This is a genomic window from Boudabousia marimammalium (assembly GCF_001936115.1).
Lineage (GTDB): Bacteria > Actinomycetota > Actinomycetes > Actinomycetales > Actinomycetaceae > Boudabousia > Boudabousia marimammalium.
In genome coordinates, this window is the sequence record NZ_MPDM01000004.1 from 171,657 (window position 1) to 229,327 (window position 57,671).

The following is a 57,671-nucleotide window of genomic DNA, read 5'->3' on the forward strand; positions in this document are numbered from 1 at the left end:
CGAGTTGACCACGTCTCGCATATGCCAAGCGTAGTCATCCCAGTCGGTCGCTAGCCGCCAGACGCCTCCTTCAACCAGTCGGCTGGCCACGGTTTGGGCAAACTTGGGTTGCACTAGGCGGCGTTTGTGGTGCCGGGATTTGCGCCACGGGTCAGGGAAAAAAGTCCAGACTTCCGCTAGGCTGCCTTCCCCAATTAGATAGTCGAAAACCTGCACTGCATCGGCTTCAATCAGACGCAGATTGGTGACGTTTTCCTCTACTGCCTTCGAGATGGTTTTCGCAATGCCGGGACGCCAAACTTCCAGGCCGATAAAGTCACGTTCGGGCCAGCGGGCAGCGGCCGCGACAATCTGGTCACCGGACCCACAACCGATCTCCACGGTGACAGGAGCGGTCCTCCCGAAAAGATCCGTGTAGTCAAGGCTGGGGCCTTCCTGCACGGAGGTGTGCCCAACCGCACGCTCCACATCCACCATATATTGCGCGGAGTGAGTTTCCCAAGTGTTCTCAAGGGATTTAGCCATGCGGGTGCCACGGCGCACGAAGGATTTAGTGCGGGAGCGGTAGCGCCCGTCAGGCAGGGTTTCCGGTTTTGCGCCAGGCAGGTCAACATCTGAAACAACGCCTTGGGAGCGTGCTCCGCGTTTACTCATGCCTTTTCCTTTCCGGTGGGAGCATCGGAGGTAAGTGCCGCAATGAAGGCCTCTTGCGGCACGTCAACCCGACCGATTGCCTTCATCCGTTTCTTACCTTCCTTCTGCTTTTCAAGTAGCTTGCGTTTACGGCTGATGTCGCCGCCGTAGCATTTCGCCAGCATGTCTTTACGCAGAGCACGGATGGTTTCGCGGGCGATAATGCGTGAGCCAATCGCTGCCTGGATTGGCACTTCAAACTGCTGCCTGGGGATGAGCTCTTTCAAACGGGAGCACATGCGCAGGCCATAAGCGTACGCGGCATCCTTATGCACAATCGCGCTGAAAGCGTCGACGCCTTCACCGTTGAGCAGGATATCCACCTTAACTAGGTCAGCGCTTTGCTCGCCCTCGGGCTCGTAATCCATAGAGGCGTAGCCTCGGGTCTTGGATTTGAGCTGGTCGAAGAAGTCAAAAACGATTTCGGCCAGCGGCAGGGTGTACTGCATCTCCACCCGATCGGTTGTAATATAGTCCATGCCCAGCATGTTTCCGCGCCGCTCTTGGCATAGCTCCATGACTTGGCCGACGTATTCCGAGGGCGTCAAAATGGTGCAGTGAACCATCGGTTCGCGGATTTCTTTGACCTTGCCGGAGGGGAACTCTGACGGGTTCGTAACCGTGACTTCACTGCGGTCTTCCATGGTGACCTGGTAGATTACCGAGGGTGCCGTAGCAATCAGATCAAGGTTGAATTCGCGCTCTAGGCGTTCTCTCACAATTTCTAGGTGAAGCAAACCGAGGAAGCCGCAACGGAAACCAAAGCCCAGCGCGGCGGAAGTCTCCGGCTCATAGGTCAAAGCGGCATCGTTGAGCTTTAGCTTGTCTAGGGCTTCGCGCAGGACCGGGAAATCAGAGCCATCAATCGGATAGATTCCAGAGAACACCATGGGCTTCGGATCTTGATATCCTGCAAGCGCTTCGGTGGCTGGCTTCATCGCCGAAGTGACGGTATCGCCTACCTTTGACTGGCGAACATCTTTCACGCCGGTAATCAGGTAGCCTACTTCACCTACGCCTAAGCCCTGAGAAGGCTTGGGTTCGGGTGAGCTGACCCCGATTTCGAGGAGCTCATGCACCGCTTCAGTGGAGAGCATTTCAATGCGTTCACGCGGCTTCAACATGCCGTCAACTACACGCACATAGGTGACAACACCGCGGTAGGTGTCATAGACCGAGTCAAAAATCATGGCTCGCGCGGGAGCATCCGGATCTCCCACCGGGGAGGGTATCTCCCGCACTAGGCGGTCCAGCAACTCCGGCACGCCCTCGCCGGTTTTTCCGGAAACCCGCAAGCAGTCATCCGGTTCTCCCCCAATCAAGCTGGCGACTTCTTCCGCATACTTTTCGGGCTGCGCGGCCGGCAAGTCGATCTTGTTGAGGACCGGGATAATCACCATGTCGTTTTCCATGGCCATGTAGAGGTTCGCTAGGGTCTGGGCCTCAATTCCTTGAGCTGCATCCACCAGCAGTAGAGCACCTTCACAGGCGGCCAGCGAGCGGGAAACCTCATAGGAGAAATCGACGTGTCCGGGGGTGTCGATCATGTTGAGCGCATAGGCTTTCCCGTCCACTTCCCAAGGCATTCGAACAGCCTGGGATTTAATGGTGATGCCGCGTTCGCGTTCAATGTCCATCCGGTCCAGGTACTGGGCGCGCATATCGCGGGCCTGCACCACACCGGTTGCCTGCAGCATTCGGTCAGCAAGCGTGGATTTACCGTGATCAATATGGGCGATAATTGAGAAATTGCGGATTAGCTCCGGCGGCGTAGCTGCCGGCTGAATACTTTGGAGCATTTTGTCGCTGGGGATAGGTGCCAACGTAACCTCTTCTCAAATTGTGACTGTCATTGAACAGGATTCGTCATATTATCTCATGTTCCCCGCCTGCTTGCGCCTTACGCGTCGCTTCGAGGCTAGTTTTGGGGCTGGTTGTGCCCAAGTCCATATTGTTTATTGGGGTTTGACAGCTTTAGACATAAAAACTGCCTCGCCGCAAGGAGAGATTCCCCGCGGCGAGGCAGTTTTGAGGAGAAAACTATCAGACGACTAGGTCGTCAGCGTCTAGTTCAGCTTCATGCTCCAGCTTGACGCCGGCTTCGAGACGACCAGCAGCGATCTTGTTTACAATCATGGCAATAGCGCCATCACCGGTCACATTGGTTGCGGTACCGACGGAGTCCAGTGCAATGTAGGTGGCGAACATGAGACCGACCTGCACATCGTTGAAGCCCAGCATAGTGGTGAGCAGTCCAGCTGCGGCGGCGATAGCACCACCGGGAACACCCGGAGCCGCAATCATGAAAACACCCAGCATCAGGATGAAACCAATGTAGCCAGACAAGGACATGTCACTGCCGGTAATCCACAGGATTGCCATTGAGAAGCCGGTAATCTTAATCATCGAACCGGAGAGGTGAATGGTGGCACACAAAGGCACCACGAAGGAGGCAATGGAGTCACTAACGCGGTTGCGCTTCACACAGCCGAGGGTGACTGGGATGGTTGCCGCCGAGGATGACGTACCCAGCGCCGTGAAGTAGGCATCACGCATATTCCAGAGCGCCTTAAAGGGGTTGCGAGCGGTAAATGCGCCAGCAATTCCGTATTGTACGATTAGCATGACGAAGGTCAAGGTCATGGTCCAGACCACTACGGCCAGGAAGGTCTTAATAACAACCCACGCCTCACCGGAATAGGTCAGGTTCATGAAGATACCCATGACGTGCAGAGGTAGCAGAGGAATGATGATGGTTTCGATCATCCGAATCACAATGGTACGGAACTCGTTGAGACCGCGCGCCACCGACTGTGTTTTCACCAAAGTCACGCCGATGCCGAGCAGGAAAGCCAGCAGCAGCGCAGTCATCACGCCAAAGACTGGAGGCATTTCGATTTCAAAGTACGGGGCCAAGGCAACATCGTCAGGGTTCTTCACGGAACCCAAACCGCTACCGCTGGAGAGCATGAAGGGGAACAATGCAGAGCCTGTCAGGTAGGTAAGCAGACCCGCCGCAAATGTAGATGTGTAGGCGATACCGGCAGTGATTACTAACCACTTACCTGCGCCTTTACCCAGCTCACCGATTGCTGGTGCAACCAGTCCAACAATAATTAACGGAATTGCGAATCCTAGGAATTGCCCGAACAGCTTCGAGAACGTAACGAAAATACGTACGAACCAGTCTGGCATCACTAGGCCAAGTAGAACGCCGGCGACGATGGCTAGGAATACCCATACCACCAGCGAAATCTTTGGCATCTTCATAAGTCAGCCCTACCTTGTAGAATAAATTACCCGATGCGCTCTTCACATCGGTAATAATACTGTAATGCACATTAAAGACTTTTTAATACCATGTCACCAAATCGTGACATTACAGCATAAAGAACAGAGATGAGACTCACGCATTTCAGTTACTACTCACACTGACTTACCTCCTCGTATCTGGTAAAGTAACGGCTTGGACCTTTCTCAGGTCGGGAGAGGTCCGGTCGTTTATCTACCACGAGTGTCCCCACGCTCCAGTCCCGATAGCGACACTGCCCTCAACCGACCCTGTAAGAACGAACGCACGAAAGAGTGTGACTAGTGGCTAACATTAAGTCTCAGAAGAAACGAATCAAGACGAACGAGAAGCGCCGTCAGCGCAACCAGTCCGTCCGTTCGGAGTTGCGTACCTTGGTACGTCGTACTCGCGAAGCAATTGAAGCTGGCGATAAGGAAGCAGCAGAGTCCGCTCTGCAGGTTGCCTGCCGCAAGCTCGACAAGGCTGCGTCTAAAGGCGTGATCCACAAGAATCAGGCTGCTAACCGCAAGTCCAAGCTAGCATCCAAGGTGGCGGCTCTCTGAGCCACCCACTTTTCTAAAGCTGAGTAAAAGGCCCCGTCAATGACGGGGTCTTTTCTTGTCTTCGCTCAAACGCTATGCCATGATTACCTCATGCTATTTAACCTCTTCAAACGCCGACCTCAGGGCCCCGATTTCTCCGATATCAAATCTCTCGAGGATGCCCGCACAGCTGCTAAATCTGGCCGGCTTCGCGCCATCTTTATTGTGCCGCAGCTACTGGGAGGGGTAGAGAATCCAGCAAATGTACTCTATGTGCCAGATTCGGTCGCCGGTTTGAAGGACCGCGCCGACGATGCTGTATTTGCAGCCGCCCAAGCAGGGAAAGTAGCACGTTATGAGTGTACCCCGCAGTATGAGGGGGACTCTTTCGTGCCGGTGGCTTTACAGATTGAGGCCTTAGACTCCGCGGGGAATGCTGTTGTCTCTCACCGGATTGGCATCTGGGGCACAGGCAGGGAAGAGTAGTTAAAGACTACCGGCACGGTATCTGCAACAGCTGATGACGCATTTTTCTACCGCGTGCATGGGATCTTTGGCGGCACCTTTTACTTCCGCGTCTGCTTGTGCTACCGCTAAGATCGCTCCCGCGAGGGCATGGTCGTTCCAGTAGCGTAGTTGGGGCCGAATAAACTTAAGTGCCCAAGGGTTGAATCCTAGCTCTTGCGCACTATGAGTGTTAGCATCAACCAGTTTTGCTAGCGCAATCTGCCGGAATTTAGTGGCCAGGGCGGCCACAATCACCACCGGGTTGATGCCGCTTTCTTGCGCGTGACGCAGCGATACCAAGGCTTTACCCATTTGCCCTGCAACCACCGCATCGGCAACATCAAAACCTGTGGTTTCAACGCGTCCTTGATAATACTGCTTCACTACTGCTTCAGTGATTTCTCCAGTGGTATCAGAAAGTAACTGATCGGTAGCTGCGGCAAGTCCGCGCAGATCCTCACCCAAAGCACGCACTAGGGCGGCAGCAGCAGCGGGAGCGATGCTACGCTTGTGCCGCTTCAGATCAGCTACCACCAGATTCATTCTGGCTTCATCTGATTTAACCGCATCGCAGTGAACGACCGGGAATTTGGCGTTACCAATCAGTTTCCAAGTATTTTTCCCTCTTTGGCCGCTACCAACAATAATGGCAATGGTGACGTCCTCGGCCGGATTATGCAAATACTGCTCCAGGTCTTTAAATAGAGAATGATCTGCGACGCCAGCATTCTCGATCTTGATGAGTTTTGGCTCTGCAAACAAAGAAGGTGAAGCTAGGGTGTGAAGCTGACCAGCTGTATAGGTGGTGCCGTCTACCGTTTCAATCTCGATAGAGGATGCGCTTTTCCGGACCTGGTCACGAACCCTTTCCCAAGCACGGTCTTGGAACAGTCCTTCAGTGCCAAGGATCAACACAATTGGGGCAGGCTTTACCCGGTCCCAAGTGGTGGAACCAGGGTAAGTATTCTTCGCTTTGCTTGCTTTCGCCATAGGACAAGATTGCCATGTTCGCGGGACATTGTAAAAATTGGCTCCGCAGATGCCGAAGTTTTAGGCCGCGAATCTTCCCAAGAATAAGGCGATATGTGGGCGTTGGAGGGCAACAATCGCCACTAGGCTGCCAGCTAGAATCAAACCAGTTCTGCCCTCTGGCCAAGGAAGATTAGCTCCCGGAAGCGAAGAAATAATCTCAGCTACCGTCAGCACGTAATCCCCCATTACCCGAAGCACTATTACAAGCGCAGGTACGGCTACGGGAAAGAAAAGTTGTAAAGCTGCTAGTACCAGCCCTCCAGTGACAATCGGGGCGACCGCAGGCGCGACCAATAGATTCGCGATTGGCCCCCACACATTCAGCTTTCCCACTGCGGAACTTAGGAGGGGAAACACCGCTGTTGCCGCCACCAAAGCCACCGCTAGATTAGCCGTCGCCCATTCGCAGATAGCTTTCAGCCACGGAATTGGAACCCGCCCCACCGCAAGCTCAGATAGTAGCTGCTGAAGCCCCCTAGCATAAAGAGAAATCCCGATAGTCGCCGACACCGAAAGTTGAAAACCTAGAGAAGTAGCTAGCTCAGGATGCAGCAAGAGCACACATATCACAGTCAACGCCATTAGCGTCACCACGTTACGGCCCCGCCCTAGGGAGATCCCAAGGAAGGTCAAGCTTGCCATCACGGTGGCCCGAATTACGGAAGGCGCAGGGCCGACAGCAAAAGCATAGAAAACCACTAGACAGAGAGTCGCCATCGTTCTTCTCCGTCTAGCCTGCACTATGTCACGGCCAGAGAAGGCCACTAGCAGTGTGCCAAAGAAGATTGTCACGCACATTATATGGGTGCCCGAGACCGCGGTGAGATGGGAAAGATTCGCAGCCTGTAGGTGGCGCTCGGCAAGTGGGCTGAAGCCTCCCCTATCCCCTATGGTCATCCCAAGGATGATAGCTTCCGCCGAAGATGTTCCTGACTTTCCCCTAGGCAAGGCGTCGGACAGCGCAGAGCGTAGGAAGCTGGGGCCTCTCGCCCACCAAGCCGGGTTTTGAGTGCTTTCGACTCGCGCGAATGAAAATAGGAGCCGAGGGCGCCCCGGCCGGGACACCGGCGAGACAGTCACAGGTCCGGAGACTAAATCACCGAAACGGATTTCACAATCATCGCATTTTAGATTTACTAAGATGCGGCCAGCAGGCTGCGGGTTATGCCTGCCACTAGTGGATTGGACGACGCCCTCGGCCTCGAAACCCCCACTGGAGAAAGCTGCCGGTTGTGGATGCGAAATAATTCGCACCACTGCCTCCTGGGGAGGATCCTCCAGCATCTGCTGGGCTACTCTCTCAACCGTTCCCCGCACGAAAGCGCCGCTGAGGAAAGCTAGGGCTACCAGGACAACCACCAGAAGTACCCCAAAACCTGTCTTCCCCAGGAGGGAGATGCTTCTCCCCGAAACTGCGAGCGTAAACCTGAAAGCGCCTAATCCGAAGAGCAGCCCTATCCCCGGTAAGAGGCCATATCTGAAAAGGGCGCTAGGGTCTGCGCTGGTGAGGCACCCACCCCAAACCGCCAGCGCGATAGCGGCCTGCATCCAGACTGCCCTAGAGCTGCCCTGCCAGAACTCGTCCACTTTATAACGTCACCCGCCCCTCCAGTTGAGAAAGTAATGAGGCACCAATCCCTGACACTTTCGCTAGGTCGGAGACCTCCCGGAAAGGGCCGTGCTGCTCCCTGTACTCCACAATCCGTTGCGCCAGTACCGGGCCAATCCGCGGCAGCGTCTGAAGCTGAGCGGCAGTAGCAGAGTTCAAGCGGACCACTTCTCCCGCTGCATTTCCGAGCCCGTTTCCCAAGCCATCCCCGGGGCCAGAAACCCCACTGGAAACCGGCGGATTACTCTCCCCTTGCGCGGGCACATGTAGGTGTGCTTCGTCGCTCAACTTAGCCGCTAAGTTTACGGCGTTCCCATCAGCCTGCGCGCTCAAACCGCCGGCTGCAGCTATCGCCTGATGAACCCGTGCAGATTCGGGCAGCTGATAGACCCCCGGCTGGTTCACCGCACCGGAAACATAGACTTCAATCTGGATTATCTCCACTGTTGCAGGTTCAAGGGAACTTTGCTCCAAAACTCCCGGCTGCACCCCACTGCCCTCAGTTTGCAGCTGGTAGCTCCCCTCAACGACCGCGGATTCAACTGCTTGCGGCCAGAAGCTCCCACCGACTTGCGAGACCTTGAAAACTGCTATCAGGCCTAAGATGAACACGGTAACCAACGCTGTACGCGGAGACCACAGGGCATCAGCTAGCCATGCGGGAACGCGATCTTTGAAGCGCTTTGATTCGGGTCCGGCTGCTAGCTCCAGTGGGCTGGTCTGATAGACCGCTTGAGTGAGTTTCTCTTGGCGGCGCTTTTGCTGGGCAGTTTGCTTAGACACCCTCGTACTGTAAAAGAACCGGAGCCCTAGATGGAGCCCGGGACTGCCAGGTTGTGGATATCTATCCTGTGGAAAACTGGGATTCCTTACATCACTTTGGCTACGGCTATGATTAAGACAGTAGTCGCACAAGTTTGGGGAGAAAACATGATCAGTGCTGCAAATCGCTTCGAATATGGTTTTATTGGCGCAGGCAATATGGTTTCGGCCATTGTGCAGGGAATGAGCGCCGCCGGGGTGGAAGGCGAATCCCTCGCCATCACCGATCACTCTGGCAAGCGCGCTCCGGTCCTCGCCAAAGCCGTGGATGCAACCTATCTACCTGATACGGCAGAGTTAATCCGGCGTTCAAAAACTGTGATTTTGGGGATGAAACCACACCAGCAGAATCAGCTACTGAGGACCTATCGGGAAGAGATAGCGCAAAGCCAGCCTCTAGTCATTTCAATTGCGGCTGGCCGAAGCATCGCCCAGCTTGAAGCGCAGCTCCCGGAAGGGACAGCTGTGGTTCGTGTGATGCCGAATGTGGCAGCTCAAGTGGGACTGTCTACGACCGCTCTTTGTGGGGGCACGCATACCAGCGCAGAGCAGATTCGCACGGCCACCGCCTTGTGTGAGGCCATCGGCAGCGCCCAGGTTGTTGCGGAAGAGCTTTTTCCGGTATTTACAGCTTTAGCTGGCTGTTCACCGGCCTGGTTCGCGGCCACAGTAGATGCGCTAGCGCAAGCTGGCGTCGCCGAGGGGCTCACCAAGACCGCCGCCTTGACAGCGGCTGCGAGCGCTATGGAGGGAACTGGAAAACTTATCCAAGCAGCTTTAGCTGGGGGCAACACCGCGGCAGATATCGTTGATCAAGTATGCTCTCCACGAGGAACTACCGTGGCTGGTTTACTAGCGGCCGAGGATGCCGGATTGAGACGCGTTTGGCACTCAGCAGTGCGCGCGGCAGTGGCGCGGGATGCCCATTTGTCGGCGAACTAGCTTAGAATAATATGTTAGGCGCCAATCGGTGCGAATAGAATTTAATGATGACTACCTTTGGGGAGTTTTAGAACATGCCAACTGAGCGTATCCAACCATTGCCTAGCTCTTCCGTCACCGCAAATGCCCCCGACCGGGTATCCACTGACGGTTTAGAGGCAAAATGGGGTGAGTATTGGACTGAGCAGGGCACTTACAGCTTTGAACGGGACGCAGAAAAGACCGAAATCTTCTCGATTGACACTCCGCCGCCGACTGTTTCTGGTTCACTCCACGTAGGTCACGTATTCTCTTACACTCATACTGACGTTTTGGCCCGTTTCCAGCGAATGAACGGCAAATCTGTGTTCTACCCGATGGGTTGGGACGACAATGGTTTGCCGACTGAGCGCCGCGTCCAAAACTACTACGGCGTACGCTGTGATCCTTCGCTCCCCTATGAGCCTGATTTTGAGCCTCCCCATGTCGGTGGTGAAGGCAAGTCCATTAAGGCAGCCGACCAGAAGCCGATTTCACGTAAGAACTTCATTGAGCTCTGTCAGCGTTTGACCGCCGAGGATGAGCAGCAGTTCGAAGCCCTGTGGCGACATTTAGGTTTGTCCGTGGACTGGTCACACACCTATCAGACCATTGGCCAGCGCGCACAGAAGATTGCTCAGGCCGCTTTCTTACGTAACCTAGCTCGCGGCGAAGCCTATCAGGCAGCCGCTCCGGGATTGTGGGATGTCACTTTCCAGACGGCGGTTGCGCAGGCTGAGCTGGAGGCGCGCGAATATCCGGGCCACTACCATGCTTTGGCTTTCCACACTCCGGAAGGCGAAGACGTAGTGATTGAAACTACCCGCCCTGAACTGTTGCCGGCGTGTGTAGCTTTGATCGCGCACCCTGATGATGAGCGCTACCAGCATCTATTCAACACCACGGTCACCTCCCCCGGTTTCGGCGTTGAGGTTCCAGTCTTGGCTCACCCTGCAGCGGAAATCGACAAGGGCGCAGGTATCGCCATGTGCTGTACTTTCGGTGACTTGACTGACGTGCAGTGGTGGCGTGAGCTGGCTTTGCCGATGCGTTCTGTGCTACGTAAAGATGGCCGCCTAGTTAACGACACCCCGGATTGGATTGAGTCCGAGGATGGCCGCACCCTCTACGCCGAATGCGCCGGCAAGACCGCCTTCTCTGCCCGTAAAGCCATCGTGGAAAAGCTTCAGGAAACCGGTGAAATGCACGGCGACCCGAAGCCTACGCAGCGGATGACTAACTTCTTCGAGAAGGGCGATAAGCCCCTCGAGATTGTCACCTCCCGCCAGTGGTATATCCGCAATGGGGGCCGAGAGTTTACCCGCAATGGTTCCTCCACTGATTTGCGTGAAGAACTAATTGGTCGTGGTAAGGATTTGGAGTTCCACCCTGATTTCATGCGTGTTCGTTATGAGAACTGGGTTCGTGGTCTGAACACCGACTGGCTGGTGAGCCGCCAGCGTTTCTTCGGCGTGGCACTGCCGGTCTGGTACCGCATCAGCGATTCGGGTGAGGTGAACTACGAGGACGTCTTGGTCCCGACTGAGGATATGCTGCCGATTGACCCGACCGTTGATTGCCCTCCCGGATTCACTGAAGAGCAGCGGAACCAGCCGGGCGGTTTTGCTCCGGAAGTTGACATTATGGACACTTGGGCGACTTCTTCTTTGACCCCGCAGATTGCTGCCGGCTGGTTGCATGATGATGAAATGTTCAACAAGCTTTACCCAATGTCGATTCGGCCGCAGGGTCAGGATATTATTCGTACCTGGCTGTTCTCCACCGCCGTGCGTGCGCATCTTGAGTTCGGCGGCTTGCCGTGGTCTCATGCCGCTATTTCTGGCTGGATTTTGGACCCCGACCGGAAGAAGATGTCGAAGTCTAAGGGAAATGTTGTAACCCCGATGGGTCTGTTAGAAAAGCATGGCTCTGACGCGGTTCGCTACTGGGCTGCTTCCGCCCGTCTCGGCACCGATGCTGCTTTCGATGAGTCGCAGATGAAGATTGGCCGTCGCCTCGCTATTAAGCTGTTGAATGCTTCCAAGTTCGCTTTAACAATGGCGGGTGAGGGGGATCTCCTCCTCGACACTGCATCGGTGACCGAGGCGGTTGACCGTGCCATGCTGTGCCGTTTGCGTGGGGTGATTACGCAAGCCACTGATGCTTTCGAGAAGTTCGATCACACTCGCGCCCTCGAAGTCACTGAAACCTTCTTCTGGCACTTTACCGATGATTATTTGGAGCTAGTTAAGGAGCGCGCCTACAACCGTGACGGTTCCCGTCCGCAGGGCGCGGTTGATTCCGCCCGCGCCACCTTGAACCTTGTGGTTAACGCCGTGGTCCGTTTGTTGGCTCCTTTCCTCCCCTACTCCGCCGAGGAAGTCTGGTCTTGGTACCGTGAGGGCTCCGTGCATTTAGCACAGTGGCCTACCGTCGCTGAGTTCTCTCAAGTCGAGGGAGATGAGCACCTGCTGGAAGTCGCCAGCCAGACTTTGAGCGCTCTGCGTAAGATCAAGTCCGAAGCCAAGGTCTCCCCGAAGACCCCGATTCTGGCTGCAAACCTTGAAGTGCCCACCGGTTTCGCTGATAAGGTGGAGACCGTACGTGACGACTTGGAAAAGTCGGCCGTAGTTACCGGAGAGCTGACCGTCACTGAGACTGAGGTTGAGTCTGTGGTAACAGTATCCAGCGAACTGGGAGAACCCCCGGTCCGACGAAAGTGAAGCCCTATGTTCAAACTCAATGAGACCGACGACCCGATTGCTGAACCAGAGGATGCGCTTAGCACAGATGGTGAAGCATCGAACGCTACCCCAGGCACTGAGGTAGTTGAATGGCATGGTCCCGTCATGGTGAAGACCGATGGAACCGCTACCATTCCTACTCTCCTTGCGCAGCGTGTGGAGAGGGATCCTGATGGCACCTTGATTGAGGTTAAGAACTCAATCGGTCGCGGTTGGAGAAAGATTTCCGCTAAGGAGTTCGCACAAGATGTCATGTCCACGGCCCGCGGTCTTGTCGGTCTGGGCATGCAGGCAGGTGAGAGCATCGCTATCATGGCGCACACCTCTTATGAGTGGACCTTGCTGGATTTCGCTTCATGGGCTGCCGGTCTGGTAGTTGTCCCGATTTATGAGACCTCCTCCGCGGAACAGATTAAGTACATTGTGGAGAACACTGAGGTGAAGCTGGTAATCACTGAGAACTCCACTATGCGCCGCCTCGTGAAAGCTTCCGTACCGGAGGGGACGTTAAGGCATATTTATTGCCTTGAGGACTCCGCGATTGTGCGAATTAAGGAAGCCGGCCTGAAGGTTGCAGAAGCAGTTATTGAGGAGCGCACCTCAGCTCTGACTGGCGACACATTAGCTACCGTCATTTATACTTCTGGCACAACGGGCCGTCCTAAGGGCGCTGAACTAACGCATGGGAACTTCTCAGTCCTCGCTCTCAATGGTCACGAGTGGATGCCAGAAATCGCGAAGACGAAAGATTCACGACTGTTAATCTTCCTTCCTCTCGCTCACGTTTATGCCCGCTTCTTGACTATCTTCCAGATCAGCGGTGGCGGCGTTTTGGCGCATACTCCAAACGTCAAGAACCTGCTGGATGATTTAGCTTCGTTCAAACCGACATATTTGCTGGTGGTTCCGCGTGTCCTGGAGAAAATCTATAACTCTGCGGACCAGAAAGCCGGTCAGGGTTCTAAGCAGAAGATTTTCCGCTGGGCTGCCAAAGTAGCTATCGAGTATTCTCAGGCTATTGACACGGAGGAAGGTCCTTCCAAGCAGTTGAAGGCTAAGCGTCTGTTAGCTGATCGTCTAGTTTTCTCCACTTTACGTGACTTGGTTGGGGGAAACGTCAAGTACGTGGTTTCCGGTGGCGGCCCCTTGGGCTTTAGACTGGGCCATTTCTATCGTGGCGTCGGCTTCACCATTTTGGAAGGATACGGCCTGACCGAGTGCCTTATCGCTTCCGTTAACACTGTCAGGCTTTCTAAGATTGGTACGATTGGCCCGCCGATTTCCACTCTCGGTTTCCGTATTAGTGACGAGGGCGAGATTCAGATTTCTGGACCGTCTGTCACTAAGCGCTATCATAATAATCCTGAAGCTACAGCAGAGGCTTTCACTGAGGATGGCTGGTTCCGCACCGGCGATATCGGTAGTGTTGACTTCGATGGCTATGTCCGAATTACTGGGCGGGCCAAGGAAATCATTGTTACCGCTGGCGGGAAGAACGTCTCCCCTGCACCACTTGAGGACGCACTTCGCGGTCATCCTCTGATCAGCCAAGTAGTGGTGGTGGGCGATAAGCGTCCATTCATTGCTGCGCTGATTACATTGGACGCGGAAATGTTGCCAGGCTGGTTGCGCAACCACAACCTCCCCAACTTAGATCCGGGCCGGGCGGCACGTCACCCTGATGTGCTAGCCGCTTTGGATCGAGCTGTGGCGCGCGCCAACACTCAAGTCTCAAGGGCTGAGTCGATTCGTAAGATTCGAGTTCTGACTACTGATTTCACTGAGGACAACGGTTTACTTACCCCTTCTTTGAAAGTGAAGCGTGAGCGCGTCCTAGCCACCTTCAAACAGGAGATTGATGATCTCTATGGAGGGCCCGTTACTCGCGGTCACTAGTTAGCAGCTATTTGTCTTCCATCTTGCCGTCGTCTCAGGATGTTGAGGTGGCGGCAAACTTATTGGTAGAGAGTGGGCACTGGCTCCTTTTCAAAACCAGTTTTGGTTAACTGGGAGACAGCAATTTAGCTACTGTCCGCGAATCTCAAGATGGTGGCGGATTACTTCAGCAATGATGAAGGCAAGGAACTTTTCCGCAAATTCGGGATCTAGGCCAGCTTCATCAGCGAGTCCGCGCAGACGAGCAATCTGTCTTTCTTCACGGGCTGGATCTGAGGGTGGCAGGTTGTATTCTGCTTTGATTCTGCCCACCTGCTGAGTGCACCGAAATCTTTCAGCTAGGGTGTGCACTAAAACCGCATCTAGGTTATCGATGGTCTGACGGGCAGTAGTTAGCTCTTCCGGAGTGGACTGTTCATCCGCTGGAGTATTCACTGGAACTCACGCACTCTTTTTGGCTGCAACCGGAAGCTCTGACAGAGGAATCAGCTCCGGATCTGCGCCTTGAGTGACTACCTCTTTGGTGATGATTACCTGGCCGATATGGTTGAGCGAAGGTAGTTCAAACATGGTTTCTGAGAGGGTCTCCTCCAATACGGAAGAGAGTGCCCGCGCCCCGGTCTTTTGCTCTGTAGCCTTGCGGGCAAGAGCCAAAATGGCTTCGTCAGTAAACTTCAACTCGACCCCATCGAGGGCAAAGAGGTGCTGATACTGCCTGACCAGAGCGTTCTTCGGCTCTGTCAGGACCTTTGCAAGGTCCTCCTCGGAGAGAGCCTCAACCGTGGCAACCACGGGAAGGCGCCCAATAAACTCAGGAATCATTCCGAACTTGTGAAGGTCTTCGGTGGTTACTTGAGAGAACAGATCACCGTGCTCAGCGGTAGATTTCAAATCGGAGCCGAAACCTGTGGAACGCTGCCCTAGGCGCGCCTTAACGATTGCGTCAATACCAGCAAAAGCACCGGCAGCAATGAAAAGAATCCCGGCAGTATTAATCTCAATGAACTCTTGGTGCGGGTGTTTACGCCCTGGCTGCGGCGGCACCGACGCAGTGGTGCCTTCAATAATCTTCAACAGGGCCTGTTGAACACCTTCACCAGAGACATCACGGGTAATCGATGCGTTCTCAGCTTTTCGGGCAATCTTATCGATTTCATCAATGTAGATGATTCCGCGTTCAGCTTTCTTGACGTCACCATCAGCAGCTTGAATCAGTTTAAGCAGGATATTTTCAACATCCTCGCCCACGTATCCGGCTTCTGTCAAAGCAGTAGCATCAACAATAACGAAGGGGACCTCCATATGTCTAGCTAAGGTTCGTGCCAGATGGGTCTTGCCCACACCCGTAGGACCAAGCATCAAAATATTGGACTTGGTTAGCTCCATATCGGTATCTTTGCCCAGATCGGCGGCACCGACACGCTTGTAGTGGTTGTAGACCGCGATGGCGAGCGCTTTCTTGGCCCGCGATTGGCCAATCACGTAGTTATCTAGGAAACTATAGATTTCCTTCGGCTTAGGTAGCTCACGTAAATTGACAGGTGCTTCAGAGTTTGAGGATTCTTCCGCAATGATCTCATTGCAAAGCTCAACGCATTCGTTACAGATGTAAACGCCCGGTCCACCAATCAGCTTACGGACCTGCTTCTGGGTTTTGCCACAGAATGAGCACTTTAACAGCTCAGACGTTTCGGTAAACCGTGTCATCGAGTCTCCTGACGTTGATAAGCACCAAAGCGTGCTTGTCCTGCGCTTCTAGACTACGCGGCCAATCGCGGTTGGTCCACACGAAACACTGGAACTACTGCTATTGTGCCACCTTACGGGACTCCAGCACTTGGTCAATCAGACCGTATTCGAGAGCCTGCTGCGCGGTAAGAATCTTGTCGCGATCAATGTCCCGACGAACCTGCTCCACTGGCCGCTTCGAATGGAAGGCCAAAGTATCTTCCAGCCATGCACGCATACGATCCATCTCGTCTGCGACAATTTCAATATCCGAGGCCTGTCCTTGCATACCTTCCATGGCCGGCTGATGAATCAGCATACGCGCGTTAGGCAAAGCCAAGCGCTTACCCGGCGAACCAGCAGCGAGGAGCACTGCTGCCGCTGAAGCAGCCTGACCCAAGCAGACAGTTTGGATCTCTGGACGAATATACTGCATCGTGTCATAGATGGCTGTAAGAGCAGTAAAAGAGCCGCCAGGGCTGTTAATGTACATGGTAATCATGGCGTCTGGGTCCTGGGATTCCAGAACTAAGAGCTGCGCCATAACGTCATCGGCGGAGGCGTCGTCGACCTGCACGCCCAAGAAGACAATCCGGTCTTCGAAGAGCTTCGCATAGGGGTCTTGGCGCTTAATGCCGTAGGCGGTGCGTTCTTCGAACTGCGGGAGGACGTAACGTGCCTGCATGTCTAGTTGAGTACGACTTTGAGGGGATGTAATAGTCATTGTTTTCCTTTTCACTTCACACTAACCAGACGTCTCAGGAGACGCCGCCGCCGCCAGATACGGACTGCGCATTTGAAACTACGTGATCAATAAAGCCGTACTCTAGGGCTTCCTCAGCGGTAAACCAGCGGTCGCGGTCACTATCAGCAATAATTTGCTCAACCGACTTGCCGGTACGCTCGGCGGTAATTTCTGCCAGACGACGCTTCATCTGGATGATTAGGTCTGCATTAATTCGTATATCAGATGCGGTACCACCGGCACCGCCGGAAGGCTGATGCATCAAAATCCTAGTATTCGGGGTGGCATAGCGCTTACCTGGTGCGCCAGAAGTCAGCAGGTGCTGCCCCATCGAGGCGGCCATACCCATCGCTACCGTGGCCACATCCGGCTTAATGAACTGCATGGTGTCATAGATAGCCATTCCTGCAGTCACGGAGCCTCCCGGGCTGTTGATGTACAGGTAAATGTCTTTTTCTGGATCCTCAGCAGCTAAGAGCATCATCTGGGCACAAATTAGATTCGCGTTTTCATCACGCACCGCATCGCCTAGCCAGATAATGCGCTCTTTCATAAGTCGGGAGTACACATGCTGACCGATAGACAAATCATGCGCAGGGCTACCTTCGCCCATCGTTATTTGGTGATCCACGAAAACTCCTTAGTTGGTGGGAGGGCATATCCGATATCGGTACACCACTGTTCAGAACTCTAAACTAACGCGCTCGCACGGGTTATGCTCGCACTGACTCGGTCTTTTCGCCATTGGCGCAGGAGAACCCTATTTCACGCCCAGATTATCCGTGTTTTGAGTCTAAATTGCGTGATGGACAACCGATAGTATCGATTGTCCATCACGGCTTAAGAAAGGAGTTAGCGCTTAGGCTTCTTCCTTCTTAGTGGTTTTCTTAGCGGCAGCCTTCTTCACCGGCTTCTTCTCACCATCTTCAGACTTAGCAGCCTTCTTAGCAGCAGCCTTCTTCACCGGCTTCTTCTCAGCTTTCGGCTCTTCATCGGCATCGTCAGCGGAATCAACGAACTCTGACATATCTACGGCGTTGCCGTCAGCGTCGACCACCTTCACGGAGGCGAGTGCCTTAGCTACCGCCTTAGTGCGAGCTAGTTCGCCATGCATAGCAGCAATCTGCTCTTGGTCACCCAGTAGCTGAGTGGGCTCAATGCCGTACTGCTGGGAGGCAGAGAAGATGAATTCCAGCAGATCCTGCTGGCTTACCTCAACTTCGGTTTCCTCAACAAGGCGTTCCATCAAAAGCTCACCGCGCATAGACTTTTCGAGGTCTGTCCGCAGTTCCTTAGCCTGTTCTTCATCCAGGCCTTCACCGCGAGTCGCCATTTCTTCCTCGATCAAGGATTCAGGCAATGGAATCTCGGTGAGCTCAATGAGCTTTTCTACCAGCTTGCCACGAGCGGCTACTGCCTGTTCGGCGCGCTTACGATCACTTACCTGCTTCTTCAGATCTTCGTTGAGTTCTTCCACAGTGTCGAACTCGGAAGCCATCTGTACGAAGTCTTCATCCAGTGCAGGAAGCTCACGAATCTTAATGGAGCGGACGGTAACATTGATTTCGCCCTCGGATCCAGCGTGCTCTCCTCCGGGGAGAACCGCACTGAAGGTAGCATCCTCGTCGACCTGCAAGCCCAGAAGCGCCTCATCAATGCCATCAATCATGGTGCCAGAGCCAAGCTCGTATGAAACGCCTGCCATGGAGTCAATTTCTTCGTCCCCCAAGCGAGCAACTAGGTCAATGGAGACGAAGTCACCATTTTCCACCGCGCGATCAACGGTCTTCAAAGTGCCGAAGCGGCCGCGAAGTTCGTTCTGTTCAGTGACGAGGTCCTCATCGGTGACTTCCACGGGAGCTACCTCAATCTCCAGCTGAGAAAGCTCAGGAAGCTCAAATTCTGGAACGCAGATTACCTCAGCGGTAAACTCCAGTTTGCCGGTGAACTTACCGGTAGCGGCGGGAATCCCTTCGACGGAAATCTCCGGCTGAGCCAAGGGCTTAATCTGGTGCTCGACTAGGGCCTGACGGTAGAAATCGCCGAGAGAGTTATTGATGGCGTGCTCAATCACCTGAATACGGCCAATCCGCTGGTCGATAATGCGTGCAGGCACTTTACCCCGACGGAAACCAGGAATATTGACCTGGCTTGCAATGTCTTTGTAGGCGGCCTTCATCGGCTGGTCTAGTTCTTCAGCTGGAACCTCAACAGTCAGCTTAACCTTTGTCGGTTCCAGGGTTTCAACAGTGCTCTTCACAAAAGCTCCAATTTTCTTCGGCTCAGGGCGCAATACGCCAAACTAAATTTTGATACTTGCCTATAGTACGCCACATGCGAACAGGTTTACACTCAAACCATCGTGCGTTCACACACAGCGCATCAGCAGGTTGCGATTACCGAGCTCAATTAAGCGCATCCGCTAAGAGTAAATCCATTCGACTACAGCCTCGAAAGATAATTCTGGATCATCAATCCAACGAGCCGGATTCGAAATCAACTCACGTAAAACCCGATGAGCGATTCCACGAGCAGCCATCCCATGAGTATCTTCACTGATTTCAATCTTGAACTCAGCAGGCTTAATATATAACAAACGTTGTACCAGCTCCTGATGCACGAATGGAGCAATTCCCTCCCAAATCTCCGTCAAATGGCCAGCAATCACCGTATCAGAAATATCCATCATATTGGCGATCCCAGCCAAGAAGACTCCAAGTATCCGCCCTGCATGTTCCAGTGTCTGTTTGGCTGGTTCTGAGCCAGTGGCAGCACTGGAAAGAATCTCCTTCAATTGACTGTCGGGAGGCAGCTGAGCCTCGGACAACAAGGCATCCATTCCTAGCCGGGATTCCAAACAGCCAATTGAGCCACATTTGCAGGTGGGGCCCTCAAGGGCCCCACAGAGATGACCAAGCTCGCTTGCCCGCCCGTGTTGGCCATCGAAAATCTCATGGTCAATCACAATCCCACCGCTGATTCCTTCATTTCCTGAGAAGTAAATTAGGGACTCTGGCCCAGCAGGGACACCTGGGAAAGGGTAAGCCAGTGCGTATGCGGCCATAGCACCATCATTACCAGCCAGCACCGGCCCTAAATCGTGTACTTCTTTCAGTATCTTTTCATAGTCAACCTCGTCCCAACCCAAAATGATTGAGGTGACTTTAGAATCCTCAATCAACACCCCTGGAACAGAAATACCTAGGCCAATGAATCGACTTTCCCTAGCTTCTACCTGAGTTTTCAGACCGTGCGCCATGCGGGAGAGGCAACGCATAATTTCTGCTGGGGATTTTACAATGCTATTTTGGTACACGTAATCTCGGGCCAGAATCTCCCCGGTGAGATCAACCGCATAACCGACAAGACAGTAGGGATTAACTTCAATCCCAATCGCGTAATGCGTATATGCAGCTGGAACCAATCGAGTTGCGGGACGCCCTCTCCGGGATGAAACATAGGGCTCACGTTCATTAACCAACCCGGCGTGAATCAGCTCATCTACCAGCCGTGAGACCGTAGCTCGAGTAATCCCAGTATGCGCAGCGACATCCGCACGTGACCACTTTCCCTGACCGAGCAGAATATAACGCAATACCAGTGCTAGGTTATGATCACGTAAATCATGTGGGGTAAACCCCGACTTGGTCGCGAATGTCGGGAGTGCTGACCTCTCCTTCGAAAAGGATTCAGTCACCACTTGCGAATGAGACTCTACGGGCATATTCACCTCATAAATCGATAATACAATAAGGCATTCAACTTAAATGTAGCAGGACATGATGGAGAATATCTGGTTTTAAAGCTGAAATAGTAGATTCAAAAAATATCCCCCATCAGGATGCTGATGGGGGATACTGCGAAGCTTAATTTCAGTCTTCGATGTCAACCAGGCCGGTTGTGTAAGCCTTAGCCAGGCGACGCGGGATCGCTACCTCGCGGCCACCGATGCGAACCTTTACCAGCGCAGTCGGCTGGTAGTTCCACTGGGACCGGCGAGAACGGGTGTTGCTGCGAGACATCTTGCGCTTGGGAACTGCCATGAGCTCTGCCGCTCCTTCCATAAATTACAGACGAACTGTTTCCGTCAACGAAGACATTTTAGCCTTAAAATCCAAGGTAAAGCACCTTGAAGCTATGTGATATCTATCGCCCGACGGCAACCGTGCTAGCCTACCACGTTTTTTCTAACAGCCCAACTCATCCTTGAGTTACCTTTACAAAGCTACCGATATGCGAGAATATCGACATGAACACAATCCCCAGAAACCACCGCTCCCGCAGTGAAATCGCGATAAAAAGATCCCGTTTCATCACCAGTATTGCTCGCACCGATAGCGAGCAGCAGGCGCGTGATTTCATCGCTGAGATTCGCGCAGAGTTTCCTGATGCTCGACATCATTGCTCCGCGTATATTGTTCCACAAGAAGACGCAAACGACATCCTCCGCTCTTCCGACGACGGGGAGCCTTCTGGGACTGCCGGAATCCCGATGCTGGACGTACTAAAAGGAGAAAACCTCACCCGAATAACTGCCGTTGCGACCCGATACTTCGGGGGCACCCTGCTCGGCGCAGGCGGCCTAGTGCACGCTTACTCACATTCCGTTAGCAAAGCAATCGACACCATTCCGCGCCTTGCCTTAAGTACCGGTCATCTCTATCATCTGACCGTTCCCCATACCGACGCAGGAAAAGTTGAAGCAGGCTTGAGGTCGGCCGGCTGGGAAGTAACACAAACGACCTATGGCAAAGAAGCAACCATAGAGCTGGCTTGCGCTCCTGACGAACACGAACAGCTATTTACTATCTGCGCTAGCCTCACTAAAGGCGCACGAAGCCCAGAATTTCAAGGAACTTTCACTCGAGAAGTGCCAATGTAAAGGAGCTCACAACCGTATTGGTCGGCTTGTCATAACAAAACCATCACTCTATATTGAAAGAGCAACATCACCGAGATCGTCTAATGCGGTCATACACGAAGGAGGAAATCATGAATCCCATGTTTCGTCTCCGTCCGTGTCTATGTCTCTAGGGCAGCGTACCCAGTTCTCCCAGAACCAGTGCTGTACGCCTGTCTTCTTATTCTGATTTCTCACGCCAAATTCTGGGAATTCCTCTATATCCCTAACTTCATTCATTAAGAAAGAGACTAGATAAACAATGTCTGCTATTGCTAATAACGTTTCAGAACTAATCGGACACACTCCCCTAGTTACCATCAATCGAATCACTGCGGGAAGCCCTGCAAGAGTGATCGCCAAAGTTGAATCATTCAACCCTGGTTCCGCAGTTAAAGACAGGATTGCTGCCGCCATCATTGATGCGGCGGAGGAGTCCGGTAGTCTCAAGCCAGGCGGAACTATCGTAGAAGCGACCAGTGGTAACACTGGTGTAGCCCTTGCCATGGTGGGAGCTTCCCGCGGATACCATGTGGTGATTGCAATGCCGTCGTCAATGTCAGCTGAACGCCGCGCCCTGATGCGCATGTTTGGGGCGGAGATCATCTCCACTGACCCGAAGGATGGTATGCGCGGAGCTGTCGAGGCGGCCGACCAGTTGGTTGCCGAACGGGATAATGCTGTCTTGGCTAAACAGTTCGCTAACCCTGCTAACCCCGCTATTCACCGTGCCACCACCGCCGTCGAAATCTGGGAAGACACTGACGGTGCAGTGGACATCTTCGTGGCGGGTATTGGAACCGGCGGAACCGTCAGCGGCGTGGGAGAACGTCTGAAGGAACTCAAACCTGAAGTGAAGGTTGTCGGCGTAGAGCCGGCCTCTTCTCCTCTACTAACCGAAGAGAAAGCCGGACCGCATAAGATTCAGGGCATCGGAGCTAACTTCGTACCGGAGAACCTTAACCGTGACATCCTCGACGAGGTCATCGCGGTCGCTGATGAAGATGCCTTCGAATACGCTCGCCGGGCAGCCCGTGAAGAAGGTCTTTTGGTCGGCATCTCCGCCGGCGCGGCCCTGAAGGCAGCCGACGAGATTGCCCGCCGCCCTGAAAACAGCGGGAAAAACATTGTAGTATTGCTACCCGATACCGGTGAACGATACCTCTCAACTGCACTTTTTGAAGGCCTACGTGACTAATGCATAACTCCGCGACTCCCCTGACCACTATTTTGCGAGAAGATCTCGACACGGCTATCGCCCGAGATCCCGCAGCCCGCTCCCGGCTGGAGGTGGCACTCACCTACCCTGGGGTGCATGCTCTCTGGGGGCATCGCTTAGCACACGCACTCTGGTTCAGCCCCTTCGCCTATATGGGGGCGAGGCTTTTGGCCCGGATGGTTTCACACGTCACGCGAACCATAACACTGGTGGACATCCATCCGGCAGCCGAACTGGGACGCAGGCTCTTTATCGATCACGCTACCGGCGTGGTGATTGGTGAAACCGCTGTTGTCGGTGAGGACTGCGTGATTTTCCACGGCGTCACCCTCGGCGGTGTCTCCATGAGCAAAGGCAAGCGTCACCCAACCGTGGGAAACCGCGTCCTAATTGGTGCGGGAGCCAAAGTGCTGGGGCCCATCCGCATTGGGGATGACGCCAAAGTGGGAGCTAATGCCGTAGTGGTTAAGGAAGTCCCGGAAGGCGCTGCCGTAGTTGGAGTGCCGGCCCGAATCGTGAAACTTAAATCGGATGCACAGAAGGTCGCTTTCGTGGACGATCCCACCTTGTATATCTGATTCAGCAAAGAAATCAGCCCCGGAAGCTAACTAGTCTCCGGGGCTGATTTATGCGTGAAATCGAATGGTTACTTAGCTTCGTAATCGGAAAGCTGATTGATGCGACGGATGTGACGCTCATCATTGCTGAAGGGGGTACCCACGAAAGCGTCCACAATTTCCAAGGCTTCCGCCTCAGAGTGCATCCGCCCGCCAATCCCCATCAGGTTGGCATTATTATGTTCGCGTCCCAGCTGCGCAGTCTCCACGGACCAGGCCAAGGCGCAACGCGCACCAGCAACCTTATTCGCAGCGATCTGCTCGCCGTTACCGGATCCGCCAATCACAATGCCGAGGCTACCCGGGTCTGCCACGGTAGCTTCCGCAGCAGCGATGCAGTAGGCGGGATAGTCGTCTAGCGGATCGTATTCCAACGCACCATGGTCCACTACTTCATGGCCGTCGGCCTGGAGGTGTTCCTTAATGGTGTTTTTTAGTTCGAAACCTGCATGATCTGTGCCTAAATGAATTCTCATATCTACGATTGTGCCCCATTTTCTTCGCCAATGTAATATCAATACATGAGTACACATATGATTAATCCCAATTCACCCCTCTTAGATGGGCGTGATGAAACTGTCCGACCACAAGATGATCTGTACCGCGCCGTCAATGGCGGCTGGATTAACAGCTTCACGATTCCTTCTGACCGTCCTTGGCATGGGTCTTTCCTGGAGCTGCGCGACAACGCCGAAGAGGCCACTAGGGAGATTATTGAAGATTGCGCTGACGGTAAGATTACAGGTCCTGACGCGCAGCGGATTGCGCACCTTTACAACGCTTTCATGGATGAGGCGAAGGTTGAGGCCGAGGGCGTAGGGCCGTTGGTTCCTTGGTTTGAAAGAGTCCGCTCGGCCAACAGCCATGAAGCTTTGGCACGGCTCATGGGCGATGAGATGGCTCAGGGTACTTCTGGTCTTTTCTCTATCTATGTCACGATTGACCCAAATGATCCTTCCCGTTATGTGGTGGCATGGGGGCAAGGCGGCATTAGCTTGCCGGATCGCTCGTACTATCTGGAAGATAACTATGCTGAGTTGCGCGAAGCCTATGTTGCACACATGGAGCGCCTGCTGACCTTGGCTACCGCCGTGCCAGCGGTTGAAGCTGCTGAGGCTGCAGTGACCTTAATGAAGCTGGAAACTGAGCTGGCAAAGTTACATTGGGATCGGGTGGAGTCTCGGGATGCCGATAAGACTAACAATCCGATGACTTGGGAGCAGTTGCAGGCTTTGGCCCCTGAATTCCAGTGGAACGCATGGCTTGAGGGGATGGCTCCGGCGGCTGATAGTTTCGCTAACCTGATTATTTCGCAGCCTTCTTTTGCTGAAGGCGCAGCGCGTCTGTGGCAGGAAACCGATGTTCATACCTGGCAGTTGTGGTTGTTGTGGAAGATCACTCAAGCTGGCGCCTCGAAGGTAAATGCTGAGGTAGTTGAGGAGAATTTCTCTTTCTGGGGTCGAATCTTGACGGGCACCCAGGAACTGCGGGCGCGTTGGAAACGCGGCGTCTCCCTAGTGGAAGATGCCTTGGGTGAGGCCGTCGGTCGCATCTACGTCGATCGCCATTTCCCGGCAGAGAATAAAGCTCAGGTGCAGAAGCTGGTCGATAATCTGATTGCCGCTTACCGTTCATCGATTCAGAATCTGGATTGGATGACGGAGGAAACCAAACTGCGGGCTTTGGAAAAACTGGATGCTTTCGTTCCTAAGATTGGCTACCCAACTCAGTGGAAAGACTATTCCAGCATGGAACTGAGCGGGACGGATTTGGTTTCGCTTGATCGTCAGACTGCTCGTTTTGAGGCTGCCACAGAACTGGGGAAGATTGGTGGCCCGATTTTGACCTATGAATGGCATATGACGCCACAAACGGTGAATGCCTACTACAATCCGGTCGCGAATGAGATTGTTTTCCCGGCCGCAATCTTGCAGCCTCCATTCTTCTCTGCTGATGCTCCCGACGCAGTCAACTATGCGGGAATCGGAGCGGTGATTGGCCACGAGATTGGTCATGGCTTCGACGACCAAGGCTCAAAGTTCGATGGTACTGGCGCAATGAATGATTGGTGGACTGCAGCTGACCGGGCTGAGTTTGAGAAGCGAACCGCGCAGCTAATTGCCCAGTACAATGAGTTTTCTCCCCTCCAGCTGGGGGACTCTGAGAAGTACCGCGTGAACGGGGCTTTAACTATCGGTGAGAATATTGGCGACCTAGGTGGTTTGAGTATTGCTTGGAAGGCCTGGCTGCTGGCTTTGCAGGAGCAAGGTGTCTCAAGTGTCGAGGAAGCCCCCGCGGTTGATGGGATTCCAGCAGCTCAAGCATTTTTCTATTCTTGGGCTAGGATTTGGCGTTCAAAAGCTCATAATGAGTTCGCTATCCAGTTGCTGCAGATTGATCCTCACTCTCCTAACGAGTTCCGTGCGAACGGGATTGTTCGCAATCTGGATGCTTTCATGTCAGCATTCGAGGTTAAAGCAGGGGATGGCCTCTGGTTAGCCCCCGCTGAGCGAGTGACCATCTGGTAATCAGTCTAGATAGAGTTGTGGCCCGGAAACTTTTGGTTTCCGGGCCACAACTTTAGTTATTGGTACTGAATCAGTTTCTAGACTGTTTCAGATTCACCCCTACTTGGCTTCAGCAGCAGCGGCTTCGGCAGCAGCCTTACCGGTGCGAGCAGCAGCAGTTTCCTGTGCGGCAGCGAATGCGTCAGTTTCGTCATCTTCGCGACCGGGGGTCTTGAAGTCGAACTTGACAATCATGAAGCGGAATACGAAGTAGTAGATGACCGCGTAGACCAAGCCGATGATAATCAGCAAGATCGGGCCGTTGAACCAGCCACCGGACTTGTCAGCGGACTTGCCGAGGTTCAGCAGGAAGTCGATAGCGCCAGCGGAGAATGCGAAGGAGTCCTTCGCGCCGAGGGCGTTGGTAACAGCCAGAGCGGAACCAGTCAGGACCGCGTGAACAGCGTACAGCGGGAAGGCGACGTAAGCGAAGGCGAACTCGAGGGGTTCGGTAACACCGGTCAAGAAAGCGGTGAAAGCAACCGAAACCATGAGGGCCTTGGTAGCAGCCTTCTTCTGGTTGTAAGCAACGTGAGCCATTGCCAGAGCAGCAGCCGGCAAAGCGAACATCATGATCGGGAAGAAGCCGGTGGTGAAGTTACCGGTCCAAGCTGAAGTCTCAGGGGTGCCGGAGAAGAAGCAGGTGAGGTCACCGTGCAGTTCTTTCCCGTCCTTATCGACACAGCTACCGAGCTGGAACCACGGGATGGAGTTCCACAGGTGGTGCAGGCCGAAGGGAATCAGCAGGCGGTTGATAATGCCGTAGATAAAGCCCACGAATGCGCGAGAGCCAGCGGAAGCATCAGGTGAACCTGCGCTCATCAACCACGCGCCGAGCTGCTTGTTGATCAACCAGTCGAAAGGCCAGTACAGCAAGGACATGGCCACACCGAGGACCAGGGTGTAAACCGAGGTGATAATCGGAACGAAGCGGCGACCACCGAAGAAGGCCAACCAATCCGGCAGCTTAATGCGGTAGTACTTCTGCCATAGCATAGCGGCTAGGATACCAACGACGATACCGCCCAAGACACCAAAGTTAACCGTGTCAGCAGGCTTTCCATCGACCACTTCGAAGACGTAAGAGCTCATAGCTTCAGTGACCTTGGTGTAAACCAAGAAACCGAAGACGGCTGCCACACCGGTAGAGCCATCAGACTTCTTTGCGAAGCCGACGGCAACACCGACGGCGAACAGCATCGGCAGGTTACCGAAGACAGCACCACCAGCGGCGTTAAACATGTCAGCGATGAACTGTACGGGGCTGCCACCCCACTTTGCTAGACCGTCAGCACCCAGCACGTCTGCCTGTCCCAAACGCAGAAGCAAACCTGCGGCGGGAAGGGTAGCGATTGGTAGCATCAGAGAACGACCCAAGCGCTGTGCCAGCGCAAAGGCCTTTGAATTCTTCTTAGCCATTCTTAAACTCCTGAATAGTAATGTTGCGATGGCTACTTCGCCATCCCAATTCGGGCTCATGTTATGAATCCGAACAGCCCACAGCTTGACCGCAGACTATTGATTACAGTTTTGACGACTTACGCGCAAATGTCAACCTAATTGTGCAGATAAAATCGCTATCGTTATTTTTTCGTTTCATTTTCCCCCAGCGACAATTCATCGTCTAGCGGTGCGCGAAATTGCTCAATATAGGTGAAACAGAACATGGAATCTGCTACTTTTAGTATTGTCGTACTACTACACGGTAGTAATGCGCACACCTTAATTGGTATATATCCGCGCATTATCAATGCACGATTTCAAAGGAGAAAATTATGAGCCAGGCTGAACAGCTGTTAGCAGCATTGGGCGGTTGGGACAACATTGAGGACCTAGAGCCCTGCATCACCCGACTGCGGGTTGAACTCACCGATGATTCAGTAGTCGATGAAGCCGCCTTGAAGCAGGCCGGCGCATTCGGTGTAGTTCGCGTTGGCAACGCCGTCCAGGTTGTTGTTGGCCCCGCCGCTGACAACATTGCGGAGGACATGGAGGACCTACGGTGAGTCTCACCTTTAACGCTCCCCTGTCCGGCAAGGTCGTTGCATTGGAAGACGTCCCGGATCCGGTATTCTCTGGCGAAATTGTGGGCCCCGGTGTAGCTATCATTCCTGATGCTACCGAGGATGTCACAGTAGTCTCACCGGTCGCTGGCAAGATTATCAAGATTCACCCGCATGCTTTCGTGATTTTAACGGACGAAAAAGTGGGCGCCTTGGTGCACTTGGGGCTAGACACTGTTGAGCTGGATGGCGAAGGCTTCCAGGTCCATCGTGAGAACAAGGCCGAAGTTACTGTCGGAGAGGAAATGGTAACTTGGAACCCCGTGGAGATTGAAAAGGGCGGTCGTAATCCGATTGTTCCGGTTATCGCCATGGAAACCAAGAAGGAACAGCTCAGTGTCGTACCCGAGATTGGATCGGTCGTTAAGGCTGGAGATCCACTGTTGAAAGTCGAAATCTGATTCCAAACTAGCTGAATCTTAAAATTTTGGTCCCACCCGACCGGGTGGGACCAAACTTTTTATGCCTGATACTTGTTCATTGCTTCACGCATCAAACCCATAATCCGCAAGAAGCCTTCGTGTGTCGGTAACTCTTCGGCTCTTACTGCCGCGCCACTGCAATCTCCTAGCGGAACACACCAGTTCGGATATTCACGGAACGTGCCGGGCTGGTTTTGGGCTCGGCGCTCCCCCACCACGTCAACTAGCGACACCGCAGTCAGCAGGGAAGGGGTACGGGCAACGTACTCATAGAGCGCAGCAATGATCTCCTGTGAGGACGCTTCTGCTTCCCTATCCAAGATCCCCAGTTCGTGCATACGCTGACGCATATCGTGGAGTTCTTGCGCGTCCTCGGCCCTGACTTTTTCAACGTCCTCAACCAAGAGGCCTAACTCGTAACGAAGATCGGTGTGAACTCCCTCTAGGTAACCTGAGGTCGGGGGAAGGTCGTGGGTGTTGATAGTCGATAGGGCGTTTCTCCGGTATTGATCAGGGTAAGCCAAGCTACCATCTTGGCAACGCTCAAACCAGAAGATACTGGTACCTAGAATGCCTCTGGAGGACAGGTATTCAAGCACCCAGGGCTCAACCGTACCCAGGTCTTCACCCACTACCACAACGCCAGCGCGGTGCGCTTCCAGGAGCAAAATACCGACCATCGCCTCATGGTTGTAGTACACGTAGGTGCCATCCGCGGCTGCCGCGTCTTGGGGGATCCACCAAAGCCGGAACAGGCCCAAAATATGGTCGATACGCACGCCACCCGCATGGGAGAGAACAGCCTGCAGCATTTCCCGTAGTGGCCGGTAGCCAGTCTGCTCCAACATGCGTGGATTCCACGGCGGCTGGGACCAGTTCTGCCCCTGCTGGTTGTACATGTCCGGGGGCGCCCCCACTTGCATACCAGGGGCGAAATACTCCGGATGGGACCACTTCTCTGAGCCCGAGGGGTGCACACCGACAGCCAGATCATGCATGATGCCCATCTTCATGCCGGCCGCACAAGACAGCTCTTGCGCTTGGGCGAGTTGCTCGTCAATAATCCACTGTAACCAGACGAAGAACTCAACCCGGTCCTTCAGCTCCTCAGCTATTTCTTCGACGTTTTCATCATGGCGATAAGAGACACCGACTAGCTCTCGGGTCGTCTTGGCTTCCTCAATCGCACACCAGAGCGCAAAGTCTTCCAAAGACTGACCGCACTCATTGCGGTAGCGTTCGAATGCCTGTTGACGCGCATAGGTCCGGGGCGCCTCATAGATGAGTTGCAAGCCCTCCATCTTTAGCGTCCAGGAACGATCACGATGGATGAGGGAATCACGTTTCATCATGTCTTTACGAGCCGACTTCGCCAGCTTACGTAACTTATGAATCTGCGATTCGGTAAGCGCAGCAACCTCGGTAATCCATTCGGGGCGAATGTACTGTGGGTTTACGAACCGCCTAGTTACCGGCAAATACGGCGAGTCAGAAACGGGGGCTACCGGTTCAGCCGCATGGAGAGGATTGATGAGCAGGAAATCAGCGCCCTGCTCGGCGCAGACCGTGCCCAAATCAGCCAAGTCTGCAGCGTCACCAAATCCCCAGCCCCATTGCGACAAAACAGAGTACAGCTGCGCAGCTACACCCCACAACCGGCCATGCTCAAAGGCTTTCGGATGCAAAGTATTAGGCACCACAAAAAGATGGGCTTCATGCCGCTTACCATCCTCATGCTCCGATACCGCAGTGTGGTATCCCAGAGGCAGATGCGAAGGCAAAATGAAGGTGGCCCTCCCCGTCAGAACACCGTCCACTTCCTGTGGCGGCACATATATGTCGGCCTGAGACAAATCCCAGCGGCTTCCATCCTCTAACACCAGATGTACCCACACTTTTTGCCCGTCCGGGACGTGAACAATCAGGTGAGACTCTTGCCCCTCACGAATCACTGTGGTCGGCGGTAGGACCTGGCGCCATTGCCGCAGTTTAGCCGACTCAATCATCTGGTAGATTCGATCAGCCGACATAGACTGCTCAATCTCTACCCCTAAAGCCAATAGAACCTTAATGATGGTATCTGTGGAAACGAATCTATGGGTACCTTGGAAGTCCCAGAAGTCCGTCGCGATACCGTACTGATCTGCTAGCTGCCTCAACGCAGCAAGTCGATCGTCATCCCAATCATGCTCAGCCATGATTCCCTCTCTAAATAGGTTTACCACCTAATAGTACTCAAAACTACACGCATATACAGTTCGACAAGCCAAGTATCAAGGCCACCCAACCTGATGAAGAGAATCTAACTCTTTTGAGATTACATTCACAAGGTTTTTGCTGTAAAACCCATTATGCGACAATGGGAGACGTGAGCATCTTACCTACCTTAAGTCCCATCCCAGTTAAAGCTGCTGAGAACACTCCTGCGTCAAATACGCTTAAGTGCCTTTCACTTACCAAGGGGTCCGAATCAACGCTGGTCGGGCAGTCGCTGCCGCAGCTATTCGCACACGTATATGGAGGTCAGCTGATTAGTCAAGCACTGATGGCTGCTGCCGCCGCAGTGGATGATGAACGCCAGGACTATCCCCATTCGGTACACGCCAATTTTTTGCGCGCTGGCAGCACCGATGAAGAAATTGTTTACACGCCCTCGGCGCTAACGAATGGGCGAAGTTTCGCTGCCAGACTGGTGCAGGCCCACCAGGGGCATCGGCGCCTGTTAGAGTTGACTGCTTCTTTCCAGCGTCCCCAGTCCGGAGTCACCCATGGACTGGCTACCCCACTGGTGAAGAAACCAGAGGCTTTCGAGTCTTCGCTAGACTTTTTTGCTTCCCAGAAGGGGCCCTTAGCCGAGTTCTTAGCTGAAACCAGCGCTTTTGACCTGCGCCACGTGGATGGTCGGGTTTACACTCATCCGGCTGCTGAAAGAAGTGGCCCCCACCGTGTCTGGTTGCGTCCTCGTTGTGAAGTTCCCAGCAATCCTCAGATTGTGCATCGGGCTTTATTGGCCTACGTATTGGACCAGCTGTTGATGGAACCTCTGTTGAAGCGACAGGGGTTGTGCTGGACTACGCCGGGCTTGGCTTTGGCTTCCTTGGATTACAGTATCTGGTTCCACCATAATATTGATATCAATGACTGGTACTTATTCGTTGGGGATTCTCCGGTAGCTTCTGGCTCTCGCGGGCTCATCCAGGCCAGCATTTTTGATAGCTCTTTCCGTTTGGTAGCCACTATCGCTCAGGAGGCCATGATTCGGTTGCCGCAGGAGGGCGAGGACGCCGGGCGTTGGGCTTTTGATGGCCGAGGGTTAAAAACCGCCAACAAATAATCATTCGCGCCGCTCTAAAGCGCTGAAAGGGCTGGCGGAAACAATGTTTGGTTCCACCAGCCCTCTCGATTAGCTTCTGCCTGCGCGATCAGTCGCGAGTCAGCTTGCGGTGCGTAACGCGATGCGGGCGAGCCGCTTCTTCACCAAGACGCTCCACTTTGTTCTTCTCATAGGCTTCAAAGTTACCTTCGAACCAGTACCATGCTGCTGGGTCCTCATCGGTGCCCTCGTAGGCAAGGATGTGAGTAGCGACGCGGTCTAGGAACCAACGATCGTGGGTAATCACAACGGCGCAACCAGGGAAGTCCAGCAGAGCATTTTCTAGCGAACCGAGGGTTTCAACATCAAGGTCGTTAGTGGGCTCATCCAGCAGGAGCAGGTTTCCACCCTGCTTCAGGGTGAGTGCCAAATTCAGACGGTTACGCTCACCACCGGAGAGAACTCCGGCAGGTTTTTGTTGGTCTGCACCTTTGAAACCGAAAGCTGATACGTAGGCGCGTGAAGGCATTTCCACCTGCCCGACCTGAATGTAGTCGAGTCCATCGGAGACAACCTCCCAGAGTGTCTTATTCGGGTCGATACCGGCGCGGTTCTGGTCAACGTAGCTGACCTTCACCGTGTCACCAATGAGGAGTTCCCCATCATCGAGCGGCTCCAAGCCGACCAGCGTCTTGAACAGCGTGGTCTTACCGACACCGTTCGGACCAATGATGCCCACAATGCCGTTACGGGGCAGAGTGAATGATAGTCCGTCGATGAGGACGCGCTCTCCGAAGCCTTTCTTCAGGTTCTTCGCTTCAATTACCCTAGTGCCCAGACGCGGGCCCGGGGGAATCTGGATTTCTTCAAAATCTAGTTTCCTAGTGCGCTCAGCTTCCGCAGCCATCTCTTCATACTTGGCCAGACGAGCTTTGGACTTTGCCTGACGACCCTTAGCGTTGGAGCGCACCCATTCCAGTTCTTCCTTTAGACGCTTGGCCAGCTTGGCGTCCTTCTTACCCTGAACCTGCAGACGGGCTTCTTTCTTCTCCAGGTAGGTGGAGTAGTTACCTTCATACGGGTAAAGCCGACCGCGATCGACCTCGGCAATCCACTCTGCCACGTGGTCAAGGAAGTAACGATCGTGAGTTACGGCAATGACTGCCCCAGGATAGGAGGCAAGGTGTTGCTCCAGCCACAAAACTGATTCAGCATCAAGGTGGTTGGTAGGCTCATCTAGCAACAACAGGTCAGGCTGTTCTAGCAACAGCTTACAAAGCGCTACGCGGCGACGCTCACCACCAGAAAGGACGGAGACATCAGCGTCAGGCGGAGGACAACGCAGGGCATCCATCGCTTGTTCTAGCTGAGAGTCAAGATCCCACGCGTCCGCGGCATCAATCTGCTCTTGCAGCTTGCCCATTTCTTCCATTAAGGCATCAAAATCAGCGTCAGGATTAGTCATCTCTTCAGAGATTTCATTGTAGCGGTCCAGTTTGGCCTTGATTTCAGCGACGCCTTCTTCAACGTTACCAAGTACCGTCTTCTCCTCATTTAGGGGCGGCTCCTGCATAAGAATACCGACACTGTAACCGGGAGTTAAACGAGCTTCCCCATTAGAGGGCTCATCCAGACCGGCCATGATTTTCAGGATTGAAGACTTGCCGGCACCGTTTGGACCGACCATACCAATCTTTGCGCCAGGCAAAAAGGCCATTGTCACATCGTCCAAGATGACTTTGTCTCCGTGAGCTTTGCGAGCTCGGACCATGGAGTAAATATATTCAGCCACTGTTCTCCCAATTGTAGATATATCGGCATTCAGCTCCCATTCTACTGGTTGTTATATGGTTTGACCGTCTCTGACACTGTGGGATTTGTCCACAGCGTCAGAGACGGCGACCAGCTTTTCTGGTCAACGCGACGCGTGGGGTCATATTAGACGCCGCGTGGTCTTGGAAACCTTGATAGTGCGCCTACCTAAAAGACCGGTTCGCTTTCCCTTGAGGCGGTTACAGTGCTCTCTGTAGCTATTTCCTCATCTGCCTCCGGAGCCATTTCGTAGGGGCTACTACTGGAGCTCTTTACGGAGTCACCATTATCAGTGTCTTGCATTCTGCGCTTCTCCTGCTGTACCGAGGGACGACGCATCACGGTGCACAGATTAAGGTCGTGTCCGACCGCAGAGGCAGTTAATACCATGGCACATCGCTCTGCCCCTTCAGCTGTTGTCCAAGTTTCCATGCGAAGCTTGCCTGACGCAATAATTGGATCCCCCTTATGTAGAGAATAGAGCGCGTTTTCAGCTAGGTTGCCCCAGGTTTTCACCGTGAACCAATCTGTTCCCCCATCTACCCAGTTTCCGTTCGCGTCACGGTAACGATCTGTGGTTGCCACTCGGAAGCTCAGACCAACTAGCTCGTTAGTTTCCTTAGAACGGATTGCTTCGGGATTCGCTCCCAAATATCCACGATATCGTAGTGTGTGTGCTTGCCATGTTTTCTCCTTTGAGTTTGTGTTGTTATTTTCATGGGTCTAGTTGAACTAATATTTGCGTTGCAGTTGCTTGAGACTGATCCCCGTAGCTGCAAGTAAAAGTGAGAGCGCAAGGTAGCCAGTAGTTTGGGTGCCCGTCCTTGCTAGGCCGGGCCTTCTGGAAACTTCGGGGGACGGCTCCGGCGATGGCTCGGGAGACGGCTCCGGCGATGGCTCGGGAGACGGCTCCGGCGATGGCTCGGGGGACGGCTCGGGGGACGGCTCGGGGGATGGCTCCGGTGCTCGTTCAATCAGAACTGTCTGCTGAGGAATCCCGATGTCCTCTCGCAAACTGTCAGCCAGTCGCTCTTTCACAGTATCAGAAAGCTGGTGTTCTTTGTTCAGCTCCCATACCCAGGAGTAGTACCCAGGTTCATTGACATTGATTGGGGCCACCGCAATAGCTTTGCTATTATCCTTGGCTGAGAAAAGCAACTCCCTAGTCGCTATAGCTCTGGCATGACTGGGAATGATTTCTGAACGGGCAGGCTGCTCGTCCCCCAGCCAATATAGAGTTCCTTGTAACTTAACTTTCACTGCTTCACCGCCCGCCTCATTTGGCCACTGTCCTTGGGGCGCAGAGAGAATCACCGCGTCGCTCACAAAATAGGAATCAGAGCCATTTCCCACTGTGGACACTGAGGCATAGGTTTCAATCTGAGGTAAGAACGGAGTGCGCTCGTCCCGCGCCTGGACAATCGCTTCAGCTTTGCTTTCCCCTATTCCGGGCACAACCATGTCTTGGTGTTTGGGATGCTCAAAAACTCGGAAAGACGTGGGAGGTAACCCACTCACCTGGACTCGAACCTCTACCTGCGCTCCCATCTCGACCCTTAGTTCTTCAGTCAAAGCCTGCGATTTCGAGACCAGTTCCTTCACGGTACTGCCATCAGTAAACTCAGCTCCGGTCAAAGTCACAGTAATTGGCAACCCCGCCAAATAGGTTCCTTTTCTCCCTTTCACGCCAATCTCAGACACCCGAGAATCCGCACCCAACGAAACCAAAGGGGACAGCTGGTATGGTCCCGCCCATTTATCAGCCACCTCGAGCATTTCTTTGCCTAGCTTCCCTCCGTCGCCAGGCGTGCCCATTCCGGGGAAATGTCCAGAAGATAAAAGCGAAGCGACCGCCCATGCGTATGATTCGGCGTGCAGTTTGCTGTGCGATACATCCTTCGCATACTTGGCTAACAACGCCGCCAGTTGCCATGAGTTACTGGCAGGAACAACAGTGATGCGGTTGCTCGAAGACTTGTGGGTAGCAAAGTTTCTGGCGGCTGCCATTCCTGCCGGTACAGTAACTTCAGTAAAATCTACCGACTTTTCACCACTATCTCCGATACCGCGTTGGCGATCGCCGGCACATACTCCGGCCGTACCATCAGCTGCCAGCTGCACATTCAGATAGATTCCTGAGCTACCGACAGATTTCTGCCAAGTTGTATTATGGGCATTCGCTTGACTGATTTGAGTGAGATAAAGGACAAATGGTAGCGCTATGGCGAAGACCAGCACTGCTAGGAGGTATTTACTAGCAGGACGATTCCTTGTTTTCATTGCCGACTCCTTGAATAATTGCTTAACAACTATCCAAAGCTTGACGGAGCGCGGACGGAATTAATACCGGGAAATTCCTAAGTTGTGGATATCATTCCTGTGGATAACTCTGCCTGAAAACCCTTGGCAGCAATGCCTAATAAAAGAAAATCCCCCGACATATGCGCACATATGTCGGGAGACATCACATCGCGCCCCCAGTAGGATTCGAACCTACGACACACGGATTAGAAGTCCGATGCTCTATCCACTGAGCTATGGAGGCCTTATCGAGAAAATATCATATCTCACCAGAGCAAAAAACTCAGTTTTACAGCCACATTTCACCACAGATTAAGTATTTAAGCGACTCAACTCACACCGAACTGGTTCAGGGCGGTAAAACGTCTATTCTTAGAGTATGACTGAATCTACTTACGTTAAAGACGCCCTCGTTTGGATCGACTGCGAAATGACTGGACTCGATCTCACGAAAGATGCCCTCATTGAAGTTGCAGTGATTGTGACAGATGCAGATTTGAACCCCCTTGATAAGGGAATCGACATTCTCATTAAACCCAGCGAAGAATCCCTCGCCGGAATGGATGATTTCGTTCGCAAAATGCATACCAGCTCCGGACTGCTTGAAGAACTAGCTGAGTGCACGACCACCATGGAAGAAGCAGAGCAGCAGGTTCTGGACTACGTCTCGCAGTTCACCCCTGCCCGTAAAGCACTGCTCGCCGGAAACTCCATTGGCACAGATAAGAGCTTCCTAGCTCGCGATATGCCCAAGCTGATTGATTACCTACACTACCGCGTGGTGGACGTGTCCAGCCTCAAGGAGATGGCTCGCCGCTGGTTCCCGCGGACTTTCTACCAGTCTCCTGACAAACACGGCGGACACCGCGCCCTTGCCGATATCCAAGAATCACTTATTGAGCTTTACTATTACCGTTCAGTGCTATTCCCCGAGGGAGACGGCCCCTCGACCGCGGAATGCCAGCAGAAAGCAAGGCAAGCAAAAAAATGGTTCGCAACTATTACGAAAACAGAAGCGACTGAATGACAAACCGAAAGGCCAGGAAAAAACTCCTGGCCTTTCGTCATGGGGTGGCTGACGGGGCTTGAACCCGCGACCTTCTGGACCACAACCAGATGCTCTACCAACTGAGCTACAGCCACCATGTCGTTACTTTCGCAACGAACTAGAACTATACCGGATAATCCCCGCTTTAGCTAAATCCAAATGCCCCGGAAAATAAGGTTAGTGAATAACGTCACTTATCGCTTTACCAGAATGCTCGTTGAGCAATCGCATCAGCAAAGTTATCTACTGCAAGTTGAGATTCAGACAAGTACAGTGAAGCATCCACCAAAGAAATCTCCATCACGTAGAAACCACCATCGTTTTTACGTACTAGGTCAATCCGGTTGAACAGGAAAAGGGAATCGCGTCCCAAAGTCTCCTTCACATAACCATGTACAATCCGACGGATCTCCTCACCCCACTGCCACTCCTCAGCGCTCGGCTGTCTCACCTTAGTGATTTCCTCCGTGGGAACTTCCTGCTCCGGCAAGGAAGCCAAGGATGGGTGCAGCATTGGTTTCTTCTCCACTACGTGAGAAATCAGCCCGTTTAGGTAGATCAGGGAGAGCTCACCGTGCTTGTCAATTTCAGTCAAATACCGTTGCACCATAACGCTGCGTCCCTGCTTCAGCAGATCCACTGCATGCAAAATAGCTTCCTGCCGCGATCCCGCCAAATTAGCGGTATAGCGACCCGCATCTCTACCACCAGAAGATACTGCCGGCTTCACCACAAAGTCACCATGGGCGGGGAAACGGCTGTGAATCTGCTGCTTATCAAGATTTTGCTGCGGCTCCAGCCAAGTAGTGTCAATAGTGGACAGGCCACGCTCGCCTAAGACCTGCAAATAGTGCTTATCTGTGTTCCACTCGAGGACTGATGCTGGGTTGAGCAACCGCGGCACGGTACGTGCCCACTCTAAAAACTCAGCTCGACGATTCGCGTAGTCATCGACGCTACGCACTACAGAGACTGCGGCATTCTCCCAATCTACGCTCGGATCATCCCAACGGACTACTCGAACTTCCATGCCTCGAGTTTCCAAAGCGGGAATTAAATGACGGCTGTCCTCGTCCAGATCAGGCTGATTTGCCGAGGTTACTAAATTCACAACAGTTTTCTTCACTCTATTACCGTACCGCATTATGCCAACTGATGACAGTGGATAGCAGACAAAATCATGGATTCTGGCCACTCACAAATCTGGTACTACTTACAAATATTCAAGCTTCTTGTAAGATTGACCCTAGGTTTTCAGGAGGATACGCAATGAGTGAAAAACACATCCATAACCCGCTCGGTAACAAGACATACCGCCGGAAGTACTACACATTGATTGCTTTCTACTACATCCTGGCGATGATTATCATCGCTTTTGCTGGCGGAGCCGCACAGATTTATATCAACCGCACCTTTGGTCTGGTTGTTACTATCGGTCTAGTGATCGCCGCTTGGGTTGGTTACAAACGTATCTCCCGAGCCTATGAGAGCAACCGGCTGTTCACCGCAGATGGGCGTTTGCGTAATCTCTCCAAAGAGGACGACAGCAAAAACTTTGTCGAGCTAAAAGATAACGCAGCTACTCCGGATCTAAGCCACCTGTCCGCAAAGGATCGGGCCCGAATCGAGGAAGTAGAACGGCAACGTCGCGCCGCGCAAAAGAAGAAGAACTCCTGAACTAGCGCAATCCCATCGGACGTTCCAGAGCCATCGTAATTAGCTCTGTAATCATGTCCCGATAGGACAAGCCCGCCTTACTCCACATTAGCGGGAATAAGGAGAACGGGGTCAGCCCCGGCATGGTATTAACTTCATTGATGATGATTTGACCAGTTTGATCATCATAGAAGAAGTCGACACGCGCCAGTCCTTCACACTCCAGCGTTTCGAAAGCATCAATCGCGCACTCTTGGATGCGCGCAACCGCGTTCTCTGGAAGGGGCGCAGGGCAGACCAGATTCGCATCGTTACCAACATACTTGGTGCGGTAATCATAAAAACCATCATTGGCTGGGAGCACGATTTCTCCCAGCGGAGCTACCCGCGGTTCGGAGCCATTTCGCCCCGCTAAGACGGCACATTCGATTTCTCGGCCAGACGCCATTGCCTCAACGATCACCCGTGGGTCATGTTGGCGGGCAGCATCGATAGCAGCACCCAGCTGCGCGAAACTCTCCACCTTGGTGATACCGAGGGAGGAACCAGCCCGAGATGGCTTGACAAACAAGGGGAGACCGAGAGCCTCACATTGTTCCAGTACTCCTTCACGGTTCTCCACCCATTCCCGAGGGGAAATGAACTTCCACTGGCCAACCGGCAAACCTCGACCAGCTAACAGTGCTTTAGTCATGTGTTTAGCCATACAGACAGCAGATGAAGTCACGCCGCATCCCACGTAGCGAAAATCTGACATCTCTAGCATGCCCTGCAGGGTGCCGTCCTCACCAAAAGGACCATGTAGAAGCGGCAGCATCACATCAATCATTCCGATGTCACGCGCAGAAATCTCACCGATAGCCAGAGCATCAAATTCGAAAGCAGCTCCATCGCCAGCCACTAGAGTCAACTGCTGCGGTCCCGGCTCGATAGTTGCCCCAGTATCTCCCTCTAGACGGTACAAATCCGGATCATCAGGCACCCGTAACCAACGACCATCCGGAGTTACCCCCACCGGGATAACGTCGAATATTTCACGGTCGATATGCTCAAGTACCCCCGCCGCGGTGGAGCAAGAAATCTGGTGCTCACCGCTGCGACCACCGAAAACCACCATGACCCGCAATTTACGTTCTCCGCCTTGGGAAACTGCTGTATTCGAAGCTGCAATATTCATAGGTTTAAGCGTACTACTGGACTCCCCGCCAAGCTCGCTAACGCGCCGCCTGAACGGCCATTCTAGTCGACAATTTGGAGGCTCACGCCGTCCATTTTGCGAGGGCGTCCCAGCAGCCGCTCCCCCATTTGCCGGGCGCTATGACCGTGATGAATCACATCCACTACTGCCTCAGTAATCGGCATTTCCACACCGAGAGAGTTAGCCAAATCAAGAACGTCCTGACAACACTGCGCCCCCTCGGCCACCCCCTTAGAGGCAACTTTGGCTTGGCTCACGCTCAAACCCTTACCTAGGTTGGAGCCAAAAGTGAAATTACGCGACAACTCGGAAGAACAGGTCGTAACCAGGTCACCAATCCCGGCAAGGCCAAGGAAAGTCTCCTGCTGAGCCCCCATTGCCATACCGAGGCGGGTCATTTCGGCCAGCCCGCGCGTGATCAAAGCTGAACGCGTATTCGTGCCCAAACCCATCCCCGCTGAGGCACCAACCGCCAAAGCGATTACGTTTTTGACGATACCGCCAATCTCGCAGCCCCTCACATCAGTGGAAAGGTAGGGACGGAAATACGCATTCGCGCAGACATCAGCCCATCCTTTAGCCCGCTCCAGATCAGGATTGGCAATCACTGTGTTAGCTGGCTGACGTGCCGCAATCTCGATTGCTAGGTTCGGACCAGAAAGAACTGAAAGCTGATGCTCCGCCAAGCCGAGGGTGCGGGAAATAATCGTGGACATGAACTCTCCGCCACGCACACCCTTCACCAGCGAAAGCACCTCACGATCGCCGATCTGCCCGAACAAAGGAGAAAGTGCGCTCTCTACCGCATGCGAAGGCACGGCCACTACAATCCGTTTCGCACCTTCCACGCATTCTTGCAGGTTCCCTGTCGCGCTGATTTGTGCAGGCAAAGTCACCGCAGGCACATAGCGAGAAGTGTGGTAACCATTAATCGAATCCACGACGTCTGGTTCGGGTGTGAACAGGATGACCTGAGAGCCAGCATCCGCCAGAACCTGAGCAAATACTGTGCCCCACGCTCCGGCACCGATGATTCCAACTGTTCGAGAGTTATTCTGAGAAGTCATATTTACAGTTTAGCCGTGATGCATATTACTGTCACTAACACGCTAAGATAGATAAAAGCGAAAGGATGACTGAGAAATGAGATGTTTGTTTTTACCCAGAGTGCTTGTTTCACTGCTGGCAGTGTTTAGTCTTTCCGCTTGCACAAGTGCGGCGACGAATCCCCCAGCTGCTCAAGTGGCGATGGTGGACACGCAGACCTCCAGCACTCCAGAGCTCTCACTTGGGCCTGCCCCTGCCGCGACCCAAGAAACTGCAGAGACTCCCGAGTTCCACAATTCCAATCTGCGAGTGGAAACATACTCCGGGAAAGCCTGGGTTGCTTCTGGTTTGAGGCTAACTGACGAGGGAAGTTTTGTTCGTATCGCCATTGATTTTGTTGGGGGCGAGGGAGATTTGGGTTACCGAGTTGACCGAAACGACTCTCCTAGTGAAATGGGACGTGGGGAAGAAATCACCACCAGTTCAGATGTGCCAGAAATTGACTTGTACATCACCAACACCACTATTCCTACCACTGATGAGCAGTTTGATGCGCATTTCACCATCCCGGAAAAAGCTAGGATGGGAGGGGTCGAGTTCAGGTTTGATGGCGTATTCGAGGGAGAAACACATCTCGTGGTGGGAACTCCAAACTTGAACGGCTACCGAATCAGTCAAACATCCAACCCGAAACAGCTGATTCTGGACGTCAAAAAGTAATCTTTTTACCCCTTGCCGTCAACGACGGTGGCGGGCTTTTCTTTCTTCTCCAGATTGCTTTCGGAAGGCGGCCTTGCCTGGGTCGCCGTCCTCACGCATATCGTAGCGGGTAGCGGGGGCGGCTTCGCCGCGAATATCAGCCAGCATTTCTGTGATTGCATCCATCACCCGGTCAGTAGCTATCCGAGCAGCTCGGTGCGTATCCTCCATCGTTTTCAGATCAGAGACATCCACCGCTTCACCAAAGCGAACCGTCACGGTTTTTCTGCCGCGCAGATCAGGGAATTTCTCATAGCGCCCCAGCACGTGCTGAGCTCCCCATTGAGCGACCGGAATGACAGGGCTGTCCCCCGCCAGAGCCAAACGACCCACACCAGTCTTTGCGGTCATCGGCCAGTACTGCGGGTCTCTAGTGAGGGTTCCTTCGGGGAAGATCGCGATTACTTCACCATCGGCAAGTGCCTGCTTAGCGGCTTTGAGAGCATCCCCCGCCTGACCTGAGTCACGGTAAACAGGAACCTGTCCAGCTTGCTTCATCAGCCATCCCAAAACCGGCACTTTAAATAGCGAAGCCTTGGAGAGAACCCGCACCGGAATCCCTAGCTTAATCAGCGGATGCATCAAAGTGAGACCATCTAGCTCACTCATATGGTTCGCCGCGACCACGTAACCACCCTCGGCCGGGAGGTTTTCCAACCCTTCCCAGCGGGTCCTCACCGCGCAGCGTAAAACCCACGCTACCGCACTAGATGATGCCCGGTAAACCGGAGAAAACTTTCTCATTTTAGATCCTTCACGTGGTTTTTCGCTTTCAAAGCAGCCTGATTCGCACGACGGTGATGCCGGTCCCGTTTCTTCGTATTGCGGATGATTTTCCGGTCAATGCGACGGATTTGTCGATGTGGCTCACTCTCCCAAGGGCTACCTTGTAAACGCATGTCATAAACCAGCGGAGGCGGTGTCTCTCCTCTGAGTTCCCCTACTCCAGCGCGAATAGTGGCCATAATTCTGTCAGTTAAAGCCACTACATTATCATGACTGTATTCCGTTAAATCATCATAGTTGACAGGGTCTAAAACTCTGAGCTGGAGACGAGGATTACTAAATATTCTTGGCACATAAGAGTAGCGCGGAAGAAAGTACTGGTTTCCCCATTGGGCTATCGGAATAATCGGGCAGCGGGTCCGTAATGCCACCTTCGCCACCCCGGTTTTACCAGTCATCGGCCAGTAGTCAGGATCAGCGGTAGTAGTTCCTTCAGGGAAGACAACTAATATTCCGCCGTCCTCAATCGCTTCACAAAAGGCATCTACTACCTGCTCTCCCTTGCCGGCCCCACGCTGAACTGGGATATGCCGCATATAGCGCATTGCCCACCCTAAAAGCGGCACATTCCAGAGCGTGTGACGGGCAGCGATTCGCGGAATAATCCCGTTGCGCAAAGTTAAATCTAAGAGCGTTACAGCATCGAAAGAACACAGATGGTTCGCCACCAAAATATATCCGCCCTGCCGAGGCAGTTTGGAAACATTCCTGTATTCACGTCTGGTGAGGAGGGCTAGCAGAGCGTGAACCACCGCAGAAAAAGTTCTCAGTGGCCAAGGCAGTGAACCCGCGCCACGCATCTTTAATCAATCTCCTCAAAATCAGCGTGTAACTGACGCAGTTTCTGCTTGAAATGTTCATATCCGCGAGAAATCGTGTCCACCCCGGAAACCGTAGAGGTTCCTTCTGCAGCAAGAGCAGCAATCAAATGACTGAAACCACCGCGCAAGTCCGGGATGACGATATCTGCCCCATGCAAAGGAGTGGGACCGAAAATAACTGCCGAATGTTCATAGTTCTTCTGCGCGAAACGGCACTGCAAAGAACCCAAGCACTCACGGTACAGCTGAATATTAGTTCCCATTTTGCGTAGCGCCTCGGTGAAGCCAAAACGATTCTCATAGACGGTTTCGTGGACAATCGAAAGGCCATGCGCCTGTGTCAAAGCAACCACTAGGGGTTGCTGCCAGTCGGTCATCAAACCAGGATGCACATTGGTTTCCATCATGATGGCTTTCAAGTCGCCACCGGGATGCCAGAAGCGGATACCGTCATCAAAGACATCGAATGCGCCACCGATCTTACGGTAAACATTCAAGAAGGTGGTCATATCCGGCTGATGCGCACCCGCAACGAAAATATCGCCCTTGGTAGCTAGTGCGGCAGAGGCCCAGGAGGCTGCCTCAATCCGATCAGAAAGAGCCGTATGGCGGTACCCATAGAGCTCATCCACGCCTTCAATGCGGATCGTACGGTCAGTGTCGACTGAGATGATTGCGCCCATCTTCTGCAGCACTGAAACCAGATCCATAATCTCTGGCTCCACTGCGGCTCCGCGCAGTTCGGTCAGGCCCCGCGCGTTCACGGCCGCTAGCAGAGTCTGTTCAGTTGCCCCCACCGAAGGGTAGGGAAGTTCAATCTGGGTTCCCACCAGTCCGTTAGGAGCGGTAATCCGGATGCCGCTAGATAGCTTCTCAATGGTTGCCCCAAAAGCTCGCAGAGAGTTCAGATGGAAATCAATCGGACGGCCACCAATATTGCAGCCACCTAGGTCGGGGATAAAGGCCTCACCCAGACGGTGTAGGAGAGGGCCACACAGCAAAATCGGGATGCGCGAAGAACCCGCGAGTGCGTCGATCTCTGAGACTTGACCCGATTCCACATTGGTCGGGTCCATAGTCAGAGTGCCGGCCTCATGATCAAAATCAACCTTAACCCCGTGGAGACGCAACAGGTTTGAAACCACATCCACATCACGAATCAGTGGAACATTGCGTAGCACTGAAGGGCCGTTACCCAGCAGTGCAGCCACCATGGCTTTAGGCACGAAGTTCTTAGCTCCACGAACCTTAATTCGGCCATGTAGGGGGCGACCACCGTGTACCCGTAAGACGTCGCTCATTAAGTTCCCTTCACCTGGTGCTTCACCAGCACTAAATCAATTCTCTGCACACTATGTTATCGTGCCCGCGCCTAGTACGCGGAGACAAATCACTCTCAACAAACAAAAATCAGCAACACTGCTGTGTTGCTGATTATGTATTCAATGCCGGCGTATCTGCCACGCAATATGAAGTTTTGTACTCCCAACGGGATTTGAACCCGTGTTACCGCCTTGAGAGGGCGGCGTCCTAGGCCACTAGACGATGGGAGCCTATCAGTTCCACTGAGAATGGAAAATGGTTATTCTCGGCAGAATCGCTGGGGTACCAGGACTCGAACCTAGAACGGCTGAACCAGAATCAGCTGTGTTACCATTACACCATACCCCATGGGTAACCGCTCCAGCCATTGCTGTGCGACTCGCAAAACTATACCGGTTTTACACAAGTCAAACAAATTGGCGCGGGGTGACCTCATTCACACTGCTACTCTGACAGCAATTTCTCCCGCAGAAGAGCGAAACGACGCAATGATGCGTCCTTGCCCAAAATCTCCATAGACTCAAACAACGGCGGGGAAACCTGGCGCCCAGTAACGGCCACACGCAAAGGCGTAAATGCCAAACGCGGCTTCAACTCCATACCTTCCACAATGCGCTCACGTAGGACTGCTTCAAGATGCTCCGCAGTAAAGTTACCCTCACCCTCCAAAGTCTCCAGAGCTGCTTCCAGCACCTCCACAGCTTCCGGCTTGAGCTTACGCAGGGCCTTCTCATCGTAACTAAGATCCCCACTATCGGTGAAGAAGAAGCCAAGCATATCGCGGGCTTCACCCAACATCTGAATGCGGGTCTGAATCAGCGGCGCCGCCTCTGCCAAGATGCGCTGTTCATCCGCAGTCAGATCCTCATACACGGTCGCACTAACCAGTGGGCGCCCCTCCCCCTCGGCGGCGTAAATGTCAGCCAAGTAGGGAACCAGACGGTTACGGAAGTCATCCTCTTCCAGCATCCGGATATGGTCAGCGTTAATCGCAATGCACTTCTTCAAGTCGAAGCGAGCCGGATTCGGATTCACATCATGCACGTCGAAGGCCTGAACCATTTCCTCAGCAGAGAAAATGTCATTCGTCGGGCTAATTGACCAGCCCAGCAACGCCAAATAATTCAACAGACCCTCAGGGAGCATGCCGTTAGCACGGTGCAGCAACAGGTTAGATTCCGGATCACGCTTGGACAGCTTCTTGTTCCCTTCACCCATTACGTAAGGCAGGTGACCGAACTCCGGGATGAAACTGGTGATACCAAGTTCCATCAACGCACGGTACAGCACGATTTGACGCGGCGTCGAAGACAACAGGTCTTCTCCGCGGAGCACGTGGGTAATCCCCATCAACGCGTCATCTACCGGATTCACCAACGTGTAAAGAGGGTGGCCGTTACCACGCACAATCACATAGTCGGGCACAGAACCAGCCTTGAAAGTAATCTCTCCACGCACCACGTCGGTGAAAGTAATATCCTCATCAGGCATACGCATACGCAAGACCGGCTGGCGTCCCTCAGCGCGGAAAGCAGCCTTCTGCTCTTCCGTGAGATTGCGGTCATAACCGTCATAGCCCAGCTTCGGATCACGGCCAGCAGCGCGGTGACGGGCCTCAATCTCCTCCGCAGTGGAGAAAGACTCATATGCGTAACCGCCCTCAACCAGCTGCTTCACCACATCGGCGTAGATGTGCATCCGCTCAGATTGCCGGTACGGCTCATGCGGGCCAGGCTGACCCACGCCCTCGTCCCAGTCCATTCCCAGCCAACGCAAGGAGTCGAGAATCAAGTCGAAGGATTCTTGAGAGTCACGGGCCGCGTCGGTGTCTTCGATTCGGAAAACGAAGGTGCCGCCGGTGTGACGGGCATAAGCCCAGTTAAAGAGGCAGGTGCGAACCATACCTACGTGCGGCATCCCAGTCGGAGACGGGCAGAAACGTACTCTAATATCAGAACTAGCCATATTTCCAATCAATCTGTGTGTATTAATAATTCTTAGTCTTAGCGGGAAAGCACCATATTTGACAGGGTTCCCAGGCCCTCAATGGTGCATTCCATTCGGTCTTGAGCACGCACATTCACCGGGTTGGACAGGCAGCCAGACACCACCACATCACCGGGGAGCAAGGTAGTAAGTTGTGAGGCAGCAGCGACCACTGCTCGCGGGGAGAAGGGAAGCACCGAGTGACGCGGCGTGGACACTACTTCCTCATTGACGCTTTCACTGTAGTGTAGGTTATCTAGCTCTAGCTCCGGGTTGACCACAATCCACGGTCCTATCGGACAGGCAGTGTCGAAGCCGTGCGCAGCGAGATTATGCTGGCGCCCATCAGCGGTGAAAGCCTCCACATCATTCACAATTGTCCAACCGAATACCGCGTCATCTACTTGATCTTCAGTCAGGTCCTTGCACATGGTTTTAATCACTGCGGCAAGGCGAACGCGGCCCGCTACGGACTCTGCCCAGGTCGGAATCACAATCGGATCGTCAGGACCGATTACGGCGGTGTTGGGCTTGAGGTAGAAGTCAAGGGAGACACCCGGGTCGAAAGCATTCGCCGGGGGCGCTGCACAAATCACTTTAGACCGAGGAATCACCGGCGACAGCAAGCGGATGTCATCGAAGTCAAGGATCTGTCCGGAAGGTTCGATCGCCGAATACATCGGGTCGCCTTTCAGGATTATTACCTGATGGGAGCCGTCTTCCATCACGCCGTAATGGATGTCATTGCCCACTCTGAATCTAAGAACTCGCATACCACCAGTATAGGCTTAACGCGGTTTGACCGCTGTAAAGCTAATGGGGATACGGGTCACTACGCCCAGGCATGGTCCTTAATTGGAGCGGGCAGGTGAGCATTGTTCTCAGCGTGGAAGTCCGCTGCTGGGTTTTCCCGCCAGTCAGCTAGTAGTGCCTTAACCCAGGGGGCGAGACGAATCACAGCGTACAGGTTGAAGAGAGCGCCGAGGCCGAGGAGGACATCAGAGATAGCCCAAACTAGGGAAAGAGCTTGAACGCTGGCCCAGCCACACGCCAAGATAACCACTACGCGGTACACGAAGGAGACGGCTCGATTCTGAGTCAGGAAGTCCAGAGCCACTTGACCGTAGCTGTAGGCACCGAAAGCGGAAGTATAGGCGAAAATGAAGATGATAAGAGAAACCACTGGCAGAGCCCAAGACCCGTAGTGGAAGATGAGAGCATCTCCGGTCAAAGTACCTGCCGCATTGGTTTCCAATCCGCCTACGAAAACCGAAGGGGCAGAGGTGAGAATCAGGATTGCGGTGGCGGTACAGATCAAAATCGTGTCAATGAATACGCCCAAGGCCTGCACCCAGCCCTGTTTGACCGGGTGGGAGGCTGCGGCGGAACCGGCGACGTTAGGGGCAGTACCTAGCCCAGCCTCATTGGAGAACAGACCACGCCTCGCCCCGTTGAGTAGGGCAGCAAAAATGCCTCCGGTGACCCCAGCGATGCCGCTTTGCAGGCCGAGGGCGCCACGGAAGATTTCCATGATGGCGGACCCCGCTGCAGGCAGGTTCATGAAGATGACTACAATCGTTAAAGCTAAATACACGAAAGCCATGATGGGTGCCAGGTACTCTGCGGCCCGGGCGACGCTACGCAAGCCGCCGATGATAACTGGGGCTAGTAGCAGCATCATGATTAGAGCGGTCCCCCACTTGGGGACACCGTGATTAGCATCTAGGGTTGCGGCAACAGCGTTCACCTGCACCATGGGCACAGCAATGCCTGAAGCAAGCACAGTGATAGCAGCGAAGATGATTCCCATCCAGCGGGCGGAAAGTCCGCGAGTCATGTAGTAGGAGGGGCCGCCGCGGAAACTTCCGTCGCGGTTCTTGACTTTGAATAGCTGCGCCAGAGTGGATTCACAAAAAGCGGTAGTCATCCCCAGTAGCGCCACCACCCACATCCAGAATATGGCACCTGGGCCACCGAGGATTAGGGCCAGTGCGACGCCACCGATATTGCCGATTCCAACGCGAGTTCCTACTCCTACCGCGAATGCTTGGAAGGATGACACCTCATGTTTTTCGCCGTCTCTTGAGCCGCTGAGGGAACGAATGATTGCCGGAAAATGCTTGAACTGCGGAAACCCCAGATAGATAGTAAGAAACAGTCCTGCCGCTACCAGCACATAGACTAGGAGGTAACCGTAGAGGATGTCGTTTACCGCTATTACAGTCTCATTCAGCCAAGCAATCATAATGCATTCGTTTCGTGTCTAGAGATGGGTTGGTTAGGTCCAGGCATCTCCTTCGAGGGGGCCCGGGAGGAATTTATTGTCGGTGGCAACGAACTGTGGCTCTTTGCCAGCCTTGATTTGGGATTCGTAGTCCTTCAGTGCCCCCATACCCCAACGAACCAAAAGCAGTAGTCCCACCAGGTTGAAGGCTGTCATTAGAGCCATCGCGATATCCACTGTATTCCAGACGATGTCGAGGGGGAACAGTGCACCGAGGGCGACCGACACCACGGAGATTACGCGCACAGTCCAGGTGGCTACAGAGCTGTCAGTGAAGAAGCGCAGGTTCACTTCGGAGTACACGTAGGCGGCAATGATGGAAGAGTACGCAAGTACGAAAATCATTAAGGCCATGGGGACGACGGTCCAGCTTCCGAGGCTGGCAGCTACCGATGAAGTAGTGAGCGTACCAGGGTTGCTGCTGGGGTCGATCCAGACCTCTTTCCCAGCTAATAGGATGACGAAGGCGGTCGCAGTACAAACAATGATGGTGTCCACGAAAACGCCGAGGGACTGGATGAGGCCCTGCTGTACCGGGTGTGCGGCGGTTGCTGTTGCGGCCGCGTTCGGGGCGGTACCTTGACCGGCTTCATTGGAGAAGAGCCCGCGTTTAACACCGTTGATGAGGGCGGCGAGGATGCCTCCCCCGAGGCCGCCGACCAAAGGTTCAGGGCTGAATGCGGAAGCAAAAATCATGCCGAATAGGCGCGGCACTTCGGTGATGTTAATCAATACGATGACGAAAGCCAAGATCACGTAGATGGTGGCCATCAGCGGGGCTAGGATTTCGGTGACTCGAGCCACGCGGCGGATTCCACCGATTACTACGACGCCGGTGAAAACCACCAGTGCAGTAGCAGTGAGCGCGGGGGTCGCAACCCCGTAGCCTTCCATGGTGGCGCTAATCGCGTTGGATTGCACCATAGTGATAGAGAAGGCGCAGGTGATAACGGTAATAAGTGCGAAGACAATACCCAGCCAGCGTTTCTTGAGGCCGCGGCTAAGGTAATAGGCAGGACCGCCCACAAAAGCACCGTCGGAGGTGCGAACCTTAAAGATCTGCGCGGTGGTGGCTTCGAAGAAAGCGGTTGACATGCCGAGGAGGGCTACAATCCACATCCAGAAGATGGCGCCAGGTCCGCCTGCCATGAGGGCGTAGGCGACACCGAAGACGTTACCAATACCAACCCGAGCAGCCAGTGAAATCGTGAAAGCCTGGAAGGAAGAAATGCCTCCCTTAGCGCCTTGACGGGAGCCAAGGACGGCCTTAACCATTCTACCGAAGTGACGGAACTGCACCCCGCGGGTAGAAATTGTAAATACTACGCCTGCTAGAGTGAGGATGATAACTGTGACGTGAATGGTCAGCCAGTCACCAATGACAAGGAATTGGTCAGCCAATTGGGAAATAATGTCATTCACAGGTTTTCCTCACTCTTAAAATAATTAGTGTTGTTAGTCAGAATAGTCCAAAAGGCTACACCGCTGCATCTTTAATAACCCTTTACACTAGCTTTGTGTTTCTTTCGTAATATTGTTGCCGCACCCTACTCTGTTGCTTCTTCCTGCTTAGCTTGGGATAATTAAACAATGACGACTGAACCTGCATTGAACCTGCTCCTTGACGAATTAGAAGATCAAGGCAAGCTAGATGATGCCACAGCCGTCTATGACGCATTCGAGAACTGGGCTGCACAAACCGGTCGGCCTCTCTATCCGCATCAGGCAGAAGCAGCCCTAGAGATCTTCTCTTCCCAGCATGTCATTGCGGCGACGCCCACAGGCTCTGGCAAATCAATGATTGCTCTGGCCGCGCACCTACACGCTCTCGCGCAGGGGGAACGCAGCTATTACACTGCCCCGCTGAAGGCCTTGGTTTCAGAAAAGTTCTTCGACCTAGTCACCCTGTTTGGGGCCAGCAATGTGGGGATGATTACCGGCGATATTTCCCTTAACTCTGAGGCACCCATCATTTGCTGTACCGCAGAGATTCTAGCGAACCAATCGCTACGGGAAGGCAAAGACCTTGACGTGGGTAATGTGGTGATGGATGAGTTCCACTACTATTCCGACCCGCAAAGAGGCTGGGCTTGGCAGGTTCCTCTGCTGGAGATCCCGCATGCACAAATGATTCTGATGTCCGCCACTTTAGGTGACGTCACATTCTTCGTAAAAGATCTTGAAGCGCGTTCAGGCCGCAAAGTTGCGGTGATTACTGGCGCGCAGCGGCCCGTCCCTTTGGAAATGGAATACTCCACTGAAGCCACAGACGCACTGCTGGAACGGCTGATTGGGCAAGGCAAGTATCCGGTGTACCTGGTTCACTTTTCACAAAAAGATGCGGTGTCGGCGGCCCGCGCCCTCGTCTCCGCGAACCTAATTGATAAGGCAGCCCGCGAACGCGTCGCAGAAGAACTCAAAGACGTCAAGTTCGGTCCCGGCTTCGGCAAGATTCTCTCGACGTTATTGCGCCACGGCATTGGCGTGCATCACGCGGGAATGCTTCCGCGTTACCGCAGGCTGGTGGAGCGCCTAGCACAGGCTGGGGTGCTGGCGGTTATCTCTGGCACCGACACCCTCGGCGTCGGCATTAACGTTCCCATCCGGACCGTCGTGATGACCGCGCTCACCAAGTTTGATGGTTCCGCTGAGCGACACCTGTCAGCCCGCGAGTTCCATCAGATTGCGGGCCGCGCCGGGCGTGCTGGCTTCGACACGATTGGCTACGTAGAGGTGCAGGCCCCGCCCCACGTGATTGAAAACGCGAAAGCGCTGGCGAAAGCCCAAGGGGACGCGAAGAAAATTAAGAAGATTACCCGCAAGGCCGCGCCTGAGGGGCGGGTCAACTGGACTGAGTCTACTTTCGACCGTCTTCGTGAAGCTCAGCCTGAACCTTTGGCCTCCAATTTTTCTTTCACGCACTCTATGTTTCTTTCCGTATTGGAGCGGGCCGGAGACCCAGAGGAGCATCTGCTCTGGTTGGCGCGCAACAATCACGACCCGGAAACTTCCCGCAATCTGCATTTGCGCCGCTTGGGCCAGATTTATCAGTCGCTGCTAACGGGTGAGGTAATCGAGTATGTTTCTGTTGCGCAGGCCGAGGACGAGGGGACGCCGAGGTTGCGAATGCGCGGAGAGATGCAGGCACAGTTCGCTTTGAACCAGTCACTCTCACCGTTCGCGCTGGCCGCTTTGGACCTCCTCAATCCAGAGGACCCGGACTATGCGCTGGATGTCATTTCGATTATTGAAGCTACCTTGGATGATCCGCGTCCTTTGCTGTATGCGCAGCAGCGTAAGGAAAAGGACCGTGCGGTGGCCTCCATGAAGGCGGAGGGCCTAGACTACGAGGCCCGGATGGAAGCTTTGGAGGACGTCACCTGGCCACAACCACTGGCGGACCTGTTGGAGCCGGCCTTTGAGATGTTCGCACAAACCAACCCTTGGGTGCAGGATTTGCGGCCCTCCCCGAAATCTGTGGTCCGCTTCATGGTAGAAAACGCCATGACTTTCACAGAGTTGATTTCCCGTTTCGACATTGCGATGGCCGAGGGCGTGCTGCTGCGTTATCTGACGGACGCATACCGGGCCTTACGCCAGGTACTCCCTCCAGAGGTGAAAACAGAAGAGATAGAGAGCATTATCGACTGGCTAGGTAAGCTGGTCCGGGCAGTGGACGCGTCCTTGCTGGATGAATGGGAACAACTCAACGCTGTTAGCGGGAATGCCTCTGGAAACGAAGAGTCAGCTGCACGCAACCGGATTGAGTCAGCGGTTGAGCTCCCCTTCGGCGCAGATGAGAATGGGCAGATTCCGTTCTCTCGCAATCCTCATGCAGCTCGCACGGCGGTACGCAACAGGGTATTTCAGATTGTTGAGCTGATGGCCCAAGACAATGTGGAAAGACTAGCCCGGCTTGGTTTGACTGGCTGGGATGAGGATCGCTGGGACCATGTCTTGGAGCGCTATTGGGCTGAGTATGATTCCATCGCAACTGATCAGGCAGCCCGGGCGGGTGAATTAATTAGTTTCAATCTTTCTCCCACTGAGGAAGATCTGGATCTCATCCCGGAAGCACCTTCGCAGATTGATCTGCCCAAACGTGCGATGCTGGTCGAACAGGTGATTGACGATCCTGCGGAGGAACACGCTTGGGCGCTGTGGGCGCTAGTTGACTTGGACGCTTCTGATGAAGCGAATGCACCGCGCTTTAACCTGCTCTCGGTTGCACCCAGATAGCAGGTTAAAGCCAAGCGGATTAAGCTAGGCGGTACATCCAGTTATGGGTGTCTTCGATTGTGCCGTACTGGATTCCGGTCAAGTGGTCATAAACCTGTTCAGTGAGCGCGGAGTTATCAAGTGTGACATCAAAGTTCTCGCCGGCCAGATGCCCAATCGGGGTGACTACCGCGGCAGTACCACAGACGAACATCTCTACTACTTCCCCGCTCTTGATATCAGAAACCAACTGGTTAATGGAAATATCTGTTTCGATAACTTCGCGGCCCTGGTCGCGCAGCAGCTGAATAATGGACAGGCGGGTGCCGCCCTCGAGAATCGTGCCGGTGAGACGCGGCGTCCGCACGGAACCATCCTTGCTGACTGCGAAAACGTTCATGCCTCCCAGTTCTTCTAAGAACTCACCCTGCACGGAATCGAGGAAGCAGACCTGCTGGAAACCCCGTTCCTTCGCATCTTGTTGCGCAATCAGGCCAGCCGCATAGTTCCCGCCGGTCTTTGCGGCTCCGGTCCCGCCGGGCATGGCACGATGGTACTGCTTGGTAACCCAAATGCTGACCGGCTGGAAGCCGCTCTTAAAGTAGGGGCCAACCGGGGAGGTAATGCACAAGTAGGTGTACTCTACTGCGGGCCTCACCCCAAGGAAACCTTCTGAAGCGAACATGAAGGGGCGCAGGTAAAGTGCGGACCCTTTCAAGTCGGGCACCCAGCGGGTGTCAGCGCGAACCACATCAATCAAGGAAGCAACGAATAGTTCAGTGGGCATCTCCGGCATCACTAGGCGGCGGGCGCTAGCTTGGAAACGGGCCGCATTGTAGTTGGGGCGGAAAGCCCAAATGGAGTTATCCGCATGCCGGTATGCTTTCAGTCCTTCGAAGATTTCTTGCGAGTAATGCAAGACAGCGGCGGCAGGGTCGAGGGAGAGAGGGCCGTAAGGAATTGTGCCCTGACGGTGCCAGCCTTCATCTTCGGTGTAGGTAGCGGCAGACATAAAATCACCGAAAGCAGTACCAAATTGGAGCTTTTTCAGAACCTGCGCAACTTCCTGATCGCTAGAAGGCGAGGGGTGGGCATAAAGCGGGAAACGACCCGCCAGCTTACCGGAGGACGGCAGGGGCTTAGCGGCTGCTTGTTCGAGGGCGGAGAGCGAACTTTCAGACATAGTCTTCCTTTCCAGAAAATGACCTGCCTGAAAACCCTTCAGTCAGATACATTAGTAAAGTGCTGGATATATTTTAGTCTATCGAGGAAGATTAAGAAAACCCGCCGGTAGCCTAGGCCTATCGTCCGATTTTTTACAGGTTTCGATATCAAAAGCAACTCTGGCTTGTCTAACGAGATTATCCAGACGAATAAAAAATGTGTTTCATGAGACAATTGTTCAGACGTTTTGCTGTATAGTCCTGAGGTTCAAATAATGAGCGCTTTGTTCAACTTCCTAGCGGCTGGCCCGGTCCTAGTCCTTTTCCTGCTTATCGGAATTGGCATGGCATTCGGACACATCAAGGTGAAGGGGGTGAACCTTGGTGCTGCCGCGGTGCTGTTCATCGCTATCGCCCTCTCCGCATGGGGTGAAGTCTATGGTATTCATATTCGTGTGCCGCACGAAATCGGCATCTTCGGTCTAGCTATCTTTACCTTCGCAATCGGTATCTATTCTGGCCCGAACTTCTTCAACACTCTGCGCACCTCCGGCGGCCCTATCCTGGTCATGGTAGTGGCCTTAGGCACCGGTGCCGCCATTGCTTTTGGGGTGGGTCGTTATATTTTCGATTTGAGCGCCGCTGAGTTTGCTGGCGTCTTCGCCGGCGCCACAAATAACACCCCGGCTTTAGCCGCGGCTGGAAAGTCTTCGGGGGATCCTGCTAATGCGACAGTGGGTTACTCGATCAGCTACCTGTGGGGCGTTATCGGTATGCTGATTTATGTCTCCTTAGCGCTACGTTTAGCTAAGGGAGATAAGGATAAGCCCACCCCGATTGTGAACCGCACTATCCGGATTGAACGCACGGATGAGCCAGTCTTGGAGCAATACCATGAGCTGGTCTCCGGCAGGGTTTCTTTCTCCCGTTTGCGTCGCGGCGAAACTGGACCAATTTTCCGCCCTGGAATGTTCGACAAACTTCGCCACAATGATCTACTCACGATTGTCGGCCCGGAGGCCGACATTGATTTGATTACTGAGCGTTTGGGCCATGACTCTTCTCTTTCTTTGACGATTGATCGTCAGTGGCTGGATTTCCGCCGCATCACGGTTTCTAACCCGAAGCTGGCCGGACGCAAACTAGGTGAGCTGAACTTGAATGACGAGTTCGGCGCTATGGTCTCACGTGTTCGCCGTGGCGATATTGATGTGGTAGCGAATTCACGTCTGCGCTTGCAGCTGGGCGACCGTGTTCGCGTGGTTGCGCCGCGCGCCAAGATGGATGCTTTGAGTGCGTACTTTGGTGATTCTTCTCGCGGGTTGACTTCTTTGAACCCGGTGGCTCTTGGTATCGGCATGGCCGTTGGTATTTTGATTGGCGAACTACCTATCTTCACTCCGACGGGAGCTACCTTCTCCATTGGTTCCGCTGCAGGCACTTTGATTGTGGGCTTGATTTTTGGCCGACTTGGCCGGGTTGGCCCCATGGTTACAGCTCTCCCTTACACGACCTGCATGGTGCTTTCTGAGTTTGGTCTGCTGATTTTCTTGGCGCAAGCTGGCACTAACGCAGGCGGCCAAATCGCGAACGCTTTCGAGGGTGGCGTCTGGTGGAAGATGGCAATCTTGGGCTTCTTGATTACTACCGCTGTGGGCGGCATCCTGTTTGCCGGCATGCGTATGGTCTTCAAAATGGGTGGCACTCGCCTATCTGGCGCGATTGGCGGTACTCAAACTCAGCCCGCAGTCTTGGCTTTTGCCAACGAACGCACCGGCGCGGACCCGCGTGTGGCTTTAGGTTACGCCATGGTTTATCCGGTAGCTATGGTGCTGAAGATTTTGACTGCACAGCTGCTGGGTGCTCTCTAGTTAGGAGCCTGAAAATAAGTTAGCCGCCAGAAGGACAGTCCTTCTGGCGGCTAACTTATTTGTTTGGAGATTTACCGTCGGCGCTTTGAGACGCCCTCGACCCTCTTCCCGCCTCAGCGGATGTAGTGACGTGAAGGGTTGAGCTCAGGAACGCGAGAAGTCGGCTGGTCAACAATCCAGCGGGTGTCAGTAACCATGCGGGCGACCGCTAAGCCGAAACCAATCGCGGTAATCACAAAGAGGACCTGAACAACGTGGCTCATGGCTTCCAGGACCAGCCCGTTGTTCATGTTGGTGACCGCCTGGTAGAAGGGGACGCCAGGAATCATGATGACAACTGCGGGAACAGAAAGTGAAACACGCGAATAGTAGGTGCGGGCTGCCACGGCAGCGGCCAGCAAACCAATGGTGAAGGCAGCTAGACCCACGGCCGCGTGCCAGGGGAACCCGCTATCAACCGCAATGGTGCGAAGAGTGTTAACGCTGGCACCGATGGTAGCGGCAACCGCACAGACCTTCCAGGGCGTGTTGAAGAGGATTGCGAAGCCCCATGCGGCGATGAAGGAGCAGAGGAAACGCAGGGTAATCAATAGGGGCCACGGTAGGTGGTAAGGAAGCATCATGTGAACGTTCCAGCCGAAGGCGTAGGTTACCGCCCACACCGCAACACCAGCTGAAGCCATGACGGCTACTACGTAACTGGTACGCGTTAGCGTGGAGGGGAAGTCCATCCGCACGAGGTCGAGGATGGCTGTAACCATCGGGAAACCGGGGATCAGGAAAAGGATTGCGGAGATAATACCTGCCTGGTGGATGTCAGCAGTGGTCAACCCTACCAGTTCGAGCATCTCGACTACACCGATGTACAGGCTGGAGGCGAGGATGCCACAGAGCAACCAAACCGCAAAATGGTTGAAATGACGGTGCAGCACCAGACGCCGTAGGGCCTGACCCATCGTGGCAGCGAAGAGTACAGCACCGCACTCAACGAAGCCACCTTGGTTGAGGAAGCAGAATCCGGCGCAGGCGATACCGGAGGCGAGGGCGTTAGCTACGGGCCCGTAGAGGGGGCCTTCGTTTTCAATCTCGTCCAAGCGCTGGTTGAGCTCCTCGACGCTTTGATCAACGCGGAGTTCATGAGAGAGCTGCTTAAGCTTATCAATCCGGTTGGCATTAACACCGAATACCCGGTTTTCGTACAGTTCGGTGCGGAAAGTGCCATTGGCGTAAGCAGAGGTCGCGATGTCTGAGAAGCTTACAGATGCGCGGTGTTCTTCAATGCCGACAGCGCGAGCCATCCGGGCCATTGAGCTTTTCACGCGGTAAGAGCTAGCGCCTGCAGAGAGCAACAGACGCCCGAAGCGCAGGACAACTCCGGATTGCTCGGCTAGACGCTCATGCGGGTTCATTTGAGCGATATCGGGATGCTCAGCTAAAAACGGATGTTCCTCGGGATTTAGTATCTCTTTATTCACAATGGCTTAGTTTGTCATGTCTGAAACCGAGATGCCAAAGCTATCATGCGCTTTGCAGTGTTTACCACATTCAGAAAATGCTGGAATCTGTAGGGAAAGGGTGTTTGTGGGACTAAGAGCACCTGCTGTGGTGAATGAACTGGAGTGTCTTGCGACAATAATTAGCGAGGGTTACGCTAAACAAAAATTGCTTGGGCGAGTACGTTATCGAGGGAGTAGCGTCCCCCTTTAATCACCACAATGCACGACTTC

Annotated in this window: 49 protein-coding genes and 4 tRNA genes (2 of these 53 cut by a window edge); 17 read left to right on the plus strand and 36 right to left on the minus strand. The window is 53.8% G+C overall.

Annotated features, from left to right (window positions below):
* From trmB to BM477_RS05015, 3 genes are all read right to left on the minus strand, one after another.
* Positions 1-654, minus strand: the 5' portion of a protein-coding gene (gene trmB, locus BM477_RS05005; RefSeq protein ID WP_075361566.1) for a tRNA (guanosine(46)-N7)-methyltransferase TrmB. 174 nt of this gene lie to the left of the window's left edge; 654 of the gene's 828 nt are visible here — the first part of the coding sequence; it begins with the start codon at positions 652-654; its stop codon lies beyond the left edge, outside the window.
* Entirely contained in the window at positions 651-2,492 is a 1,842-nt protein-coding gene (gene lepA, locus BM477_RS05010; RefSeq protein WP_169823242.1) for a translation elongation factor 4, read from the minus strand. The genes trmB and lepA overlap by 4 nt, the downstream gene beginning before the upstream one ends.
* A 244-nt stretch (positions 2,493-2,736) precedes the next feature.
* Entirely contained in the window at positions 2,737-3,963 is a 1,227-nt protein-coding gene (locus tag BM477_RS05015; RefSeq protein ID WP_075361568.1) for a dicarboxylate/amino acid:cation symporter, read from the minus strand.
* Positions 3,964-4,287: 324 nt separating this feature from the next.
* Between BM477_RS05015 and rpsT the strand changes: the two genes are divergently transcribed.
* Together rpsT and BM477_RS05025 are read left to right on the plus strand one after the other, a co-directional pair.
* On the plus strand, positions 4,288-4,548 hold the full coding sequence (gene rpsT, locus BM477_RS05020) for a 30S ribosomal protein S20 (RefSeq protein WP_075361569.1): 261 nt from the start codon (positions 4,288-4,290) through the stop codon (positions 4,546-4,548).
* 39 nt (positions 4,549-4,587) lie between these two features.
* A complete protein-coding gene (locus BM477_RS05025) occupies positions 4,588-5,013 on the plus strand; it encodes a hypothetical protein (protein WP_143230211.1) in 426 nt (141 codons plus the stop codon).
* Here the strand turns inward: BM477_RS05025 and holA are convergent, their stop codons facing one another.
* From holA to BM477_RS08165, 3 genes are all read right to left on the minus strand, one after another.
* Positions 5,014-6,024: a DNA polymerase III subunit delta gene (holA, locus tag BM477_RS05030; RefSeq protein ID WP_075361571.1), complete on the minus strand. Its 1,011-nt coding sequence runs from the start codon at positions 6,022-6,024 to the stop codon at positions 5,014-5,016.
* A 60-nt stretch (positions 6,025-6,084) separates the two neighbouring features.
* Positions 6,085-7,425 (minus strand): ComEC/Rec2 family competence protein, encoded by a 1,341-nt coding sequence (locus BM477_RS05035; protein WP_158024365.1) that lies wholly within the window; start codon positions 7,423-7,425, stop codon positions 6,085-6,087.
* A gap of 229 nt (positions 7,426-7,654) precedes the next feature.
* A complete protein-coding gene (locus tag BM477_RS08165; protein WP_158024366.1) occupies positions 7,655-8,458 on the minus strand; it encodes a ComEA family DNA-binding protein in 804 nt (267 codons plus the stop codon).
* Positions 8,459-8,566: 108 nt separating this feature from the next.
* Between BM477_RS08165 and proC the strand changes: the two genes are divergently transcribed.
* The 3 genes from proC to BM477_RS05055 all read left to right on the plus strand — a co-directional run bounded on the left by proC (position 8,567) and on the right by BM477_RS05055 (position 14,097).
* On the plus strand, positions 8,567-9,439 hold the full coding sequence (gene proC / locus BM477_RS05045) for a pyrroline-5-carboxylate reductase (protein ID WP_158024368.1): 873 nt from the start codon (positions 8,567-8,569) through the stop codon (positions 9,437-9,439).
* 74 nt (positions 9,440-9,513) lie between these two features.
* On the plus strand, positions 9,514-12,180 hold the full coding sequence (valS, locus tag BM477_RS05050) for a valine--tRNA ligase (RefSeq protein ID WP_075361573.1): 2,667 nt from the start codon (positions 9,514-9,516) through the stop codon (positions 12,178-12,180).
* A gap of 6 nt (positions 12,181-12,186) precedes the next feature.
* Positions 12,187-14,097, plus strand: a complete 1,911-nt coding sequence (locus tag BM477_RS05055) for an AMP-dependent synthetase/ligase (RefSeq protein WP_075361574.1) — start codon at positions 12,187-12,189, stop codon at positions 14,095-14,097.
* Between the two features lie 129 nt (positions 14,098-14,226).
* Here the strand turns inward: BM477_RS05055 and BM477_RS05060 are convergent, their stop codons facing one another.
* The 7 genes from BM477_RS05060 to rpmF form a co-directional block, all read right to left on the minus strand.
* Entirely contained in the window at positions 14,227-14,532 is a 306-nt protein-coding gene (locus tag BM477_RS05060; RefSeq protein ID WP_075361575.1) for a chorismate mutase, read from the minus strand.
* A 6-nt stretch (positions 14,533-14,538) separates the two neighbouring features.
* Entirely contained in the window at positions 14,539-15,804 is a 1,266-nt protein-coding gene (gene clpX, locus BM477_RS05065) for an ATP-dependent Clp protease ATP-binding subunit ClpX (protein ID WP_075361576.1), read from the minus strand.
* Positions 15,805-15,904: 100 nt separating this feature from the next.
* Complete coding sequence (locus BM477_RS05070) at positions 15,905-16,549, minus strand: ATP-dependent Clp protease proteolytic subunit (RefSeq protein ID WP_075361577.1); 645 nt, start codon at positions 16,547-16,549, stop codon at positions 15,905-15,907.
* Positions 16,550-16,583: 34 nt separating this feature from the next.
* On the minus strand, positions 16,584-17,183 hold the full coding sequence (locus BM477_RS05075; RefSeq protein ID WP_075361578.1) for an ATP-dependent Clp protease proteolytic subunit: 600 nt from the start codon (positions 17,181-17,183) through the stop codon (positions 16,584-16,586).
* 246 nt (positions 17,184-17,429) lie between these two features.
* Positions 17,430-18,830: a trigger factor gene (tig, locus tag BM477_RS05080; RefSeq protein WP_075361579.1), complete on the minus strand. Its 1,401-nt coding sequence runs from the start codon at positions 18,828-18,830 to the stop codon at positions 17,430-17,432.
* Between the two features lie 162 nt (positions 18,831-18,992).
* The gene (locus BM477_RS05085; protein WP_084543734.1) at positions 18,993-20,294 is read right to left on the minus strand and encodes an ROK family transcriptional regulator; all 1,302 of its coding nucleotides are present in this window, start codon (positions 20,292-20,294) and stop codon (positions 18,993-18,995) included.
* 148 nt (positions 20,295-20,442) lie between these two features.
* Positions 20,443-20,613, minus strand: coding sequence for a 50S ribosomal protein L32 (gene rpmF, locus BM477_RS05090; protein WP_075361580.1), 171 nt, complete (start codon positions 20,611-20,613; stop codon positions 20,443-20,445).
* Between the two features lie 206 nt (positions 20,614-20,819).
* On the opposite strand from rpmF, the gene BM477_RS05095 reads away from it, so the two are divergent.
* From BM477_RS05095 to cysE, 3 genes are all read left to right on the plus strand, one after another.
* On the plus strand, positions 20,820-21,452 hold the full coding sequence (locus BM477_RS05095; RefSeq protein ID WP_075361581.1) for a YigZ family protein: 633 nt from the start codon (positions 20,820-20,822) through the stop codon (positions 21,450-21,452).
* Between the two features lie 280 nt (positions 21,453-21,732).
* Positions 21,733-22,668 (plus strand): cysteine synthase A, encoded by a 936-nt coding sequence (cysK, locus tag BM477_RS05100; protein ID WP_075361582.1) that lies wholly within the window; start codon positions 21,733-21,735, stop codon positions 22,666-22,668.
* Positions 22,668-23,267, plus strand: coding sequence for a serine O-acetyltransferase (gene cysE / locus BM477_RS05105; protein WP_075361583.1), 600 nt, complete (start codon positions 22,668-22,670; stop codon positions 23,265-23,267). Before cysK ends, cysE begins: the two co-directional genes overlap by 1 nt.
* A gap of 68 nt (positions 23,268-23,335) precedes the next feature.
* On the opposite strand, the gene BM477_RS05110 is transcribed toward cysE, so the two are convergent.
* Positions 23,336-23,782 carry a ribose-5-phosphate isomerase gene (locus BM477_RS05110; RefSeq protein ID WP_075361584.1) on the minus strand — a complete coding sequence of 149 codons (447 nt, stop codon included), beginning with the start codon at positions 23,780-23,782 and terminating at the stop codon, positions 23,336-23,338.
* 45 nt (positions 23,783-23,827) lie between these two features.
* Here BM477_RS05110 and BM477_RS05115 point away from each other — a divergent pair, with 45 nt between their 5' ends.
* Positions 23,828-25,834, plus strand: coding sequence for a M13 family metallopeptidase (locus BM477_RS05115; protein ID WP_245792875.1), 2,007 nt, complete (start codon positions 23,828-23,830; stop codon positions 25,832-25,834).
* 99 nt (positions 25,835-25,933) lie between these two features.
* On the opposite strand, the gene BM477_RS05120 is transcribed toward BM477_RS05115, so the two are convergent.
* Complete coding sequence (locus BM477_RS05120) at positions 25,934-27,292, minus strand: PTS transporter subunit EIIC (protein WP_075361586.1); 1,359 nt, start codon at positions 27,290-27,292, stop codon at positions 25,934-25,936.
* 338 nt (positions 27,293-27,630) lie between these two features.
* Here BM477_RS05120 and BM477_RS05125 point away from each other — a divergent pair, with 338 nt between their 5' ends.
* Together BM477_RS05125 and BM477_RS05130 are read left to right on the plus strand one after the other, a co-directional pair.
* Positions 27,631-27,879: a PTS sugar transporter subunit IIB gene (locus tag BM477_RS05125; RefSeq protein ID WP_281247080.1), complete on the plus strand. Its 249-nt coding sequence runs from the start codon at positions 27,631-27,633 to the stop codon at positions 27,877-27,879.
* On the plus strand, positions 27,876-28,337 hold the full coding sequence (locus BM477_RS05130; RefSeq protein ID WP_075361588.1) for a PTS sugar transporter subunit IIA: 462 nt from the start codon (positions 27,876-27,878) through the stop codon (positions 28,335-28,337). The genes BM477_RS05125 and BM477_RS05130 overlap by 4 nt, the downstream gene beginning before the upstream one ends.
* A 59-nt stretch (positions 28,338-28,396) precedes the next feature.
* Here the strand turns inward: BM477_RS05130 and malQ are convergent, their stop codons facing one another.
* The gene (gene malQ / locus BM477_RS05135) at positions 28,397-30,556 is read right to left on the minus strand and encodes a 4-alpha-glucanotransferase (RefSeq protein WP_075361589.1); all 2,160 of its coding nucleotides are present in this window, start codon (positions 30,554-30,556) and stop codon (positions 28,397-28,399) included.
* Between the two features lie 170 nt (positions 30,557-30,726).
* Between malQ and BM477_RS05140 the strand changes: the two genes are divergently transcribed.
* Entirely contained in the window at positions 30,727-31,692 is a 966-nt protein-coding gene (locus tag BM477_RS05140; RefSeq protein ID WP_158024369.1) for an acyl-CoA thioesterase, read from the plus strand.
* 88 nt (positions 31,693-31,780) lie between these two features.
* Here BM477_RS05140 and ettA read toward each other — a convergent pair whose 3' ends face one another.
* The 4 genes from ettA to BM477_RS05155 form a co-directional block, all read right to left on the minus strand.
* On the minus strand, positions 31,781-33,463 hold the full coding sequence (ettA, locus tag BM477_RS05145) for an energy-dependent translational throttle protein EttA (protein ID WP_075361591.1): 1,683 nt from the start codon (positions 33,461-33,463) through the stop codon (positions 31,781-31,783).
* Between the two features lie 188 nt (positions 33,464-33,651).
* On the minus strand, positions 33,652-34,134 hold the full coding sequence (locus BM477_RS05150) for a single-stranded DNA-binding protein (RefSeq protein ID WP_075361592.1): 483 nt from the start codon (positions 34,132-34,134) through the stop codon (positions 33,652-33,654).
* Positions 34,135-34,215: 81 nt separating this feature from the next.
* Positions 34,216-35,763 (minus strand): ComEA family DNA-binding protein, encoded by a 1,548-nt coding sequence (locus tag BM477_RS08435; RefSeq protein WP_187337399.1) that lies wholly within the window; start codon positions 35,761-35,763, stop codon positions 34,216-34,218.
* 192 nt (positions 35,764-35,955) lie between these two features.
* Positions 35,956-36,028: transfer RNA gene (locus BM477_RS05155), tRNA-Arg, on the minus strand.
* Positions 36,029-36,163: 135 nt separating this feature from the next.
* Between BM477_RS05155 and orn the strand changes: the two genes are divergently transcribed.
* Entirely contained in the window at positions 36,164-36,811 is a 648-nt protein-coding gene (gene orn / locus BM477_RS05160; RefSeq protein ID WP_075361593.1) for an oligoribonuclease, read from the plus strand.
* A gap of 40 nt (positions 36,812-36,851) precedes the next feature.
* On the opposite strand, the gene BM477_RS05165 is transcribed toward orn, so the two are convergent.
* Positions 36,852-36,927 (minus strand) — tRNA-His (locus tag BM477_RS05165).
* Positions 36,928-37,034: 107 nt separating this feature from the next.
* A complete protein-coding gene (locus BM477_RS05170; RefSeq protein ID WP_143230212.1) occupies positions 37,035-37,958 on the minus strand; it encodes an ATP-grasp domain-containing protein in 924 nt (307 codons plus the stop codon).
* Between the two features lie 143 nt (positions 37,959-38,101).
* On the opposite strand from BM477_RS05170, the gene BM477_RS05175 reads away from it, so the two are divergent.
* Positions 38,102-38,509 carry a hypothetical protein gene (locus BM477_RS05175; RefSeq protein ID WP_075361595.1) on the plus strand — a complete coding sequence of 136 codons (408 nt, stop codon included), beginning with the start codon at positions 38,102-38,104 and terminating at the stop codon, positions 38,507-38,509.
* Position 38,510: 1 nt separating this feature from the next.
* Here the strand turns inward: BM477_RS05175 and BM477_RS05180 are convergent, their stop codons facing one another.
* Positions 38,511-39,665 (minus strand): D-alanine--D-alanine ligase family protein, encoded by a 1,155-nt coding sequence (locus BM477_RS05180; protein ID WP_075361596.1) that lies wholly within the window; start codon positions 39,663-39,665, stop codon positions 38,511-38,513.
* 62 nt (positions 39,666-39,727) lie between these two features.
* A complete protein-coding gene (locus BM477_RS05185) occupies positions 39,728-40,753 on the minus strand; it encodes an NAD(P)H-dependent glycerol-3-phosphate dehydrogenase (RefSeq protein ID WP_075361597.1) in 1,026 nt (341 codons plus the stop codon).
* Between the two features lie 76 nt (positions 40,754-40,829).
* Here BM477_RS05185 and BM477_RS05190 point away from each other — a divergent pair, with 76 nt between their 5' ends.
* On the plus strand, positions 40,830-41,453 hold the full coding sequence (locus BM477_RS05190) for an AMIN-like domain-containing (lipo)protein (RefSeq protein WP_143230213.1): 624 nt from the start codon (positions 40,830-40,832) through the stop codon (positions 41,451-41,453).
* A gap of 18 nt (positions 41,454-41,471) precedes the next feature.
* On the opposite strand, the gene BM477_RS05195 is transcribed toward BM477_RS05190, so the two are convergent.
* The 9 genes from BM477_RS05195 to BM477_RS05235 form a co-directional block, all read right to left on the minus strand.
* A complete protein-coding gene (locus BM477_RS05195) occupies positions 41,472-42,236 on the minus strand; it encodes a lysophospholipid acyltransferase family protein (protein ID WP_075361599.1) in 765 nt (254 codons plus the stop codon).
* Entirely contained in the window at positions 42,233-43,078 is an 846-nt protein-coding gene (locus tag BM477_RS05200; protein WP_075361600.1) for a lysophospholipid acyltransferase family protein, read from the minus strand. Before BM477_RS05200 ends, BM477_RS05195 begins: the two co-directional genes overlap by 4 nt.
* 2 nt (positions 43,079-43,080) lie before the next feature.
* Entirely contained in the window at positions 43,081-44,400 is a 1,320-nt protein-coding gene (gene murA / locus BM477_RS05205; RefSeq protein WP_075361601.1) for a UDP-N-acetylglucosamine 1-carboxyvinyltransferase, read from the minus strand.
* A 179-nt stretch (positions 44,401-44,579) separates the two neighbouring features.
* Positions 44,580-44,652, minus strand: a tRNA-Glu gene (locus tag BM477_RS05210).
* 47 nt (positions 44,653-44,699) lie between these two features.
* A tRNA-Gln gene (locus BM477_RS05215) sits at positions 44,700-44,770 on the minus strand.
* A gap of 96 nt (positions 44,771-44,866) precedes the next feature.
* Positions 44,867-46,387: a glutamate--tRNA ligase gene (gltX, locus tag BM477_RS05220; protein WP_075361602.1), complete on the minus strand. Its 1,521-nt coding sequence runs from the start codon at positions 46,385-46,387 to the stop codon at positions 44,867-44,869.
* A 38-nt stretch (positions 46,388-46,425) separates the two neighbouring features.
* Entirely contained in the window at positions 46,426-47,181 is a 756-nt protein-coding gene (locus BM477_RS05225) for a fumarylacetoacetate hydrolase family protein (protein WP_075361603.1), read from the minus strand.
* A gap of 59 nt (positions 47,182-47,240) precedes the next feature.
* A complete protein-coding gene (locus BM477_RS05230) occupies positions 47,241-48,653 on the minus strand; it encodes an alanine/glycine:cation symporter family protein (RefSeq protein WP_075361604.1) in 1,413 nt (470 codons plus the stop codon).
* Between the two features lie 33 nt (positions 48,654-48,686).
* The gene (locus BM477_RS05235; protein WP_075361638.1) at positions 48,687-50,102 is read right to left on the minus strand and encodes an alanine/glycine:cation symporter family protein; all 1,416 of its coding nucleotides are present in this window, start codon (positions 50,100-50,102) and stop codon (positions 48,687-48,689) included.
* 180 nt (positions 50,103-50,282) lie between these two features.
* Between BM477_RS05235 and BM477_RS05240 the strand changes: the two genes are divergently transcribed.
* Positions 50,283-52,931, plus strand: a complete 2,649-nt coding sequence (locus BM477_RS05240; protein WP_075361605.1) for a DEAD/DEAH box helicase — start codon at positions 50,283-50,285, stop codon at positions 52,929-52,931.
* Positions 52,932-52,950: 19 nt separating this feature from the next.
* Here the strand turns inward: BM477_RS05240 and BM477_RS05245 are convergent, their stop codons facing one another.
* Positions 52,951-54,093, minus strand: coding sequence for a branched-chain amino acid aminotransferase (locus BM477_RS05245; protein ID WP_075361606.1), 1,143 nt, complete (start codon positions 54,091-54,093; stop codon positions 52,951-52,953).
* A gap of 255 nt (positions 54,094-54,348) precedes the next feature.
* On the opposite strand from BM477_RS05245, the gene BM477_RS05250 reads away from it, so the two are divergent.
* Positions 54,349-55,944, plus strand: a complete 1,596-nt coding sequence (locus tag BM477_RS05250; RefSeq protein ID WP_075361607.1) for an aspartate:alanine exchanger family transporter — start codon at positions 54,349-54,351, stop codon at positions 55,942-55,944.
* Positions 55,945-56,057: 113 nt separating this feature from the next.
* On the opposite strand, the gene BM477_RS05255 is transcribed toward BM477_RS05250, so the two are convergent.
* Positions 56,058-57,419, minus strand: coding sequence for a threonine/serine exporter family protein (locus tag BM477_RS05255; protein ID WP_075361608.1), 1,362 nt, complete (start codon positions 57,417-57,419; stop codon positions 56,058-56,060).
* A gap of 176 nt (positions 57,420-57,595) precedes the next feature.
* A protein-coding gene (locus BM477_RS05260; protein ID WP_245792878.1) for a ferrous iron transport protein A crosses the window boundary here: on the minus strand, positions 57,596-57,671 show its end. 290 nt of this gene lie beyond the right edge of the window; only the last 76 of its 366 coding nucleotides appear in the window; the start codon falls outside the window, past its right edge; it ends in the stop codon at positions 57,596-57,598.

Excerpts from the sequence above, each read along its gene's own strand:
- BM477_RS05070 (WP_075361577.1), bottom strand. The coding sequence starts at position 16,549 with ATGACTATTACATCCCCTCAAAGTCGTACTCAACTAGACATGCAGGCA.
- BM477_RS05175 (WP_075361595.1), top strand. The coding sequence starts at position 38,102 with ATGAGTGAAAAACACATCCATAACCCGCTCGGTAACAAGACATACCGC.
- BM477_RS05075 (WP_075361578.1), bottom strand. The coding sequence starts at position 17,183 with ATGGGCGAAGGTAGCCCTGCGCATGATTTGTCTATCGGTCAGCATGTG.
- gltX (WP_075361602.1), bottom strand. The coding sequence starts at position 46,387 with ATGGCTAGTTCTGATATTAGAGTACGTTTCTGCCCGTCTCCGACTGGG.
- cysK (WP_075361582.1), top strand. The coding sequence starts at position 21,733 with ATGTCTGCTATTGCTAATAACGTTTCAGAACTAATCGGACACACTCCC.
- BM477_RS05055 (WP_075361574.1), top strand. The coding sequence starts at position 12,187 with ATGTTCAAACTCAATGAGACCGACGACCCGATTGCTGAACCAGAGGAT.
- murA (WP_075361601.1), bottom strand. The coding sequence starts at position 44,400 with ATGAGCGACGTCTTACGGGTACACGGTGGTCGCCCCCTACATGGCCGA.
- proC (WP_158024368.1), top strand. The coding sequence starts at position 8,567 with ATGATTAAGACAGTAGTCGCACAAGTTTGGGGAGAAAACATGATCAGT.
- BM477_RS08435 (WP_187337399.1), bottom strand. The coding sequence starts at position 35,763 with ATGAAAACAAGGAATCGTCCTGCTAGTAAATACCTCCTAGCAGTGCTG.
- BM477_RS05250 (WP_075361607.1), top strand. The coding sequence starts at position 54,349 with ATGAGCGCTTTGTTCAACTTCCTAGCGGCTGGCCCGGTCCTAGTCCTT.
- BM477_RS05240 (WP_075361605.1), top strand. The coding sequence starts at position 50,283 with ATGACGACTGAACCTGCATTGAACCTGCTCCTTGACGAATTAGAAGAT.
- BM477_RS05225 (WP_075361603.1), bottom strand. The coding sequence starts at position 47,181 with ATGCGAGTTCTTAGATTCAGAGTGGGCAATGACATCCATTACGGCGTG.
- BM477_RS05245 (WP_075361606.1), bottom strand. The coding sequence starts at position 54,093 with ATGTCTGAAAGTTCGCTCTCCGCCCTCGAACAAGCAGCCGCTAAGCCC.
- BM477_RS05185 (WP_075361597.1), bottom strand. The coding sequence starts at position 40,753 with ATGACTTCTCAGAATAACTCTCGAACAGTTGGAATCATCGGTGCCGGA.
- cysE (WP_075361583.1), top strand. The coding sequence starts at position 22,668 with ATGCATAACTCCGCGACTCCCCTGACCACTATTTTGCGAGAAGATCTC.
- BM477_RS05115 (WP_245792875.1), top strand. The coding sequence starts at position 23,828 with ATGAGTACACATATGATTAATCCCAATTCACCCCTCTTAGATGGGCGT.
- orn (WP_075361593.1), top strand. The coding sequence starts at position 36,164 with ATGACTGAATCTACTTACGTTAAAGACGCCCTCGTTTGGATCGACTGC.
- clpX (WP_075361576.1), bottom strand. The coding sequence starts at position 15,804 with ATGACACGGTTTACCGAAACGTCTGAGCTGTTAAAGTGCTCATTCTGT.
- BM477_RS05230 (WP_075361604.1), bottom strand. The coding sequence starts at position 48,653 with ATGATTGCTTGGCTGAATGAGACTGTAATAGCGGTAAACGACATCCTC.
- BM477_RS05015 (WP_075361568.1), bottom strand. The coding sequence starts at position 3,963 with ATGAAGATGCCAAAGATTTCGCTGGTGGTATGGGTATTCCTAGCCATC.
- BM477_RS05190 (WP_143230213.1), top strand. The coding sequence starts at position 40,830 with ATGAGATGTTTGTTTTTACCCAGAGTGCTTGTTTCACTGCTGGCAGTG.
- BM477_RS05120 (WP_075361586.1), bottom strand. The coding sequence starts at position 27,292 with ATGGCTAAGAAGAATTCAAAGGCCTTTGCGCTGGCACAGCGCTTGGGT.
- BM477_RS05085 (WP_084543734.1), bottom strand. The coding sequence starts at position 20,294 with ATGCCCGTAGAGTCTCATTCGCAAGTGGTGACTGAATCCTTTTCGAAG.
- lepA (WP_169823242.1), bottom strand. The coding sequence starts at position 2,492 with ATGCTCCAAAGTATTCAGCCGGCAGCTACGCCGCCGGAGCTAATCCGC.
- malQ (WP_075361589.1), bottom strand. The coding sequence starts at position 30,556 with ATGGCTGAGCATGATTGGGATGACGATCGACTTGCTGCGTTGAGGCAG.
- BM477_RS05180 (WP_075361596.1), bottom strand. The coding sequence starts at position 39,665 with ATGAATATTGCAGCTTCGAATACAGCAGTTTCCCAAGGCGGAGAACGT.
- BM477_RS05025 (WP_143230211.1), top strand. The coding sequence starts at position 4,588 with ATGACGGGGTCTTTTCTTGTCTTCGCTCAAACGCTATGCCATGATTAC.
- BM477_RS05200 (WP_075361600.1), bottom strand. The coding sequence starts at position 43,078 with ATGCGTGGCGCGGGTTCACTGCCTTGGCCACTGAGAACTTTTTCTGCG.
- holA (WP_075361571.1), bottom strand. The coding sequence starts at position 6,024 with ATGGCGAAAGCAAGCAAAGCGAAGAATACTTACCCTGGTTCCACCACT.
- BM477_RS05095 (WP_075361581.1), top strand. The coding sequence starts at position 20,820 with ATGAACACAATCCCCAGAAACCACCGCTCCCGCAGTGAAATCGCGATA.
- rpmF (WP_075361580.1), bottom strand. The coding sequence starts at position 20,613 with ATGGCAGTTCCCAAGCGCAAGATGTCTCGCAGCAACACCCGTTCTCGC.
- BM477_RS05195 (WP_075361599.1), bottom strand. The coding sequence starts at position 42,236 with ATGAGAAAGTTTTCTCCGGTTTACCGGGCATCATCTAGTGCGGTAGCG.
- valS (WP_075361573.1), top strand. The coding sequence starts at position 9,514 with ATGCCAACTGAGCGTATCCAACCATTGCCTAGCTCTTCCGTCACCGCA.
- BM477_RS05110 (WP_075361584.1), bottom strand. The coding sequence starts at position 23,782 with ATGAGAATTCATTTAGGCACAGATCATGCAGGTTTCGAACTAAAAAAC.